At 71.3% G+C, this 55,907-nt stretch carries 52 protein-coding genes (2 of these 52 cut by a window edge); 24 read left to right on the top strand and 28 right to left on the bottom strand.

The genetic code is table 11. From position 1 onward, the window contains the following. From AA23TX_RS11965 to AA23TX_RS11955, 3 genes are all read left to right on the top strand, one after another. Positions 1 to 521: the 3' portion of a hypothetical protein gene (locus AA23TX_RS11965; RefSeq protein ID WP_230862435.1), read on the top strand. It extends 70 nt beyond the left edge of the window; 521 of the gene's 591 nt are visible here — the last part of the coding sequence; the start codon falls outside the window, past its left edge; the stop codon is at positions 519 to 521. Positions 522 to 592: 71 nt separating this feature from the next. Continuing rightward, positions 593 to 1,264, top strand: a complete 672-nt coding sequence (locus tag AA23TX_RS11960; protein ID WP_155542603.1) for a response regulator transcription factor — start codon at positions 593 to 595, stop codon at positions 1,262 to 1,264. Continuing rightward, positions 1,261 to 2,604, top strand: coding sequence for a sensor histidine kinase (locus tag AA23TX_RS11955; RefSeq protein ID WP_155542602.1), 1,344 nt, complete (start codon positions 1,261 to 1,263; stop codon positions 2,602 to 2,604). Before AA23TX_RS11960 ends, AA23TX_RS11955 begins: the two co-directional genes overlap by 4 nt. 234 nt (positions 2,605 to 2,838) lie before the next feature. Here the strand turns inward: AA23TX_RS11955 and AA23TX_RS11950 are convergent, their stop codons facing one another. Further along, on the bottom strand, positions 2,839 to 3,708 hold the full coding sequence (locus tag AA23TX_RS11950) for a hypothetical protein (RefSeq protein ID WP_155542601.1): 870 nt from the start codon (positions 3,706 to 3,708) through the stop codon (positions 2,839 to 2,841). A gap of 280 nt (positions 3,709 to 3,988) precedes the next feature. After that, entirely contained in the window at positions 3,989 to 5,533 is a 1,545-nt protein-coding gene (locus tag AA23TX_RS11945) for an FAD-dependent monooxygenase (protein ID WP_155542600.1), read from the bottom strand. A 70-nt stretch (positions 5,534 to 5,603) separates the two neighbouring features. Here AA23TX_RS11945 and AA23TX_RS11940 point away from each other — a divergent pair, with 70 nt between their 5' ends. Then, positions 5,604 to 6,182, top strand: coding sequence for a TetR/AcrR family transcriptional regulator (locus AA23TX_RS11940; RefSeq protein ID WP_155542599.1), 579 nt, complete (start codon positions 5,604 to 5,606; stop codon positions 6,180 to 6,182). Positions 6,183 to 6,266: 84 nt separating this feature from the next. Here AA23TX_RS11940 and AA23TX_RS11935 read toward each other — a convergent pair whose 3' ends face one another. Continuing rightward, positions 6,267 to 6,563: a hypothetical protein gene (locus AA23TX_RS11935; RefSeq protein WP_155542598.1), complete on the bottom strand. Its 297-nt coding sequence runs from the start codon at positions 6,561 to 6,563 to the stop codon at positions 6,267 to 6,269. Positions 6,564 to 6,859: 296 nt separating this feature from the next. On the opposite strand from AA23TX_RS11935, the gene AA23TX_RS11930 reads away from it, so the two are divergent. Then, the gene (locus AA23TX_RS11930; RefSeq protein ID WP_230862434.1) at positions 6,860 to 8,446 is read left to right on the top strand and encodes a beta-1,3-glucanase family protein; all 1,587 of its coding nucleotides are present in this window, start codon (positions 6,860 to 6,862) and stop codon (positions 8,444 to 8,446) included. 48 nt (positions 8,447 to 8,494) lie between these two features. On the opposite strand, the gene AA23TX_RS11925 is transcribed toward AA23TX_RS11930, so the two are convergent. Together AA23TX_RS11925 and AA23TX_RS11920 are read right to left on the bottom strand one after the other, a co-directional pair. Further along, the gene (locus tag AA23TX_RS11925) at positions 8,495 to 8,932 is read right to left on the bottom strand and encodes a nitroreductase/quinone reductase family protein (RefSeq protein ID WP_230862433.1); all 438 of its coding nucleotides are present in this window, start codon (positions 8,930 to 8,932) and stop codon (positions 8,495 to 8,497) included. Continuing rightward, the gene (locus tag AA23TX_RS11920) at positions 8,932 to 10,059 is read right to left on the bottom strand and encodes a glycosyltransferase (protein WP_155542596.1); all 1,128 of its coding nucleotides are present in this window, start codon (positions 10,057 to 10,059) and stop codon (positions 8,932 to 8,934) included. The genes AA23TX_RS11925 and AA23TX_RS11920 overlap by 1 nt, the downstream gene beginning before the upstream one ends. 50 nt (positions 10,060 to 10,109) lie before the next feature. On the opposite strand from AA23TX_RS11920, the gene AA23TX_RS11915 reads away from it, so the two are divergent. Next, on the top strand, positions 10,110 to 10,766 hold the full coding sequence (locus AA23TX_RS11915; RefSeq protein WP_196425288.1) for a TetR/AcrR family transcriptional regulator: 657 nt from the start codon (positions 10,110 to 10,112) through the stop codon (positions 10,764 to 10,766). Between the two features lie 53 nt (positions 10,767 to 10,819). On the opposite strand, the gene AA23TX_RS11910 is transcribed toward AA23TX_RS11915, so the two are convergent. After that, positions 10,820 to 11,389 (bottom strand): TetR/AcrR family transcriptional regulator, encoded by a 570-nt coding sequence (locus AA23TX_RS11910; RefSeq protein WP_155542594.1) that lies wholly within the window; start codon positions 11,387 to 11,389, stop codon positions 10,820 to 10,822. Between the two features lie 116 nt (positions 11,390 to 11,505). On the opposite strand from AA23TX_RS11910, the gene AA23TX_RS11905 reads away from it, so the two are divergent. Continuing rightward, complete coding sequence (locus AA23TX_RS11905) at positions 11,506 to 12,528, top strand: aldo/keto reductase (RefSeq protein ID WP_155542593.1); 1,023 nt, start codon at positions 11,506 to 11,508, stop codon at positions 12,526 to 12,528. Between the two features lie 27 nt (positions 12,529 to 12,555). On the opposite strand, the gene AA23TX_RS11900 is transcribed toward AA23TX_RS11905, so the two are convergent. Continuing rightward, on the bottom strand, positions 12,556 to 13,104 hold the full coding sequence (locus AA23TX_RS11900; protein ID WP_155542592.1) for a TetR/AcrR family transcriptional regulator: 549 nt from the start codon (positions 13,102 to 13,104) through the stop codon (positions 12,556 to 12,558). 62 nt (positions 13,105 to 13,166) lie between these two features. Here AA23TX_RS11900 and AA23TX_RS11895 point away from each other — a divergent pair, with 62 nt between their 5' ends. The 3 genes from AA23TX_RS11895 to AA23TX_RS11885 all read left to right on the top strand — a co-directional run bounded on the left by AA23TX_RS11895 (position 13,167) and on the right by AA23TX_RS11885 (position 15,728). Beyond that, positions 13,167 to 14,108, top strand: a complete 942-nt coding sequence (locus tag AA23TX_RS11895; RefSeq protein ID WP_155542591.1) for an SDR family NAD(P)-dependent oxidoreductase — start codon at positions 13,167 to 13,169, stop codon at positions 14,106 to 14,108. A gap of 70 nt (positions 14,109 to 14,178) precedes the next feature. After that, positions 14,179 to 14,679: a SigE family RNA polymerase sigma factor gene (locus tag AA23TX_RS11890; RefSeq protein WP_167441576.1), complete on the top strand. Its 501-nt coding sequence runs from the start codon at positions 14,179 to 14,181 to the stop codon at positions 14,677 to 14,679. Then, positions 14,679 to 15,728 (top strand): hypothetical protein, encoded by a 1,050-nt coding sequence (locus tag AA23TX_RS11885; protein WP_155542590.1) that lies wholly within the window; start codon positions 14,679 to 14,681, stop codon positions 15,726 to 15,728. Before AA23TX_RS11890 ends, AA23TX_RS11885 begins: the two co-directional genes overlap by 1 nt. 59 nt (positions 15,729 to 15,787) lie before the next feature. Here AA23TX_RS11885 and AA23TX_RS11880 read toward each other — a convergent pair whose 3' ends face one another. From AA23TX_RS11880 to AA23TX_RS11860, 5 genes are all read right to left on the bottom strand, one after another. Beyond that, a complete protein-coding gene (locus AA23TX_RS11880; protein ID WP_155542589.1) occupies positions 15,788 to 20,653 on the bottom strand; it encodes a DNA repair ATPase in 4,866 nt (1,621 codons plus the stop codon). Beyond that, a complete protein-coding gene (locus AA23TX_RS11875; protein ID WP_155542588.1) occupies positions 20,650 to 22,659 on the bottom strand; it encodes a flotillin family protein in 2,010 nt (669 codons plus the stop codon). Before AA23TX_RS11875 ends, AA23TX_RS11880 begins: the two co-directional genes overlap by 4 nt. A gap of 3 nt (positions 22,660 to 22,662) precedes the next feature. Next, positions 22,663 to 23,238 (bottom strand): hypothetical protein, encoded by a 576-nt coding sequence (locus tag AA23TX_RS11870; RefSeq protein ID WP_155542587.1) that lies wholly within the window; start codon positions 23,236 to 23,238, stop codon positions 22,663 to 22,665. A gap of 107 nt (positions 23,239 to 23,345) precedes the next feature. Beyond that, positions 23,346 to 24,644 (bottom strand): amidohydrolase family protein, encoded by a 1,299-nt coding sequence (locus tag AA23TX_RS11865; RefSeq protein WP_155542586.1) that lies wholly within the window; start codon positions 24,642 to 24,644, stop codon positions 23,346 to 23,348. 49 nt (positions 24,645 to 24,693) lie between these two features. Then, positions 24,694 to 25,347, bottom strand: coding sequence for a helix-turn-helix domain-containing protein (locus tag AA23TX_RS11860; protein ID WP_196425287.1), 654 nt, complete (start codon positions 25,345 to 25,347; stop codon positions 24,694 to 24,696). Between the two features lie 108 nt (positions 25,348 to 25,455). Here AA23TX_RS11860 and AA23TX_RS11855 point away from each other — a divergent pair, with 108 nt between their 5' ends. The 6 genes from AA23TX_RS11855 to AA23TX_RS11830 are packed head-to-tail and all read left to right on the top strand — an operon-like array spanning position 25,456 to position 31,710. Beyond that, entirely contained in the window at positions 25,456 to 26,712 is a 1,257-nt protein-coding gene (locus AA23TX_RS11855; protein ID WP_155542585.1) for an amidohydrolase family protein, read from the top strand. Between the two features lie 10 nt (positions 26,713 to 26,722). Then, a complete protein-coding gene (locus AA23TX_RS11850) occupies positions 26,723 to 27,490 on the top strand; it encodes an ABC transporter ATP-binding protein (protein WP_155542584.1) in 768 nt (255 codons plus the stop codon). Then, positions 27,490 to 28,344: an ABC transporter permease gene (locus AA23TX_RS11845; protein WP_155542583.1), complete on the top strand. Its 855-nt coding sequence runs from the start codon at positions 27,490 to 27,492 to the stop codon at positions 28,342 to 28,344. The genes AA23TX_RS11850 and AA23TX_RS11845 overlap by 1 nt, the downstream gene beginning before the upstream one ends. Positions 28,345 to 28,370: 26 nt before the next feature. Beyond that, positions 28,371 to 29,561 (top strand): ABC transporter substrate-binding protein, encoded by a 1,191-nt coding sequence (locus AA23TX_RS11840; RefSeq protein WP_155542582.1) that lies wholly within the window; start codon positions 28,371 to 28,373, stop codon positions 29,559 to 29,561. A gap of 11 nt (positions 29,562 to 29,572) precedes the next feature. Beyond that, a complete protein-coding gene (locus AA23TX_RS11835; protein ID WP_155542581.1) occupies positions 29,573 to 30,907 on the top strand; it encodes an FAD-binding oxidoreductase in 1,335 nt (444 codons plus the stop codon). Beyond that, positions 30,904 to 31,710, top strand: a complete 807-nt coding sequence (locus AA23TX_RS11830) for a creatininase family protein (RefSeq protein ID WP_155542580.1) — start codon at positions 30,904 to 30,906, stop codon at positions 31,708 to 31,710. Before AA23TX_RS11835 ends, AA23TX_RS11830 begins: the two co-directional genes overlap by 4 nt. 80 nt (positions 31,711 to 31,790) lie before the next feature. Here AA23TX_RS11830 and AA23TX_RS11825 read toward each other — a convergent pair whose 3' ends face one another. From AA23TX_RS11825 to AA23TX_RS11815, 3 genes are all read right to left on the bottom strand, one after another. Beyond that, positions 31,791 to 32,672: a hypothetical protein gene (locus tag AA23TX_RS11825; protein ID WP_155542579.1), complete on the bottom strand. Its 882-nt coding sequence runs from the start codon at positions 32,670 to 32,672 to the stop codon at positions 31,791 to 31,793. A 190-nt stretch (positions 32,673 to 32,862) separates the two neighbouring features. Beyond that, positions 32,863 to 33,495, bottom strand: a complete 633-nt coding sequence (locus tag AA23TX_RS11820; protein ID WP_155542578.1) for a TetR/AcrR family transcriptional regulator — start codon at positions 33,493 to 33,495, stop codon at positions 32,863 to 32,865. 121 nt (positions 33,496 to 33,616) lie between these two features. Continuing rightward, positions 33,617 to 34,534: a helix-turn-helix transcriptional regulator gene (locus AA23TX_RS11815; protein WP_196425286.1), complete on the bottom strand. Its 918-nt coding sequence runs from the start codon at positions 34,532 to 34,534 to the stop codon at positions 33,617 to 33,619. A 62-nt stretch (positions 34,535 to 34,596) separates the two neighbouring features. Between AA23TX_RS11815 and AA23TX_RS11810 the strand changes: the two genes are divergently transcribed. After that, a complete protein-coding gene (locus AA23TX_RS11810) occupies positions 34,597 to 35,148 on the top strand; it encodes a DinB family protein (protein ID WP_155542577.1) in 552 nt (183 codons plus the stop codon). Continuing rightward, positions 35,145 to 36,233: a winged helix DNA-binding domain-containing protein gene (locus tag AA23TX_RS11805; protein WP_155542576.1), complete on the top strand. Its 1,089-nt coding sequence runs from the start codon at positions 35,145 to 35,147 to the stop codon at positions 36,231 to 36,233. The genes AA23TX_RS11810 and AA23TX_RS11805 overlap by 4 nt, the downstream gene beginning before the upstream one ends. Here AA23TX_RS11805 and AA23TX_RS11800 read toward each other — a convergent pair. Then, positions 36,230 to 37,186 (bottom strand): helix-turn-helix transcriptional regulator, encoded by a 957-nt coding sequence (locus AA23TX_RS11800; protein WP_196425285.1) that lies wholly within the window; start codon positions 37,184 to 37,186, stop codon positions 36,230 to 36,232. The genes AA23TX_RS11805 and AA23TX_RS11800 overlap by 4 nt on opposite strands. 102 nt (positions 37,187 to 37,288) lie before the next feature. Between AA23TX_RS11800 and AA23TX_RS11790 the strand changes: the two genes are divergently transcribed. Both AA23TX_RS11790 and AA23TX_RS11785 read left to right on the top strand, forming a co-directional pair. Further along, positions 37,289 to 37,747 (top strand): nucleoside deaminase, encoded by a 459-nt coding sequence (locus AA23TX_RS11790; protein WP_155542574.1) that lies wholly within the window; start codon positions 37,289 to 37,291, stop codon positions 37,745 to 37,747. 24 nt (positions 37,748 to 37,771) lie between these two features. Beyond that, the gene (locus AA23TX_RS11785; RefSeq protein WP_155542573.1) at positions 37,772 to 38,734 is read left to right on the top strand and encodes an isopenicillin N synthase family dioxygenase; all 963 of its coding nucleotides are present in this window, start codon (positions 37,772 to 37,774) and stop codon (positions 38,732 to 38,734) included. A gap of 3 nt (positions 38,735 to 38,737) precedes the next feature. Here AA23TX_RS11785 and AA23TX_RS50060 read toward each other — a convergent pair whose 3' ends face one another. Both AA23TX_RS50060 and AA23TX_RS11775 read right to left on the bottom strand, forming a co-directional pair. After that, positions 38,738 to 39,184: a hypothetical protein gene (locus AA23TX_RS50060; RefSeq protein ID WP_230862432.1), complete on the bottom strand. Its 447-nt coding sequence runs from the start codon at positions 39,182 to 39,184 to the stop codon at positions 38,738 to 38,740. Between the two features lie 231 nt (positions 39,185 to 39,415). Beyond that, positions 39,416 to 40,681 (bottom strand): GGDEF domain-containing protein, encoded by a 1,266-nt coding sequence (locus AA23TX_RS11775; RefSeq protein WP_155542572.1) that lies wholly within the window; start codon positions 40,679 to 40,681, stop codon positions 39,416 to 39,418. A 451-nt stretch (positions 40,682 to 41,132) separates the two neighbouring features. On the opposite strand from AA23TX_RS11775, the gene AA23TX_RS11770 reads away from it, so the two are divergent. Together AA23TX_RS11770 and AA23TX_RS11765 are read left to right on the top strand one after the other, a co-directional pair. Next, complete coding sequence (locus tag AA23TX_RS11770) at positions 41,133 to 42,041, top strand: chitinase (protein WP_230862431.1); 909 nt, start codon at positions 41,133 to 41,135, stop codon at positions 42,039 to 42,041. 135 nt (positions 42,042 to 42,176) lie between these two features. After that, a complete protein-coding gene (locus AA23TX_RS11765) occupies positions 42,177 to 43,550 on the top strand; it encodes a purine-cytosine permease family protein (protein WP_155542571.1) in 1,374 nt (457 codons plus the stop codon). Here AA23TX_RS11765 and AA23TX_RS11760 read toward each other — a convergent pair. Further along, entirely contained in the window at positions 43,514 to 43,999 is a 486-nt protein-coding gene (locus AA23TX_RS11760) for a hypothetical protein (RefSeq protein WP_155542570.1), read from the bottom strand. The genes AA23TX_RS11765 and AA23TX_RS11760 overlap by 37 nt on opposite strands. A 127-nt stretch (positions 44,000 to 44,126) precedes the next feature. Further along, entirely contained in the window at positions 44,127 to 45,908 is a 1,782-nt protein-coding gene (murJ, locus tag AA23TX_RS11755; protein ID WP_155542569.1) for a murein biosynthesis integral membrane protein MurJ, read from the bottom strand. Between the two features lie 132 nt (positions 45,909 to 46,040). On the opposite strand from murJ, the gene map reads away from it, so the two are divergent. Then, positions 46,041 to 46,823: a type I methionyl aminopeptidase gene (map, locus tag AA23TX_RS11750; protein ID WP_155542568.1), complete on the top strand. Its 783-nt coding sequence runs from the start codon at positions 46,041 to 46,043 to the stop codon at positions 46,821 to 46,823. Between the two features lie 37 nt (positions 46,824 to 46,860). Here the strand turns inward: map and AA23TX_RS11745 are convergent, their stop codons facing one another. Together AA23TX_RS11745 and AA23TX_RS11740 are read right to left on the bottom strand one after the other, a co-directional pair. Further along, positions 46,861 to 47,118 carry a hypothetical protein gene (locus AA23TX_RS11745; protein WP_155542567.1) on the bottom strand — a complete coding sequence of 86 codons (258 nt, stop codon included), beginning with the start codon at positions 47,116 to 47,118 and terminating at the stop codon, positions 46,861 to 46,863. Positions 47,119 to 47,461: 343 nt separating this feature from the next. Beyond that, positions 47,462 to 48,502, bottom strand: a complete 1,041-nt coding sequence (locus AA23TX_RS11740) for an aldo/keto reductase (RefSeq protein ID WP_155542566.1) — start codon at positions 48,500 to 48,502, stop codon at positions 47,462 to 47,464. 121 nt (positions 48,503 to 48,623) lie between these two features. Between AA23TX_RS11740 and AA23TX_RS11735 the strand changes: the two genes are divergently transcribed. After that, on the top strand, positions 48,624 to 49,496 hold the full coding sequence (locus AA23TX_RS11735) for a helix-turn-helix domain-containing protein (protein ID WP_155542565.1): 873 nt from the start codon (positions 48,624 to 48,626) through the stop codon (positions 49,494 to 49,496). Here AA23TX_RS11735 and AA23TX_RS11730 read toward each other — a convergent pair. The 6 genes in view from AA23TX_RS11730 to AA23TX_RS11705 are tightly spaced (at most 10 nt apart) and all read right to left on the bottom strand, a layout consistent with a single transcriptional unit that may run on beyond the window. Continuing rightward, complete coding sequence (locus AA23TX_RS11730) at positions 49,423 to 50,019, bottom strand: TetR/AcrR family transcriptional regulator (protein WP_155542564.1); 597 nt, start codon at positions 50,017 to 50,019, stop codon at positions 49,423 to 49,425. The genes AA23TX_RS11735 and AA23TX_RS11730 overlap by 74 nt on opposite strands. Next, on the bottom strand, positions 50,016 to 50,849 hold the full coding sequence (locus AA23TX_RS11725) for an SDR family oxidoreductase (RefSeq protein WP_155542563.1): 834 nt from the start codon (positions 50,847 to 50,849) through the stop codon (positions 50,016 to 50,018). Before AA23TX_RS11725 ends, AA23TX_RS11730 begins: the two co-directional genes overlap by 4 nt. Positions 50,850 to 50,859: 10 nt before the next feature. Then, positions 50,860 to 52,026 carry an acyl-CoA dehydrogenase family protein gene (locus tag AA23TX_RS11720; RefSeq protein WP_155542562.1) on the bottom strand — a complete coding sequence of 389 codons (1,167 nt, stop codon included), beginning with the start codon at positions 52,024 to 52,026 and terminating at the stop codon, positions 50,860 to 50,862. Next, positions 52,023 to 53,972 (bottom strand): acetyl/propionyl/methylcrotonyl-CoA carboxylase subunit alpha, encoded by a 1,950-nt coding sequence (locus AA23TX_RS11715; RefSeq protein ID WP_155542561.1) that lies wholly within the window; start codon positions 53,970 to 53,972, stop codon positions 52,023 to 52,025. The genes AA23TX_RS11720 and AA23TX_RS11715 overlap by 4 nt, the downstream gene beginning before the upstream one ends. A 7-nt stretch (positions 53,973 to 53,979) precedes the next feature. Beyond that, positions 53,980 to 55,578, bottom strand: coding sequence for an acyl-CoA carboxylase subunit beta (locus tag AA23TX_RS11710; RefSeq protein WP_196425284.1), 1,599 nt, complete (start codon positions 55,576 to 55,578; stop codon positions 53,980 to 53,982). Further along, positions 55,575 to 55,907, bottom strand: partial view of an acyl-CoA dehydrogenase family protein gene (locus tag AA23TX_RS11705; RefSeq protein WP_155542560.1) — the 3' end only. 816 nt of this gene lie beyond the right edge of the window; only the last 333 of its 1,149 coding nucleotides appear in the window; its start codon lies off the right edge, out of view; it ends in the stop codon at positions 55,575 to 55,577. Before AA23TX_RS11705 ends, AA23TX_RS11710 begins: the two co-directional genes overlap by 4 nt.

Here is a 55,907-nt window from a genome sequence, read left to right as displayed (position 1 = left end):
CACAGCTCGACCACAAGAAGGACGAAGGCAGGACGAACGACGAGCAGTTCGCCAAAGTCGCCGCGAGCTTGCACGTGACGGTCAAGCAGCTGACCACCGCCTTGGACAACCTGAAACGCGCTCTGGGCAACGGAGCCGGCAAGGCCACGGCCATCGCCGCGTTCGCCAAGGAACTGGAGATCACGGTTGCCCGTGCGGAGAAGGTGCTGGAGGCACTCTCCGGTAAACCCGGACCCGGCAAGCCCGTTCCCGGTAAGGATGCGGGCGTTCCGGTCGAGGCGGTCAAGCTGCTGGCCGCCGAGCTGAAGATCAGCGAAGACCGGGCCCGGCAGGTGTTCAAGGACCTCGACAAGGTCGGCGGCAAGGGCGAAGACGTCACCAAGGATCCGGTGTTCATCGCCATCGCCAAGGGCCTGGGGACCACCCCGCAGCGGCTGCTGGTCGGGCTGCGCAAGGTGAAGGAGGAGTTCGCCAAGAAGGAGGGCGGCAAACCCAAGGATGGGGCGTCGACCGGGAAGTGATCCTCTCCGCTGGTGTGTCCGGGCCGGCCAACAGCCGGTCCGGACACCGTGGTGTGCTCCATACTGGGCGCGTGCGGGTACTGGTAGTCGATGACGACGAGGCCGTCCGCCGCTCGCTGGAGCATGCGCTGCGCCGGGACGGCTATCAGGTGTCCCTCGCGGCCGACGGCGTGCAGGCGCTGGACGAGCTCGGCCGGTCGCGGCCCGAGGTGATCGTGCTGGACGTGCTGGTTCCCGAACCGAACGGCCTGGAGATCTGCCGACGGCTGCGCCGCCGCGGCGACCAGACGCCGATTCTCATGCTCACCGCGCGCGACCTGATCGAGGACCGCGTCGCCGGGCTGGACGCGGGCGCCGACGACTACCTGGTCAAGCCGTTCGCGCTGGACGAGCTGCGGGCACGGCTGCGAGCCCTGCTGCGGCGCACCGGCGCGGTCCAGGAGGTGCTGCGGTTCGCCGGCATCGAGATGGACACCACCACCTGCCGGGTGCAGCGCAGCGGTCGGGCGATCGAGCTGACTCGCACCGAATACTCGCTGCTGGAGTTGTTCCTGCGCAACCCACAGCGCGTGCTGAGCCGCGAGCTGATCTTCGAATCGGTGTGGGGCTACGACTTCGGGCCCGCATCCAACCAGCTGTGGGTCTACATCTCCTACCTACGCGGAAAACTGGAGTCCGCCGGTGAGCCCCGGCTGATCCAGACCGTGCGCGGCCTGGGATACGTGTTACGGGAAGAACCATGACCTTGCGCACCAGGGTTGGCCTCGCGGGTGGACTCGTCGTGCTGCTGGCGCTCGCCGTGGCGTCGTTGGTGGTCTACCCGGCCGTGCGGTCGATCATGCGTCAACAGGTCGACGCGTCGCTGAAGCAGAGCATCGGCGAGGGTGATTCCCTCGCCCGCCAGCTCAAGCAGAAGGTCGCCGAGTCCGGCGACAAGATTCCCATCGACGAGCCGGTCGAACTGGGCAGCATGCTGGTCCAGTTCGTCGGCGGCCCGGTGTATCCCGGCTCGAACCGGGCCTTCGTCGAGATCACCCAACGGGACGCGGACGTCGCCGACGGCACGCAGCCCGCGTACTTCCAGGACACGACCTACAACGGCGTCGAGTACCGCCTCCTCACCTCCGGGATGGGCAAGCCGCCGGGTGGACTGATGCGGATCGCCCAGCGGCAGGACGACCAGACCGCCATCCTGGCCTCGCTGGCAGCGTTGCTGGTCGCGCTGACACTCGGGGGCGGTCTGGTGGCCGCGGTGACCGCGCGGCTCGCGGCGCGCCGGGTGCTGCGGCCGGTCCAGCAGCTCACCCGGACCGTCGAGCACATCACCGCGACCCACGACCTGACCGCGCCCGTCGACCATCTGACCGGACGTGACGAGATCGGCCACCTCGGTCAGGCTTTCGCCGCCATGACAACCGCTTTGGACGCGTCCATGCGGGCACAGCGGCAACTGGTCGCCGACGCCTCACACGAGCTGCGCACCCCGTTGACCAGCCTCACCACCAATCTCGAACTGCTCGCCGACGGCGACGGCCTGCGCGCGCCCGAGGCCCCGGCGCTCGTGCAGGACGCGATCGGCCAGGCCCGGGAACTGCGGTCGTTGATCAACAACCTGGTCGATCTCGCCCGTTACGGCAAAGACACCGCCCGCACCGAGGACACCCGGCTCGACCTGGTGGCGAAGACCGTGATCGCCAGGGCCGCCACGCGAACCTCGGCCCCTCGGTTCACGTCCACCCTGACCCCGTGCCTCGTGCACGTCGACCCGGACGCGATCGAACGGGCCATCGGCAACCTCGTGGACAACGCGGTGAAGTGGAGCCCACCCGACGGCGAGATCACGATCACCGTGGCCGATGGCGAGTTCTCGGTCACCGATGAAGGCCCCGGTATCCCCGCGGCCGACCTGCCGTTCGTGTTCGACCGGTTCTACCGCTCCACCCAGGCCCGGTCGATGCCCGGTTCCGGGCTGGGTCTGGCGATCGTGCGCCAGGTGGTGGAGACCCACGACGGGCAGGTCGCCGCCGAACCGCTGGACCACGGGCTGCGCATGCGGTTCCACCTACCGGTCGTGCCGGACTGAGCGGGATCAGAGCTGGGACGCGCCGCTGTCCACCGGGAACTCGGCGCCGGTGATGTAGGTGGCATCGAAAGTGGTCGCCCGCCGGACACTCCCTGGTCGCCTCGGGCTCCATCGCGGATACGCATCCGAACACCCTTCATGAACGCACTCACAGCGGGGAGTCGGCCACCAGTCGGACTCGGCTCGTTCGTGCGCGCTGCCGGCCGCTGACCGAGTGCTGAGGCGACGCCCGGGTCAACGGTCGATCACGGCCTTGGCGGGGACCAGGTAAGGCCGCTTCCCCTTGACCCCAGCGGGAAACAGCAGAGCCAGATTCTCACCGGCCCCCGCCACCCGAACCTCCCGGCGCGGCCGCTCGGCCAGCTCGGCAACGCCGTACGCATACGCGCCGCGGGCATTGATGGTGGTTCCGCCACGGAAGCTGATCCGCAGGTCCGGCGGGCCGTGGTCGGCGGCGGTCAGGCGCCGGTCCGGGGCGATCGTGACCTCCGCCGGGTACCAGCCCGTGCGGCGGGCCGCGGCCAGGCGCCGCGCCCAGCGGATCCGGCGGAACACCGCGACCGGGAACAGCACGACCCCGGCGATCAGCATCCAGATGCCGGCACTGCCCGTGGCCTGGTCTTCGTTGGGCTCGTCGGAAGTGCGGACCCGGGCCGGACGGACGGGGTCGGTCACGACCGTTACGTGATCGCCGGCCGCGTACCGGCGATCGGAGGTCCGGGTGATCCAGACCCGCTTGCGGACGCCGCCGAACGCGTAACCGACCTCGAGGTAGGTTCCGTTCCTCGGCTGCCGGACGGTCAGCACGGTGCCGTCACTGTGCACGCCCGTGCGCAGCAACAGTTCGGCGGCCCGGTCCAGCTCGGCCTGCACCGCGAAGCACCCCGCGATCAGGGTCGCGGCGGCCAGCAGCGCGAACGTCCAGCGCCGCCCGCCGGCCCGCAGCCGCCGCAACCCCGGCGCGGCGGCCTCCGGATCCGGAGGGCCGGCGGGTAGCCCGCTGTCGCGCTCGACAACCACAGGCCCGGCCGACGACGAGGGCGGCGAAGAAAGCGGCAGCCGACGCCGAGTCGGCCTGCCGAACGCGTGCTCCCCCTTCGCCACCACGCCAGGGTAGACCGGTTTCCGCCGCAGAACGCCGCCTGTGGCCCCACCGGAAGCCCATCGGTCAGGCAACTGCTCGACCCGGACCAGCCTGGCACCTTGACCACCCGCCACCACTTCGCCCGTGTGGTCACCCTCGCGTCGGCCGTCGACCGACGCGGTCATGCCGATGAGCGGGAATTCGTGCCGCGGCCATCGAGAGGCGCCATTTGCGCGACTGGATCCTGACCGCACCGCACATCGCAACCGGCGGCCGATTCCGCCGGAGCTCATTTGCCCGTCATGCGGGGATGGCCACGGTGCCGAGCACTCGGGTCACTGCCTCGGCGAGTGGCGTGCCGCATGCCGAGTGCCAGGCGACGATGATGTCCGGGCGCAGCAGCAGAGCGCCGTCGGCGGGCAGGCAGACCTCGGCGAGCCAGTGCTGGTGCGACACCGTGGCCAGGCGCAACCCGAGACGAACTGCCTCAGTGGTCCAGCGTCCGTTGTCCGGGCCGGTGAGCAGGGTCAGGCCGGGCCCGGCGAGGTCCACAGTGGACGTCCTGGCGTCGAGCCAGGCGTGGGGAACGCGCGTGCCGGGACGGCCCGCCGGGGCGTAGTGGTCGACGGGCGCGGGGCCGCGGCCGTCGGGCACGAAAGCGCCTTCTGGGTACTGGGTGCCGAACATCGTGGCCGGCAGGTCGTCGTGCCGGCTGTCGGGCTTGGTGAAGGCGGCCAGCATGTCGCCGACGTGCCCGCGGACCGTGCTGGAGGCTTCGGCGATCGCGTAGCCGGCCGGACGGCGTTCGGCGTGGTAGGTGTCGAGGAGGGCGGGCGCCGCCTGTCCGGCCAGTACGGCCGCGAGCTTCCAGGCGAGGTTGGCCGCGTCGGCGATGGCGGTGTTGGCGCCGGCCGCGGCCATCGGGGGCATCATGTGCGCGGCGTCGCCCACCAGGAACACGCGGCCGTCGCGGAACCGGTCGGCCACGCGCATCGCCGACTCCCAGGGCGACCGGCCGATCAGCTCGACTTCGAGATCCGGGATGCCGGTCACGATGCGCAGGAGGTCGTGCCAGTCGCCGTCGCCGAGCGTATGCGCCTCGGGGAAGTCGGCCGTCGAGAACAGCCAGCGGTCCGTGCCGTTGACCGAGAGGAAGGCGCCCGAGGCCACCGGGTTGTCGATCTCGCACAGGTTGAACGGCTTTTCCCGCACCAGCTCGGTGAGATCGGCACGGAAGTAGAGATCGAGGTTGTCGGCGAGATGACCGTGGCCGCTGCGCGGGATGCCCAGTGCCGTGCCGATGGGACTGCGGGCGCCGTCGGCGGCGATCAGGTAGTCCGCGGTCAGCTCGTACGGCTCGCCGTCCGCCGGCTTCAGCAGCGCGGTCACCCCGCCGTCGTCTTGGGTGAAGGACACCAGTTCGGTGCCCAGCCGCACGGACACGCCCCGTTCTTCGGCGGCCCGGCGCAGGATCGGCTCCAGCACGACCTGCGGGCACAAGACGTTCGGTCCCGGGCTCAGCTCGGGAATCCTCGCCTGCTGCAGCCGCCGTTCCCGCATGGTGCCGGTCATTTCCCGGACCCGGGCGGCGGCCAGCGTCGGACCGGTCAGGACCTCGGTGAACGACGCCAATGGCGCACTCGCCTCGGCGACCTCCCCCGCCAGTCCGAGCAGGCGGAACACTTCGGTGCTGCGCGGGTTGAACCGGCGCGCCTTCGGCTGCGGCGACACACCGGCGTGCTTCTCGACCAGCACCGGATCCACCCCTTCGCGCCGCAGCAGCAGGGCGGCGGTCAGTCCGGCAATGCCGCCACCGCTGATCAGAACAGGAACACGAACCGTCATCGGAACTCCTCGACCCAAAAGTGACACGGTACAACTGAGTACACCGTACAACTAGTGGTATCGTCAAGGCATGACGACCGGGATGGGCAGGCGGGAGCGCAAGAAGGCGGCTACCCGCCAGGCGCTGGCCGACGCGGCCCTGCGGCTGTTCCTCGAACGCGGCTACGACAACGTGGGCGTCCGCGAGATCGCCGACGCCGCCGACGTGTCCACCACGACCCTGCAGAAACACTTCCCCAGCAAGGAATCCCTCGTCTTCGACCGGGACGCCGACATCGAGGAGGCCCTGATCGCCGCCGTGCGCGACCGCGCGCCGGGCACTTCAGCGCTCGCCGCGCTGCGCGAACACACGGTGGCCCGCGTCGAGCGCGGCGCCGCTGCCGACGGGGCGTCGGAGTTCATGACCCTCGTGCGCGGCACGCCGGCACTGAGCGAGTACTGGCACCGGATGTGGATGCGGCACGAGGACGCGCTCAGCCACGTCCTCGCCGCCGAAACCGGCGCCCCCGAAACCGATCCCGGATGCGCCGCACTCGCCCACTTCGCCCTGGAAACCTCGGCACTCGCCATCCGTTCCGAAGATCCGGCCCGCACCGTCGAAGCCGCGTTCGCCCTCCTCGAACACGGCTGGCGCGCCTCACCACGCTGAGCTGCTCCGCTGAGCTTGGCTGCCGGCCGGCTGAGCGCCTGCCTCGCCGTCAGGACCAGCGCCCCAGGGAGGCGCCGGCGGCGGTCATGGCTCCGGGTTCGAGTCCGACAGACGCCACCACACCCGGCGCCTGACCGGCGGTCGCGGCAAGCGAGCGCGTATGTGCTCGGGAACCGGCGCGCCGGCCGCCGCCTCGACGTACTCCTTGGCCCCTTGGGCTCCGAGATCGGGCACGGATGCCCGCACCAGCCGGAGCGCGTCGAGGCGCTGACCGGAATCGACCAGTTCGGCGACCCGGGACCGGAGCGGATCGACGCGGTCGAGCCCGCGGACCTGCTCGATCGACTCACCGGCCTCGAGATCACCAGTCGCGCGCACCATGTGCAACCTGCCCTCGACTCCGTCGACCGGAAAGGGCCCGTGGCTCACCCCGCCCCGTCCCAGGCACCCCGTCCAGATGCCGCTCCACGACCTGGGCGGTCCACGCCTTCGACACCATGGCAAACACGTCATGGGAGCGGGGATGCGGTGCCCGGCCGGTGCGGCTACCCACTGTCACGTCATCCATACAGCTGTCCGGGCAGCCGCGCTGCACCGACGAACCCTGTCCGCGCCCGGACCATGGACGCGCGCGGCGCGCCTGCATACGGTCCCTTCCACCGGAAAAGGAGCCACTTTTGCACATTCGAAGAAAGCTGTCCGCGATCGTCGTCACGCTGGTGGCGTTCGCGTCGACGACCGTGTGGGGCGGTGTCGCCGAGGCCTCCGGCCCCGCGCTCCTCCCCTTGTCCATCACCAACGACACCGGTCGCGCGGACCCGGTCCACCTCTACGTCCTCGGCGTGGACCTGAGCAGCGGCAAGCTGGGATACGTCAACGCGGCCGGCGGCTTCACCGCTTGGGGCGCCGGCAGCACTCCCCCGGCTCCGGCACCCGACGTCTCCATCCCCGGCCCGGGCAACGGCGGCACCACGACCATCCAGGTTCCCCGCGGCGTCTCCGGTCGCGTCTACTTCTCCCTCGGCGAGCGCCTGAAGTTCTTCCTCGCCCCGGGTGGTCTGGTCCAGCCCGCGCCCTGGGCAGGCGGTGACGCCAACCGCGACGTCCTGTTCGACTGGAGCGAGTTCACCTACAACGACGCCGGCCTGTGGCTCAACAGCTCCCAAGTGGACATGTTCGCCGTGCCGCACACGGTGAGCGTGACCACGGGATCCGGCGCCGTGAGGTCGACCGGCTCGCTGGTCCCGGGCGGCCGCGACAACGTCATCAACGGCATCAAGACCCAGCCCGGCTGGGCCGGGTCGGTCCAGACCCGCTCGGACGGCACGGTGCTGCGCGTCCTGGCCCCGGGCAAGGCGGCGGACGCCGGACAGCTCGGCGGCGGCTACCTCGACTCCTACATCTCGTCGGCGTGGAACGCCTACACCGGCAAGGTGCTGACCGTCGTCCCCTTCGGCGACCAGCCGAACACCAAGTACTTCGGCCGCACGTCCGGCACCACCATGAACTTCACCGACGGCAGCGGCCGGCAGGTGGCGTCGTTCGCCAAGCCGTCCTCGGCGAACGTCTGGGGCTGCGACGGCGCCCTCGGCGCGCCCAACGACCAGGTCGTCGGCCCGATCGCGCGCACGCTGTGCGCCGCGCTCAACCGCGGCACGCTGGGCCGGATCGACACCCAGCCCGGCGGCACCGGCGCCGACTTCTACCAGAGCAACCCGACCAACCAGTACGCGAAGCTGGTGCACGCGAGCATGGCCGACGGCAAGGCCTACGCGTTCGCCTTCGACGACGTCGGCAACTTCGAGTCCCTGGTGAACGACGGGAGCCCCCGGGCCGCGGGCATCACCCTGAACAGCTTCACCGGCGGCGGGTCGCACCCGTCCGGCACCCGGCTGATCAGCGACTGGAACGGCAAGTGCATCGACGTGCCGAAGCGGAACTTCGCCGACGGCGTCCACCTGCAAACGTTCTTCTGCAACAACACCGTCGCCCAGGACTGGACGTTCACCGGCGACACACTGCGCGTCCCGAACAACATGTGCATGGACGTCGCCTGGGGCTCGCGTGAGAACGGCGCGGCCATCCAGGTCGCCACCTGCAGCGGCAACCCCGCGCAGCAGTTCGTCTTGAACCCGGCCGGCGATCTCGTGAACCCGCAGTCCGGCAAGTGCGTCGACATCAAGGCGTGGAACGGCGACGACCGGGCACCCCTCATCCTGTGGGACTGCCACGGTGGCGCGAACCAGAAGTGGCACCGGGGCTGACCCGCCCGGCGTCCTCGAGGACTTTCTTCGAGGACGCCGGTCCCGGCGCTACGCCAAGGCGATGACCGGGATCAGCCGATCCGTTTTGCTCTTGTACTCGGCGAAGACCGGCGCGCGGGACTCCTGCTCGTTCCAGAACGCGTCACGTTCGGCGCCGGTCAGCACCGTCGCGGTGCAGACGTACTCCTCGATCTGGGTTCCGGTGCCGACCTCGATGCGCACCTGCGGCTGCGCCAGCAGGTTGTGGTACCACGCCGGGTTACGCGCCTGACCGCCGTTGGTGGCGAAGATGATCCGGCGGTCACCGTCGGGCAAGTAGCCCAGCGGCGTGGTGAACTCGCGGCCGCTGCGCGCGCCGACGGTGGTGAGTAGCAGCAGCGGGACGTCGGCGAACACGCCGCCGACCTTGCCGTGGCCGGCGCGGAACTCGGCCGTGATCTTCGCGTTCCACGACCCCATGTCCGGGTCGCTGTACCGATCGGCCATCAGCGCGCCTCCACCAGTGCGGGGAATGACTCGGCCAGCGCCGCCGCGTCCGGTAGCGCCGCGATTTCGGCGGCCACCGAGCGAGCGCGCTCGCGCACCGCCGGGTCGGTGGCCCGCTCGAGGGCGTCAGCGAGATCCTCGCCCGGGCGGACGGCGACCCCCACGCCGCCGGCGGCGGCGAGTTCGGCTTGGACGAACTGGTCGGCGGCCTGGGGCACCACGACCAGCGGCAGCCCCCGCGAGAGGCCGGACAGCACACTGCCGGCGCCGCCGTGCGTGACCATGACGTCCACATGGGACAACAGCCGGGCCATCGGGGTGAACGGGACCAGCCGCACCTCCTCCGGGAGGCCGTAGTCGGCCGCGGAGCGACCGAGGCCGACGGTGACCGCGACCTCGAAGCCCTGTCCCGTCAGTCCCCGCACAACCGGCGAAACGATTTCGGGCGCCGTGAAGTGCGTGCCGAAGGTGACCAGCACCCGCCCGCGTCCCGGGGCGGGCGAGTCGAAGACCGGCGGCCCCGACGGGAGGACCGTGTGCGGTTCGGGGCGCAGCGGCACCCGGTCGGCGGGCGGCAGCCAGCCCGGGAACTGCAGCGCGGGCGGGCAGATGTCCAGGTACCTCCCGCCGACCGCCTCGACGGGAGCGTCGACACCGAGTTCGGCCCACCGCGGCGCGGCCGCCTCGGCGAAGGCTTTCAGCAGCTCGGGTGGGTGGCCGGGGCCGAGTGCGTGGGTCAGCAGCGGGACGTCGAGCGCGGCCGCGACCAGCGGGCCGATCAGGTCGGTGGCTTCGTGCACCACCACGTCCGGCCGCCATTCCCGCGCGGCGCGCAGGGATTCGGCGCCGGCCAGGCCGACCCGGACGTCGGCGAACAAGGTCGCGACCATCGCGAAGGTGGGCACCGTCGTGCCGTCGTCACCGCTGCGGCGCGCGGACTCGGCGAACACCGCGTCCATGGCCGGGCCCGCGGCGACCAGCTCGAGAGGCTCGTTGTCCACCGCGGGTGCCAAGGCACCGGAGGTCAGGACGCCGACCTGGTGGCCGCGTGCAGCCAAGGCCCGCCCCAACGGCAGCAGGGGGAACAAGTGGCCGTGCGCGGGCACAGTCGACAAGAGGATTCGCATATTGATCAGAGTAGTGTTCTTGTCAACCGGCTTGCCTTATAGTCATTGCCGTGTCCTCCGCCTCGTACAATTCGCCGCGCCGCCGGGAGGCCGCCGCGCAGACGCGGCAGGCCATCCTCGACGCCGCGCGCCGGCTGTTCGCCGAGCGCGGTTACGCCGCGACCACCATCCAGGAGATCGCCGCGGCCGCGCGCGTGGCGACGGCGACGGTGTACGCGAGCGTGGGCGGAAAGCCGCGGTTGCTGGACGAGCTGGTCTCCAGCGCCGCGGGTGACACCCGCCTGCAGGAGGCAGCCGACCGCGTCACCACGGCCGCGAACCCCGGCGAAGTCCTCCGCGGCTGCGTAGCGGCCGCCCGGTTCGGCGCTCAGGAGTACGCCGACATCTTCGAGCTGATGCTCACCACGAAACACACCGACGAGGGGACCGCGGCCGCCGCGGCCGGCGCCGCGCAGGGCTTTCGCGGCGGTCTCGGCTTGGTCGCCACGCGTCTGCGGGACCTGGGCGCCCTACCGGGAACGACCGGCGACGCGGTCGACGTGCTGGCGTACTTCCTGGGCTACCCGTCTTGGCGCCGCCTGGTCGACGACTTCGGCTGGAGCTACCCGAGGGCGGAGACATGGCTGGTGAGCCGGATCGCGGAGGCGCTCCGGATCGACCTCCTCGGCGACGCGCGTCAAACCGAAGCGAGCGGACCCGCGCAGTAGGCGCCGGATACACGATCGGCAGCCGGTTCGCGTGACCGGATGGTCGCCGCCCTTCAGCCGGCGCCGTAGCGGAGGCCGTCGACGAGGACGGCGACCAAGCGCCTGCCGTGCCCCGGCTCGCGGCCGGGAACGGGCTGGCACAACAACGTGATCGCGTACAGGAGGTCCTCGGCGCCGAGGTCGTCGCGGATCGCGCCGTCGGCGACCGCCGCGTCGAGCAGGGCCGTGAGCGTGGGAACCAGCCGCTCCATGAAGTAGCCGGGCAGCCCTTCGAACGCCGGATCACCCGAGTGCAGGGCCGAGGCGAGCCCGCGCTTGGTCCCGAGGAGCTCGACGAACCGGTCGATCCAGAGCGAAAGCGCCCGCTCCGGCGGATGGGCGGCGCTCAGCTCGGGGCCGGCGTCGGCGACGGCGTCGATTCCGGTCCGCACGACGGCCTTGACCAGGTCCGAGCGCTGGGGGAAGTGCCGGTACAGCGTGCCGACGCCGACTCCGGCGAGGTCGGTGATCTCTTTCGCCGGGGCATCGACGCCAGAGGTGTCGAAGACCGTCCGCGCCGCCTCGATCAAGGCCTCGACGTTGCGCTGGGCGTCGGCGCGCCGCCGCCGGGTCTCCTGGGTCACTTCGCCCCTCTCGGTTGCGTAACCGGAAAGCCTTTCCGTATAGTTCCGGAATAGGTTTCCACTTACGGCCAGCGTACGGCATCCGCGCCGGCCGGCACCTCGGCGGGAGAGAACCCATGCACTACCGCACCCTCGGCCGGACCGGGATCAAGGTCAGCCCGTACGCGCTCGGCGCGATGATGTTCGCGACCTCCTTCGGCAATCCCGACCCGGACGACTCCGCCCGCATGATCCACAAGGCACTGGACGCGGGGATCAACTTCGTCGACACCGCCGACGCCTACGGCGATTCCGAAGAGGTCGTCGGCAAAGCGTTGCGGGGCCGCCGCGACGACGTCGTGCTCGCCACCAAGTTCGGCCGTCAGGTCGGTGACGATCCGCACCACCAAGGCGCGTCCCGGCGCTGGATCGTCACCGCCGTCGAGAACTCGTTGCGGCGCCTGGGGGTCGACCACATCGATCTCTACCAGCTGCACCGCACCGACCCCGCGACGGACGTCGAGGAAACGCTTTCCGCACTGACCGACCTGCTCCGCGCCGGCAAGATCCGCGCGATCGGCACGTCCCAGAGCCTCGCGTCCGACATCGTCGAGGCCCAGTGGGTCGCCGAACGGAGCGGCCTGGCGCGGTTCCGCGCCGAGCAGGCGGCATACTCCCTCCTCAACCGCGGCGTCGAACGCGAAGTGCTGCCGCTGGCCGAGCGCTTCGGCATGGGCACGCTGATCTGGGGCCCGCTCGGCCAGGGCCTGCTCACCGGGCGCGTCCGCAAGGGCGAGCGGAACGACCTGCGCCGGACGCACCTGCTCAAGCACCTCACCGACGAACGCCGGCTCGACGTCGTCGAGCAGCTCGTTCCACTGGCCGCCGAAGCCGGCCTGCCGATGACCCACCTCGCGATGGCCTTCGTCATCGCCCACCCCGGCGTCACCAGCGCGCTGCTCGGCCCGCGGACCATGCCCCAGCTCGACGACCTGCTGGCCGGCGTCGAGGTCCGGCTCACCGACGACGTCCTCGACCGCATCGACGAAATCGTGCCGCCCGGCACCAACATCGGCACGCTCGACCAGAACTACCAGCCGCCGGCCGTGCACGACGCGGGCCTGCGCCGCCGCCCGCTCGCCGAGCGCGCCGCAGCCTAGACGGGTATCGCGAAACCGGGTCGAGCGTCAGGGGACGAGGAGGCCGATCGCGGTGGTCATGCGGCCGAGATACGCCTCCCGGGTTTCCACCTGGTGCTTCACCCCGACCGACGCGCTGATCAAGGTCTGCGCGACACCCGTCGCGGCCTTCCCGCCCACCGCGGCGACGACGAGCTCTTCGAACCGCTTCGGGGCCGTGCGGGTGATCGGCCCGAGCAGGTCCGGGTTCTGCTCGATCACCGCCGGGACGTCGCGGCTCATCGGCCCGACGTAGCGGCCGGCCCACCGGTCGAACGCGCCGGCCAGCCGCTCCCGCAACGGCTTTCCGGGGTCGGCGAGGATCTCCTCGGCCGCGGCGAGGTCCCGCTCGATCGCCCGGGTGACCGCCGCCCGGAACAGGTCCTGTTTGGACGCGAACAGGAAGTACAGGCCCGGCCGGGAGATCCGGGCCGCGCGCGCGACCTCCTCCATGGAGGTCTTCCGGTACCCGTGCCGGGCGAACGTCAGCAGCGCCGACTCGAGCACCGCGTCACGACGACCGGTCTCGGTGGCGTCCGGAGCTTCGGAAACGGACATGCGAGGACTCTACGGGCCCTGATCCAGCTATACAAGATCTGCTTAGTCTGTATAGTGCGTTCATGACCGCGCGAAAGCTCATCACCACGCCGTTCACCGCCACCAGCACCGCGGACGACGTGCTGGCGGGCGTCGACCTCGGGGGCGTCCGCGCGATCGTCACCGGGGCGGCGTCCGGCATCGGCGCGGAAACCGCTCGCGCACTCGCCGCCGCGGGGGCCGAGGTGACCCTGGCCGTCCGGAACACCGCCGCCGCGACCGCGGGGCCCCGTTCGCGGGTCGCCCGGCTCGACCTCGCCGACCCGGCGTCCGTCCGCCGGTTCACGCAAGCGTGGGACGGGCCCCTGCACCTCCTGGTGAACAACGCGGGCATCGTCACCGGCGGGCCGGCCTGCACCGCGCAGGGCTGGGAGCTGCAGTTCGCGACGAACCACCTCGGCCACTTCGCTCTGGCCACGGGTCTGCACGCGGCGCTGGTCCGCGGCGCCGCGGACCGCGGCGAGGCCCGGATCGTCTCGGTCAGCTCGACGGCGCACATGCGCGCCGGCATCGACTTCACCGACCTGCACTTCACCCGCCGCGCCTACGACCCCCAAATCGCGTACGCGCAATCGAAAACGGCGAACTCGCTGTTCGCGGTCGAAGCAACCCGCCGCTGGGCGGCCGACGGGATCTTCACGAACACCGTCAACCCCGGCGGAGTCGCGACCGGACTGCAACGGAACTTCACCCCGGCACAGAAACGATCCCTCGCCGCGGCCGAAGCCGCGGGCGTCTTCGCCTACAAGACGGTCGGACAGGGAGCGGCGACGAGCGTCGTCGCGGCGGTCGCGCCCCAGTTCGCCCACACCGGCGGTCACTACCTCGACGACGCGCAAGAGGCGTACACCGTGCCGGACGACGCCGAACTCGCCGACCACCCGCACGGGGTGAAGGAATGGGCCCTCGACCCGGCCACCGCGGAACGCCTCTGGAAGGTGTCGGCGAACCTGACCCGGAACTGACCACGAGCGGTGCCGGAAGAAGTTCTGCGTGGAGGTACACGGATCGCGCGCCGCGGCAGTCTTCCTAGTGATGGCTGACTACGAGGACTTCGTCCGGGCGCACCTGCCGCGGTTGCTGCGCTACGCGACGATGCTGACCGGGGAGCGGGAACAGGCCGCCGACCTGGTGCAGGACGTGCTGGTCAAGGCGTACCGACGGTGGTCGCGGGTCAGCGACGCCGAGCACCCCGACCGTTATGTCCTGCGGATGGTGACCAACGACTACCTGTCCTGGCGGCGCAGCCGGTCGGCGCGGCTGATCGCCGTGGGCGACCCGCCGGACGAGGCGCGGCCGGACGACTTCGCGTCGGACCACGCGGCACGTGAGGACATGTGGCAGCGCCTGGCGCGGTTGCCCCGGCGCCAGCGCGCGGTCGTGGTGCTCCGGTACTACGAGCAGCTCGCCGACGCCGACATCGCCGACCTGCTGGGCTGCGCCCAGGCCACCGTGCGGGCCCACGCCCGCAAAGCCCTGACGACCCTGCGACACGGCCTGAGCATCGACCGGATGGCCCAGGCGAAGGAGAGCTGATGGACATCGAGAACCTGATCAAGGACACCTTCACCGCCCACGAGCCCGACGCCCCCGACAGCGACCAGGTACTGGCGGCCACGCGTGAGCGCCTCGATCGCCGGCGCGCCGTGGTGAGCCGTCCGCTCGCGGCCGCCGGAGTGGTCCTGCTCGTCCTGGCCGCGGTCGCCGTCGTCGCGCTGAACCGGCCCGCGCGCGACAGCCAGGTGGCCACCGGCGCCGGCCCGACCGGCGGTTCGGCCGCCGTCGCGGCACCGGCCAAGCCGGCCATCGCGGAGCTGGCCATGCCCTACTCTCTCGGATGGCTGCCGCCGGGCAAGGCCGACTACCTCGCGCGCCGGATCAACATCGGTGGCAGCGCGGCGCACCCCGACAAGCCGGTGTACGGCGGCGAGTACATGCTGACGGTCACGTCCGGGCCGCAGGTCCTGCTCGTGGACGTGCAGGAAATGCGGATGATGCCGGTCGGGCAGGCCGCCTTCAAGTCCGGTCCGGGCCGGCCCGTCACCATCGGCGGGCGGGCAGGCGTGGAGAGCTCGCACTCCGGCGGCCCGGGCGGTTACGAGGTGTACCTGACCCACCCCGATGGCGGCTCGCTGTACGTCAACGTGGCCGCGGAGCCGGGCAGCACGGCGTCGGCGCAGCAACTGACCGACGCGGGCCGCCGCGTCGCGGAGAACGTCACCTTCCCGGGCAAGGCCACCGTCACCCCGGCGTTCGGCCTCGGCAAGCTGCCCGACGGCCTGCGGATGTGCACGTTCGACGTCGAGAAGGGCGGCCCGAGCGGCCCGAGCGGTTCGCGCACGAGCTACTCGGTGGGCACGTGCGCCACCTTGCCGCCGGTCCAGGTCCGCAGCGACGAGCCCGGCCGGGTGCGCGGCACCGCGGGGCAACCGGTCCAGGGACACGAGACCCGCTATGTGGACGAGCACGGTTACCGCACGCTCTGGATCCTCAAGGCCGTCCACGACGCGCCGATCGCCGTCGCGGGACCCGGCGCGCAGGCGGAGCTGTACGCCATCGCCGACCACCTCGTCCTGCCCCGCTGAGGTCTCGTGGGTCCTCTTCGGACGCGACCGAGGAGGACCCACGATCGGCGTCGAAGCGATCACGCTTCTTCACGCACCAGCCGTTGCGCCGCACGTCCGATGGCGGTTTCGACCGCGCCCACCCGGTCGGCCAGCAGGCCCACCGCGCCGACCGCGCGGCTCATCGGATCCTCGCCGCCGCCGCCCAGCGCCTGCGCCCGCAGGTACGCGGCCTTGACGTCGGCCCACCGCCGGGCCTGCTCTTCGGACAGGCGTCCCCGCAGCTCGGCCAGCTTGAGCAGGTTGGCTTCGGCGCCCGAAGTCAGCGTCTGCGCCTCGCCCGCGTAGTGGTCGTCGATCAGGGCCTCGAGTTCCGCGTCGTTCAGCGCGGGCACGATCCGCTCGGCCAGCTTGGTCATGTTCCGGTACGAACCCTGCAGCTGGAACGGCGGTTCCGTGCGTGACGCGTCCGCCTGCGCCGCCGAGGCGATGTAGGCCTGGTTGTTCGCCAGCACGGTCCGCTGCACCCGCAGGAGCTTCCAGAGCACCGCGAGGATCTGCTCCAGCTCCGTCGCCGAATACGCCTGCGAAAGCTGGTCGGCGCGCACGGAACCGTCGCCGCGCGCCATCCGCACCAGGACGTCCACATCGGACCGCTCCCGCGAGACGAGCGGGGCCAGCACGGGGTTCGACGTCAGCGAGTTCTCGACGTAGCTCAGCGCGAAGAGGTCTTCCTTGCCGGACAGTACGTCGCCGAGGTTCCACACGTCCGCGCGGTTGGCGAGCATGTCGGGGATGCGGAACCGCTTGCCCTGCTCGGTGTACGGGTTGCCGGCCATGCACACCGCGAACCGCTTGCCGCGCAGGTCGTAGGTCCGCGTGCGGCCCTCCCACACGCCTTCCATCCGCCGCTGCGCGTCGCACAGGGAGATGAACTTCTGCAGCAGCTCCGGCGACGTGTGCTGGATGTCGTCGAGGTACAGCAGCACGTTGTTGCCCTGTTCCAGCGCGAAGGAAATCTTTTCGACCTCCTGCCGCGCGGTCGCGTTGGGCGCGTCCGCGGGATCCACCGAGGTGACGTCGTGGCCCAGCGCCGGCCCGTTGACCTTCACGAAGACCAGTCCGAGGCGGCTGGCGACGTACTCCATGAGCGTCGTCTTGCCGTACCCCGGCGGCGAAATCAGCAGGAGCAGGCCGGACTGGTCGGTGCGCCTGGCGTCCCCGGTCGCGCCGAGCTGCTTGGCCAGGTTGTCGCCGATCAGCGGCAGGTAGACCTCGTCGAGCAGCCGGTTGCGCACGAAGGCGCTCATCACCTTCGGCTGGTACTCGGCCAGCCGGAGCCGGTCGCGTTCGGCCGCGACGAGCTCGTTGCGCAGCCGCTGGTAGGCGCGGAACCCCGGCACGCGGTCACGGCGGAACCGGTGCGTCCGGGCCAGCACCTCGTCCAGCCGCAGCGTCACCGACCGCCCGGTGATCCGCGGGTGCGCGCCGAGCAGACCGTCCACAGTGGTCGTCAGCGTCGCCGACGAGTCGTACCGCGGGAGTTCGCACAGTTCGATCGCGACGGCCTCGGGCAGCTCCTCGGCCGGCAGCCCGACCGAGTCCACAAAGGACCGAAGCCACGCGTCGGCGAGCTGGTACCGGTCCGCCAGGTCGTCGAGCGAACCCAGGTCTTCGGCGAAGCTGCGCCGGTCGAGCCGGAACTTGTCCAGCACCGCCCGCGCGCCACCGCTGGTGACGAACCCGGGCGGGGCGACGGCCAGCTCCTCGACCAGGTACTCCCCGGCGAACTCGGCCTCGAGCCCGAGGCCGTTGGTGAACGCCGTGATGGCGTCCCCGAGTTCCCGCGCCAGCTGGTCCAGCGCGGGAGTGTCGCCGAACGCCTCCCGCACCCGCGCGAGCGACGCTGCCCGCGTCGTCCACGCGCCCTTGGTCCGGTCGTCGGCGCCGAAGGCCCAGAACAGCTGAGCCGCCGCACGGGCCGCGGGCGGGTAGCGCAACAGGCCGGCGGCGGACCGCAGGCGCAGCAGGGCCGCCAGGATCGCGGCGGCGTCGTGGTCGTGCACCCCGCGCGCGTACCCCTCGTCGTACCGCTCCCCCGCCACGCGCCGCACGACTTCCAGGAGGTCGGCTTCGACCAGCTCGGCCGCCGGTCGTTCGGCGAGGATCGACGTCGCGAGGTACTCGGCCCGGTAGACCTCCGGCGACTCCGAGACCAGCAGCTGGTCCCAGTACGGCCGGGTCGCCTCGAACGCGGCGTCGCGCACCGGCGCCCGGTAGTCGGTGCCGGTGATCGCGAACTTCATCGTGCCTTCGTGCGGCACCAGTGTCAGGTCGATGTCCTGGGTGTTGACGGCGAAGGTGTGGCGGCCGAGGCGGATCGTCTCGCCGCCGTCGCCATAGAGGTCCAGCCGGTCGCGCAGGGCCCGGCCGGCCTCCTGGCGGGCGGCCTTCACGCGGCCTTCGAGCTCTTCGGCGCGGACCTGGTCGCCGAGCGCACGCAGGTCTTCGACGACGCTGCGCAGCTTCGAGACCATCGGATCAGCCGCGAAGTAGGTGTTGATCTCGTCGACCGAGCCGAGCGAACCGACCCGGCGCGTCACGCTGCCGAGGATGCGCCCGGCCGATTCGACCAGCCGGTCCGCGCGGCGCGCCCGCTCGTCGAGCAGTGCCTGCTTGCGCGAGGAGAACGCCTCGTAGACGTCGGTGCGCTTCTCCCCGAGCGAAGTCAGGAAGTCGTCGAACTCCCCGAACCGCGATTCGAGGTTCTCCAGCTGCAGCAGCAGCCGGCCCAGCTGCTCGTCGCAGCGCTCCGGGGTGTCCGCGACCGCGAGCCCGCCCGTGATGGCCTGCGCGAGCAGCGCGAACTCGGCCGCGAACTCCGCCCGGCCCTCGGTCTCCAGGAGTTCCTTGCGGCGCGCGTCGAGCGTGGCCCGGGCCCGGTTGACCGCGCCGATCACCTCGCCGACGCGCTCCAGGATCTTCGTCCGGACGACGGCGTCGGCGATGTCCAGCCCGCCCACGACGTCGGTGAGCACCTCCAGGCCGGCGGACTGCTCGTCGAGCTGTTCGGCGACCGGGACGGCCTCGGCGACGGTCTTGATCGCGCCCGCCGCCGCGATGAGCCCGTCGACTTCGGCGTGGTAGCCGGTGAACGCCTCCTCGCCCTGCAGGAACCGCACGGCCCGCTGCGCGGCCTCGGAGAACTCGCGATCCAGCCCGGCGATCAGCTCGTCCACGCGGGCGGTGTCGGCGTACCGCAGCTCCCGCACGGTGACCAGGCGCCCGCGCGCCCGGTGCATCTCGGCCAGGCGCCGCACCCACGCGTCCGCCGCGTTGAGCGCCTCACCCCGCACCCGCCGCACGAGCGACGCGGTCTCGGCCGCCGCGGTGTCGACGGCCTCGGCCGCCTGCGCGGTCAGCGAGGTGACCGTCTCGAACTCGTCCAGCACCTGCTCGGCGGTGACGCGGACGTCGGACAGCGGCGAGCGCAGGTCACCCAGCTCGGTCTCGCCGAGCCAGTGGTAGTGGTCGAAGACCCGGGCGCACGCGGTGATCAGCGCCTCGAACACCGCCGCCGAGGGCGCCATGTCCCCGATCATCCTGGTGATCGACAGGCAGTCCGAGATCCCGCGGACGAGGTCGGCGTTCCCGACCCGCTCCAGCGGCCCGGTGCCGGCCGGCTGCGACGCGGCGTAGGTGTCCGACTGGAACGGCGTCCGCCACACCTGCATCGGGTGCACGCGGCTCGGTTCGTCGGACAGCGCGCGGAACAGGATCATCGTGCCGTCGTCGAACAGCGAGTACCCGTGGCACGGGATCGGGTTGGCGACCTCCTTGCGGATCACGTTGTACGGCAACAGGAGCGAGCGTCCCTCGGCTCGCGCGTGGAAGACGTACAGCACGTCCTCGCCGTTGGGCGAGCGGATCACGCGCTCGAACTCGAGACCGTCCACAGTGGTGTCGAACGTCTTGCTGACGCCGGTGTCGAGGTAGTAGCCGCCGGGGAAGATGATGCCGTGGTCCTCGGGGAGCCGCTGGCACGCCTGCCCGATGCCGTCGAGCCGCACGACGTCCTGGGTGCGCGTGTTGAAGACCAGGTAGCGGTAGGTGGTTTCCTTGTACGGCAGCATGCGCAGCAGGATCAGCGGGCCGATCCGGGCGTAGGAGACCTCGGCGTCGGCGAGGCTCTGCAGCGGCTCGTCGACCGGCTCGGCGTAGACGCCGGCGCCGGTCTCGGTGTTGTTTTCGACCTTGACCGTCAGGTTGCCGCCGACGGTCTCGACGAACACCTCGTCCTCGATCGAGATGTGCGGGTGCCGGCCGAGGACGTGGTCCTCGCGCGTGGTTTCGACCCACTCGAAATCGTGCGACGGCGGAAAGACGTGGTCACGCTCACCGCGGTTGTCCAGGTAGGACACCGCGCCGTCGGGCGCGACGCCCCACCGCAGCACCCGGATGTCTTCGGTGCGCGGGCCGATCTGGAACACCGCGAGCAGCTTCCCGTCCAGCCGGCGCAGCTGCAGCAGCTTCGCCTGGCGGTAGTACCGGTACAGCTCGCCGAAGTCCCGCCCGAACTGCTCGTCCCGCAGCAGCTCGGGCAGGTCCTGCGCGCTCACGTCGTCGAACCGGAACGCGTTTTCGTCGTGGCTGAAGCGCTGCAGCGAAAAGACGTCATCGACGGCCGTCTCGGGCTTGAGCCCGATGAAGACGTTGTAGCCGAACAACATCCGGCCGTCGACCGCGACGATGTCCCGGGGCACGCAGTTGTTGGCGGTGCGGATGCGTTCGGTGCCGACCAGCGCGAGCTGCGCGCTGCCGAAGACCTCGAGCCGGCGCGCGTTGAGCTCGTCCGCGCGTTTCGCCAGCTCGGCGGCCTGGGCGGCCAGCCGGACGCGGAGCACGTCATACGTGCCCGCGTCCAGCTCCGTTTCGGCCGCCGTCACTGCTTCGCGGCGACGACGGTGGCGACCGAGGTCTCGGCGAGGCCGAGCTGCTGCGCCGTGGTCATCAGCTCACGGAGCTTGTCGCTGTCCGGCCCGCCGGCCTGCAGCTGCTTCGCCAGGAAAGCCGACAGCGTCAGGTTCTTCACGTCTTCGGTGCTCACCGCGCCGATCAGCTTGGCGAGGTCGTCGGTGAAGCTGGCCGACCCGTCGAGGTAGGGCCGCGCGAGCGACTGGACGACGTCGGAGTGCTGCACGAAGCCGTCGACGCTCTTGCCGAGGCCGATCGAGCCGACGATCCGGTCGAAGAACATGGTCTCGCCGCCGACGATGTCGATGTCGGCCTTCTCCAGCCCGACGCTGAGCACCGTCGCCTGCGCCTCGGCGACGTCACGCTGCACGTCGAGCGCGGCCAGCCGGATCTCCTTCTCCGCTTCCAGCCGCAGCCGGTACTCCTCGTGCTCGCGGCTCGCGCTGTCGAGGGCAGCCAAGGCGGCGGCCTTCTCGGTGAGACCCTCGGCCTCGCCCTTCAGCTTGTCGCGCAGCGCCTCGGCGACCACGGTCGCCTTCTCGCGTTCGACGATCGCCTCGGCGCGGCCGACCTTCTCCAGCGCGACCGCGTCACGCTCCCGGACCTGCGCGGCGGCGAGACCCGCGGCGGCCTCTTCGGCCTGGATGCCTTCGGCGAGCCGGATCTTGGCCCGCGTCTCCAGCTCGGCGGCCTGCTGGCGCGCCTCGGCGAGGGTCAGCTCCTCGCGCGCCTTGTGCTTGGCGGCCTGCTCCGACGCCTCGGCGGCCTTGATGCCCTTGACCAGGTTCTCCTGCGCTTCGGCTTCGGCGCGGATCACGATGGCCTCGCGGGTGCGCTGGGCCTCTTCGACCACGCGCAGCTTCTTGATGTTCTCTTCCTGCTCCGCGACGGTCTTCTCGACGGCGATCCGTTCGCGGATCACCTCGGCGATCGACCGCTTCTCCGTTTCGAGTTCCTTGTCCTTCGAGATCCGGGAAAGCTCGGTCTCGCGCTCGCGGCCGATCACTTCGAGCAGGCGGTCCTTTTCGATCCGCTCGGACTCGATGGCGATGACGCGTTCGCGGTTCTTGCCGGCGACCTCGATTTCACGCTGCTGGTTCTGCTGCTGGATGCCGAGCTGCTCGTCGGTGCGCAGCTGCGCGGCCTGCGACTTGAGCCGCTCCTCGGCCTGCACCTTGAGGGTTTCCGCTTCTTCGCGCGCCCGCATGGTCTCGACTTCGCGACGCTGCTTGATCTCCGCGTCGGCCTGGCGCCGCTCCAGTTCGAGGATCGCCTCGCGGGCGTCCACGTTCTGGCGCGTGATTTCTTTCTCTTCGTGGCGGCGGAACTCGTTGGTGCGCACGTGCTCGATCGCCGTCAGCTCGGTGATCTTGCGAATACCTTGCGCGTCCAGGATGTTCGCCGAGTCGAGCGAGGTCATCGGCGTCTGCTCGAGGTAGTCGATCGCCGCGTCTTCGAGGCTGTACCCGTTCAGGTCGGTGCCGATGACGCGGATGATCTGGTCGCGGAACTCGTTGCGCTTGGTGTAGAGGTCGACGAAGTCGAGCTGCTTGCCGACGGTTTTCAACGCCTCGGAGAACTTCGCGCTGAACAGCTCCTGCAGGGTTCCCTGGTCGCTCGCGCGTTCGGTGCCGATCGCCTGCGCGACCTTCACCACGTCCTCGGCCGTCTTGTTGACCCGCACGAAGAACGAAATCCGGATGTCGGCGCGGATGTTGTCCCGGCAGATCAGGCCTTCCCGGCCGGTGCGCTCGATGTCGATCGTCTTCACCGAGATGTCCATGACCTCGGACTTGTGCAGCACGGGCAGCACGACGGCGCCGGTGAAGGTGACGTCGACCTTGCGCACCTTGGAGATGATCAGCGCCTTGCCCTGCGGCACCTTCCGGAACAGCCGGCTCACGACGAACAACAGCACCAGGAGGATCAGCACCACGACGGCGATCAACACGCCGGCACCCAGGCCGATGGCATCCATGCGTCAGTCCTTTTCTGCTTCGAGTTCCAGGGGGCTGACCCAGAAGAACTCACCCGCGCTGTCGTAGTCGTAGATGACCACGCGGCTGCCCATCCCGAGGTTGCCTTCCCCGGCGAGCCGGACGGAGATGATCGCCGACGCCCCATCGGCGGCGGCCACTTCGGCCTGCCCGAAGTCCTCGGTGACGGTCGAGGTCCGCACCACGGCGACCCGGCCGACGAAGTCCTGCCGGCTCGGCACGACCCCGGCGAAGACGCGCCGCAACGGCACGACGACCAGCCGGGTCCCGAGCGCCCCGAGCACGAGAGCGACCAGCAGAACACCCACCCCGAGCCCGACTCGCAAGGGTGTGCCCAGGCCGTCGATGAGAACGGTCCCGACGAGACTGAGAAACCAGCTGAAGGCGACGAGCAGCGACAGCGAGATGGGCAGCGGAACCCCGCCGAAGAACCCGATGTCACCGTCTTCGATGTCGAGGACGCCGAGCAGGGCCAGCCCCCAGTAGCCGATCACGACGATCAGCAGGAAGCTGAAGAGCACGGCGGGAAAAGCCAAAGCCGCGGTGACGAACCCGCTCATCCGACGTCGTTTCCTTCCCCCAAGGAAGGGCCCGGCACTCCGGGGCCCTGGCCAGCGACTATAACCGGCAGGCAAGGGCGGGGAAGAACATTTCGGACACGAACCGGTCACACCGGCGCCGGTCGGACACGCCCTATTCGTTCGCGCAGCCGAGCCACGAGGTCCGTCTCGTCGGCCGTGACCAGCCGGTGATCCCGCACGACGATGCGCCCGCCGACGACCACGTGTTTCGGCCGCCGCCCGGGCGAGGCCCACAGGAGTCCCGCTGTCGGATCGTGCACGCCCGCGTCGGCGACGCCGGAAACGTCCCACACGCACAAGTCGCCCGCCGACCCGGCACCCAGGTGCCCGAGCTCGGGTCGTCCCAGCCCCGCGGCGGAACCCGCCGTGGCCATCCCGAGCACGGTGCGCGCGGGCAGCTGCGGCCCCACCAGGCCCGAGACCTGGAGGGCGAGCCGGGCGTCGGCGAGCAGGTGCCCGGCGTCGTTGCTGCCCCCGCCGCTCGTCCCCAGGCCGACGACGACGCCCGCGTCGATCAGCGCGGCGACCGGCGCGACGCCCCATCCCATGGGGACGTCGCACCCCGGCGCGTGCGTCGCGCTCACCCCCGCCCGCGCGAGAAGGCGGATCTCCCCGGGCGTGATGGCACACAGGTGGGCCACGGTGACGTCCGGTTCCAGCCACCCCCATTCGTCGAGGAGCTGGAGCGGCCTGCGCCCGTAGCGTTCGAGGGCGATCGCGGTGTCGACCTGCTCGTTGGCCTGGGTCCGGCGGCGCAGGCCGTGGCGGGCGGCGACCGCGCCGAGCGCCGCGAACGTCTCGCGGGTATCGGAATGGACCCCGGCGGGGCCGACCGCGAGCTGGAGCATGCCGTCCGGCGAGATCCCGCCGGCGGCCCCGGGAACGAGCGCGGTCACGATGGCTTCGGCGGACTCGCCGGCCCACTCGGGATCGTCCCGCGCCGAGCCGCGCACGAAGACGAGCCGGGCGCCGAGGGACCGGACGGCCTCGGCCGTCGCCTTCGCGAGAGCGACCGTGTCGGCGATCGGGGCGCCGTGCGGCCAGTTCAGGTGGTGGTCCGCGATGGTCGTGACGCCGCACAGCAGGCTTTCGGCGGCCCCCACCGAGGCGGCGACGGCGTAGACCTCCGGGTCGTGGCCCACCCGCGCGTAGGCGGCGGCCATCGCGGGGAGCCACTGGGCCATCGGCACTCCCCGCGTTCCGGGCAGGGTGCGGAACGCGCTCTGCAGGAGGTGGTGGTGGGCGTTCACGAGTCCCGGCGTCACCACGCATCCGGAAGCGTCGAGCGCCGTCTCGAGCGGGGAACCGTCGTCGAGCGTGAGATCGCCACTGTCCTCTGTGGATGAACTGACGAGAATGCGATCGGCGCCCCGGATCGTCAGCATGAATACCCTTTCACAGCTCGAGGACGAGCCGGCCGCCGGGCGTGCACGGTCATGCGTTCTCCAGCGGCTTCTGTTTCACCACGACGAGGTGGAACCGCGATCCGTCGGGCGAGCACCAGCGGTGGGCCGTGCCACCCGGGTAGTAGACGGAGTCCCCCACGTCGAGCCGGACGGTCCCGTCCTTTTCGAGGTCCAGCAGGAGCGCCCCGCCCACGACGTGGACGAACTCGTCCTCGGGGTGGCGGAAGTAGTCCCCGAACTCGGAGCTGGTCCCGGTCCACTCGATCGGATCGAACGCCCGCCTGCCGCGCGTGAGCAGCCTGACCTCGCCGTGGGGGAACTGGTTGCGGGCGCCCTCGCCGGCGCGCAGCACGTCGGCTCGCCCGGCCTCGGCGTCCGGCAGGCCCGGGGCACCGGCCGCGATGAGCTCGACCTGGGTCGTGCCGAGCGCCTTCGCGATGCGGTCGAGCGAAACCATGCTCGGCCGGGCGTGTCCCCGCTCCAGCTGGCTGAGGAACGGGTGCGAAAGGTCCGTGCGCCCGGCCAGCTGGACGAGCGTGAGACCACGAGACCGGCGCAGCTCGCGGATGCGCGTCCCGACCCGCTCGGCCTGCTCGTCGACGACCCGTGAAGACGCGTGCTCGGCTTCCTTCACGGTGACCGCCGCCGCCCCGCCGGGCCGCAGGGGCAACACAAAGAACACGGGGTTTTACACATCGGAAATCTCGGCTCCGTACCGTCGGCCAATGTTGATGCGATCAACATTTACACCATCCCCGCGGTTCCGCACCACCCCGACACCGGAGACCCCATGGCCGACTCGCTACCCCGCCCGATCGCCGGGGTGCGCAACGCGAAGCTGCCCGACGGGCGCGTCGTGGACCTCTCGATCGCCTCGGGCGTGGTCACCGGGATCGCCGCCGCGGGCACGACCGAGCCCCTCGGGCCGACCCTCGACCTGCGTGGCCGGCTGCTGCTTCCCGCCCCGGCCGAGCCCCACGCGCACCTCGACAAGGCCCGGAGTTTCGACGCCGTCAACCCGAAGCTCGGTGACCTCGGCTCCGCGATCGACGCGTGGCGGTCGCACGCGTCGGCGATGAGCGTCGAGTCGATCGTCGAGCGCGCCCGGGCGCAGGCCCTCGCGATGCTCGCCGCGGGCACCACGGCGATCCGGTCCCACGTCGACGTCCTCGGCGACAGCGGCGCGGGCCTCGAAGACGTGACGCGCGGAGCACGTGCCCTCGTGCAGGTCCGGGCGGAACTCGAGGGCCTCATGGACATCGAGCTCGTGGCGCTCGCCCCGCCGGACTGCCCCGATCAGCACGTGGAAGCGGTCCTGGACGTCGGCGTCGACCTGGTCGGCGGCGCTCCGCACCTCGCTCCCGATCCCGCGGCGGACCTCGCGCGGCTGCTCGCGCTCGCACAGCGGCGCGAGATCGGCGCCGACCTCCACGCCGACGAGACCCTTTCCGGCCCCGTCACCCTCGACACCTATGCCCGCGCGGTGCGCGACTGGCCGGCCGGCCGCCCGCGCACCGCCGGCCACTGCGTGCGGCTCGGCACGCTCGAAGCCGCACGGCGGGACGCGATCATCGCGGACGTCAAGGCCGCGGACGTCGGCATCGTCACGCTGCCCATCACGAATCTCTACCTCCAGGGATGGGAGCACCCCGTCTCGACGCCGCGCGGTCTCGCGCCGCTGCGCGAACTTCTCGACGCGGGCGTCCGCCTCGGCGCCGGGGCGGACAACGTGCGCGATCCGTTCAACCCGGTGGGCCGCGGCGACGCACTCGAAACCGCGTCGCTTCTCGTCACGGCGGGCCATCTCCCACCGGAGGACGCCTACGGGCTCGTGAGCACCGGGGCAAGATCCGTCATGGGGCTGCCACCCGCGGGTCCGGTCGTCGGCGCCCAAGCCGACTTCCTCGCCATCCGGGCGGTGAACCTCGTCGACGCGATCGCCACCGCGTCCGCCGACCGCATCGTCGTCCACCGCGGCCGCGTCGTCGCGATCACCGAGACACAGTGCGAACTCCCGGCACTGCCGGTGTTCGTCCCCGCTTCCTGAAGGGAATCGCATGTCCACCACGACCGCGGCCGAGCCGGCCATTCGCTCGACCCTGCTGGACTTCCGCGACGTCGACCTCGTCTTCCCCGACGGCACGGCGGCCCTCGACGGCGTCGACCTGACCGTGGACCGCGGCGAATTCGTCTCGATCGTGGGCCCGAGCGGCTGCGGCAAGTCGACGCTGCTGCGCATCGCGTCGGGCCTCGAATCGGCGTCGGGCGGAGCGGCCGACGTGAGCACGAGCCGCATCGGCTACGTCTTCCAGGACGCGACGCTCCTTCCGTGGCGGTCGGTCCAGGGCAACGTCGAACTCCTCGCCGAGCTCAACCGGGCGTCCAAAGTGGACCGGACCGCGAAGGCGGCCGCCGCGATCGGCCTCGTCGGCCTCGACGGATTCGAGAAGCACCTTCCGAAGCAGCTCTCGGGAGGCATGAAGATGCGCGTCTCCCTCGCGCGGTCGCTCACGCTCGACCCCGAGCTCTTCCTGTTCGACGAGCCGTTCGGGGCGCTCGACGAGATCACGCGCGAACGCCTCAACGACGAGCTGCTGCGGTTGTTCGTCGAGCAGCGGTTCGCGGGGCTGTTCGTCACGCACTCGGTTTCCGAGGCCGTCTACCTCTCGACCGAGGTCGTCGTCATGTCCGGCCGGCCGGGCTCCATCGTCGCGCGGTTCGACGTGCCGTTCCCGATGCCGCGGGATCCGGACATCCGCTTCACCCCGGAGTTCGCCGAGCTCGTCGGCGACGTCTCGCACGCGCTCAGGAAGGGGCACAGCTGATGCCCACGCTCCAGGAAACCGCGGCCCGGCGGACCACCGCCGCGTGGGCGCCCCGGCGGAAACCGGCGTCGTGGTGGCAGCCCGTCGTGGCCTTCGGCGTCTTCGTCGGGCTGTGGTACGCGGCGGCGGCGTATTACGACCAGGTCGTCGAGTCGCCCTACCTCGTGCCGTACCCGCACCTCGTGCTGACGGCGATCATCGACGACACCCGCCCCGACGGCGCCCCGACCGGGTTCGACGCGGAGCTGTGGGCCGCACTCGGCCGCACGACGGTCGTCTCGCTCGTCGGTCTCGCCGCGGCCATCGTCCTCGGGGTCCTGTGGGCCACCGTCATGGCCCAGGCCAAGGGTCTCGAGAAGGCGCTGTATCCGTACGCCGTCGTGCTTCAGTGCGTGCCGATCCTCGCGCTCGTGCCGCTCATCGGGGCGCTGTTCGGCTACGCCTTCCTGTCGCGCGTGATCGTCACCGTCATGATCGCGCTGTTCCCCATGGTCTCGAACACCCTCTTCGGCCTGCATTCCACCGACCGTGCGCAACGCGAGCTCTTCGCACTCCAGGGCGCCGACCGGCTGACCCGGCTCCTCAAGCTGCAGATCCCGGCCGCGCTCCCCTCGATCTTCGTCGGCCTCCGCACCTCCGCGGGCCTGTCGGTGATCGGCGCGATCGTGGGAGACCAGTTCTTCCAGCGCGGCGATCCCGGCCTCGGCGTCCTCATCCAGGTCACGGCGTCCCGGCTGATGGGTCCCGAGCTGTACGCGACGATCATCATCGCCTCGCTCTACGGCATCGCCGTCTTCCTCGCCTTCGGGCTCATCGGCCGGCTCGCGGTCGGCCGCTGGTTCGACTTCACGTGAGTTCCCCTCCCCCGAAACGGAGTTCCATGCGTACCCGACCCCGCACCGCCGCCGTCATCCTGTCCGTCGTCACGCTCGCCGCCGCCCTCACCGCCTGCGGTGCGAGCGGATCGGCCGACGCCGGCGCGGCGCCCCCGGCGCCCGTCCCGACCGGACCCGCCGTCGACCTCGCCGGCGTGTGCCCGTCGACGGTCGTCGTCCAGACCGACTGGAATCCCGAGGCCGACCACGGGCACCTTTACCAGCTGCTCGGCCCCAACCCCTCGATCGATGCCAGTCAGAAGTCCGTGACGAGCGACCTCTACGCCAACGGCAGGCCGACCGGCGTCAAGCTCCAGGTCCGCGCCGGCGGGCCGGCGATCGGCTTCTCGAAGGTCTCGGCCCAGATGAACCAGGACAAGTCGATCACCCTCGGCTACGTCTCCACCGACGAGGCCGTCCAGTTCTCCGGGGACATGCCGACCACGGCCGTGTTCGCCCAGAACGACAAGTCGCCGATGATGATCATGTGGGACCCGAAGACCTACCCGGACGTCACCACGATCAAGGACCTCGGCACCAAGCTCCAGGCGAGCGGCGGCGTCGTCCGGTACTTCAACGGCGCCGCCTACATGGCCTATCTCACCGACGCGGGTTACCTGCCCGCCGGCATCCTCGACGGGAGCTACGACGGCGCCCCGGCGAAGTTCGTGACCGCCAAGGGCAAGGACGCGCAGCAGGGCTTCGCGACCGCCGAACCGTACGTCTACCAGAACGAAATCGCCGCGTGGGGCAAGCCGCTCAAGTTCCAGCTCGTCGCGGACACCGGCTGGTCCCCGTACCCGCAGACGATGTCCGTCCGCACCGGCGAACTGGCCTCGCTCTCGCCGTGCCTCAAGAAGCTCGTGCCGGTCATGCAGCAGGCCGACGTCGACTTCCTCGAGAACCCGGCGGCGACGAACGACCTCATCGTCAAGCTCGTGCAGGCCTACAACAACGGCTGGACCTACGACGCCGCGGTGGGCAAGGCCGCCGTCGCGCAGATGAAGGACCTCAAGATCGCGACCGACGCCGGCCACGGGCACGTCGGCGCGATGGACGACCAGCGCGTCTCCGAGCTCGTCAAGATCGCGGCCCCGGTCTTTTCGAAGTCGGGCGGCCACGTCAAGAGCGGCCTCGTCGCCGGCGACCTCGTCACGAACCAGTTCCTCGACCCGAAAATCGGCCTCGGCTGGTGAACAGGAGCGTCATGACCAGCACCGAGAGCATCGAGGCGCTGCGCGCCGAACTCGTCGAGCTGCTCGGCGAGCGCGGCGTGAGCGCCGACCTCAAGACCCGCGAGCGCGCCTCGGTCGACGAGGCCACGATGAGCCCCATCCTTTCCGAGCAGCTCCCGCTCGGCCTCGCCGACCTCGTGGCCTATCCGGCGGACGCGGAGCAGATCGCGGTGGTCGTGGCCGCCGCGACCCGCCACCGCGTCCCCGTCACGGCCCGCGGCAAAGGCACGGGCAACTACGGGCAGGGCATCCCGCTGCACGGCGGCCTGATCCTCGACACGACGCGCGCCCGCGCCGTCGTCGAAGTGGGCGACGGCGTCATCACGGCCGAAGCCGGTGCCTCGCTGGCCTTCCTGGAACGAGCGGCCGACGCGAGCGGCCAGCAAGTCTGGATGTATCCGTCGACCGCGCAGTCCACCCTGGGCGGCTTCCTCTCCGGGGGCTCGGGCGGCACGGGGTCGATCGCGCACGGCACGAACTGGGAAGGCTTCGTCGTCGCGCTCGACGTCGCCCTCCCGGGTACCGAGCCGGCCCTCGTCCACGTCGAGGGCGACGACGCGCGGACCTTCGTGCACACCTACGGCACCGCGGGGGTGATCGCCCGCGCGACGGTCCGGCTCGAACCGGCCCAGGACTGGCGTGCCGTCTACGCGAGCTTCCCCACCTTCGAGGAGGCGCTCGGCGCGGTACGGACGCTCCGGGCGATCGAGCCACTGCCACGGCTGGTGAGCGCGGACCGGGCCGCCGTGGCGGAACGGCTCCCCGCGGACCCGGCGATCCCCGCCGGGCGCGCGAGCCTGCGCGCGATCATCGACGCGGTGGCGCTCGACGCGGCGTCGTCGCTCATCTCCGCGGCCGGCGGCTCGGTCGAAGACGTTCGCGAAGGGGTCCAGCAGACGATCAAGGTTTCGATGCTCTCCTACAACCACCCCATCTGGTGGCTGAAGAAGAACAGTCCCGGCAAGGACTACTTCCACGTCGAGGTCGGCGGCGAGGCGCTGATCGACCGCATCCACGAGGTCGAGGCCGTGTACCCCGGCGGCATCCTGCACATCGAAGCCGCGCATCACTTCCCCATCGGGATGCTCGTCGCGGAATACACCGGCGCGGCGGACGTCTACGCGGGATACGCGAAGCTCGTCGAACTCGGCGTGCGCGTCCACAGCCCGCACCAGTTCTACGTCGACCACGGAGTCGAAGAGCTCCTCGCGCTCAAAGAACGCACCGACCCGGACGGGCTGCTCAACCCCGGCCACCTGGGCGTGCCCGAGCTCGCCGTGACACTGCCCGCGCAGGCCAAGATATGAACCGCGCGATCGCCGAACTCGCGGGCCCGTCCCTCGCGGACCGGATCGGCCGGGAATCGATCGTCGTCCTCCCCACGGGTGCGCTCGAGCACCACGGGCCGCACCTGCCGCTCAGCACCGACGCCCTGATCGCGGAAGCGGTGGCCGGCGCCGCCGCCGAACGCGCCGCCGCCGAGGGTCTCGACGTCTGGCAGCTCCCCACCCTCACCTACACGAAATCCGACGAGCACAGCTGGGCGCCCGGCACGGTCTGGCTCGACGCCGGGACCCTGCTCCGCACCGTCGTCGAAATCGGGCGGGCCGTAGCGCTCATGGGAGCCGGGACGCTCGTGTTCCTCAACGGGCACGGCGGCAACGTCGCGCTCCTGCAGGTGGCGCTGCGGGAAATCCGCAAACGCTTCGGGCTCAAGACCTTCCTCATGCCTTCGCTCGTCCGCGCGGCCCCACCCGCGGGCGAAGGACTCGACGAGCGGGAGCTCGGCATCCACGGCGGCGCCGCGGAGACCTCCCTCGTCCTGCACCTGCGCCCCGACCTCGTGGACCTCTCGCGGGCCGAGCGCTGGGTACCCGAACACCTCGCGGCCTTCGAGCACATCGGCTTCAACGGGCGCCCCGTGAGCTTCGGTTGGCTCTCGAACGACTTCGGCACCCCGGGCGTCGTCGGAGACCCCACACAAGCGACCCCGGCCTACGGCGAGGTGCTGTGGGAAGCGTCTCTCCGCCAGGCGGTCGAGTCCCTCCGCGAGATCGCCCGCTTCGAGCACAACCCCGCGGCAACGGAAACCGGTTCGAGTGGAGCGTGATCACCATCGACGCCCCAGCCCCACTTCCGCCGCCCCGAAACCGGCAGATTCCCGGCTGCCGGTTTTCGATTTCCCCGGAATCAGGGGGTGTAGATCTCCTTGACCGTGGCGATCCGGTCGTCACCGTTCACGCTGATCTGCGCGAGCGTCGAGGTGCCGTCCTTCAGCTTCTGGAGCAGCCGATCCTGGGCGCACGGCCCGTTGCCGTAGCCCTGGTCGTCGATGGTGACCGATTCGCCGGGGCACAGGGTGGCCGCGCTGAGCACCTTGCCGCCCTCCTGCAGCGGAAGCCGGTAGGTCTTGCCGTCGAGCGGCACGTAGTGGCTGTTGTCCGGACCGCCGTCCTGGCGGGTGACCAGCTGGAAGCGGACCATCCGCACCCCGGCGTCGTACCCGGTGAACTGCACCGCCTGGGTGGTGTTCGGGAACAGGCGGACCTGCCGGACAGGCGTCTTGCCGGCGCCGGTCGAGGGCCTGGTCTCCAGCTGCAGTGAGCTGTTGGGCACGCCACAGACCACCGCCCCCTGGCTGCCCGCGGACCCCGCCTGACGGGCGCAGGTCCACTTCCCCTCGACGTCGAGGACCCGCTCGCCCGGGCCTTCGGCTTGCGGCAGCTTCCGGTAGTACTCGGTGATCACGGTGAACGCCTCGGTGCAGCCCGGCGTGGTGCCGTCGGTGGCGGCCACCGCGATCAGGTCCATCTTCGGCCGTCCCGGTGCGCCGACCTGGCCGCCGTACTGGCTGCAGTTGACGTCGCCGTTCGGCGCGGTGCCGGAACCTCCGGTGGCCGCCCCCTGGCCGCCGCCTTCCGGCACCTGCTCCACGGCCGCCGCCGCCTCGTTTTTCGCCGGAGAACCGGTGCCAGAGACATTGTTCCCGCTGCACGCGGAAAGCAGAGCGGTGGTGGCGAATGCCCCGGCAACCATGACCATTTTGATTGTCTTCTTCGCGGTGAATTCCATCGCGGCGCCCTCTCGCAGCTTTGTTGAAGCTTTGTCTCCGAAGACGCCGGAAACCGAATCACGTTGCTCCTGGGGGCCGGCAGACCGCGGGGTTGCCCGAAAGTACGACTGCGGGGTTCCTAGGGGCAGTACTCGGCCGGATTCGCAACCTGGATACCACCCACTGAACATCCGCCGTCAAAGCGACCGCTCAGTCTGTGACCGGCGTCCCAGGCTGGGAAGCGCCCAGCATCCGGAGCACGAGACCGCCGTACTCCTTGCCGAGCGCGGTCGGCGTCTGGCGGGCGCGCTCCGTGTACCAGCGGGCCACGTCGACGCCCAGCGACAGCACCGCGCGGGCCGAGATGTGCGCGTCGGAGACGGTGAAGACGCCGCTCTCGGCGCCCGCGGTGATCACGTCGCGCACGATTCGCTCGATGCGGCGCCGGAGCTCGGCGACCACTTCGAATTCCTTCTCGGGCAGGGCCTGCAGTTCGTACTGCACGACCCGGGCGACGGTGTGGCGGCGCGCGTGCCAGGCGACGAAGTCCTCGACGATCAGCCGGATCCGTTCGACGGGATCGGACTCCTTCGCGACGACGTTCTCGACCAGGGCCAGCGTCTGCTCGTGGCCGTACCGGCTGATGGCGAACAGCAGCGCGGCCTTGGACGGGAAGTGCACGTAGAGCGCGGCCGGGCTCATCCCGGCGGCCCCGGCGATGTCCCGGGTGGTGGTGGCGTGGTAACCCCGCTTGGCGAAGGCCTCGACGCCGGCCAGCATCAACCGGCGAGCGGTCTCGGGCTGCACATCCGGCCACAGTTCGGCCGACAGCGACATCGTCATCCGGTGATCCTCCCAGACCGCACCGCCCGGGATGGCCGGCTCCGGTCGCCACCATTGTAAGCGGGCGCTAACCTGCGGTGTCCGGAGACGGATCCCCGAGCCGGCCGGCGGTCCGCGGATTTCACCCTCCGGCCGCGGCAGCATAGCGGCGGGCCAGCCGGGCGAAGGCGTCCCGCAGCTCCGCCGGTCCGACGACCTCGATCTCCGCGTCGAACCGGCCGATCGATGCCGCCAGGCCCACCCACGACCACGCCCCCAGCACCAGGCGGCAGCGGGACGGCCCCAGCTCCTCCACCACGCCGTCGCCCGCGTACGTCGACACGACGCTCGCCGGCAGGTCCAGGATCACTTCGCCGCGGCACTCGTCCTTGCCCGAGAACCGGTCCGCCACGAACGCCGCCACGTCTCCGCCGGGTACCTCCCGGGGGGTGAACCGCGGGCCGGTCGGGATCCGGGGGGTCAGCCGGTCGACCCGGAACGTGCGCCAGTCCGCGCGGTCGAGGTCCCACGCCACCAGGTACCAGCGGCCGCCGCGGGTCACCAGGTGGTGGGGCTCCGCGCGGCGCGGCGAGTCCAGGTAGTCGAACCGCAGCACCTCGCGGGCGTGCACCGCCGCGCTCAGCGTCGCCAGCACCGACGGATCCACCGGCGGCCCCGGTGGGGAGACGGCCGTGACGTGCAGGGCGTCGACGCGGTGGCGCAGCCGGGACGGCATCACCTGCCGGACCGTGGTCAACGCCCGCGCCGCCGCTTCCTCGATCCCGCCGCCGGTGACCGTCCGCAGCGCCACCGCCAGCGCGACCGCCTGCTCGTCGTCGAACAGCAGCGGCGGCAGGTCCGCGCCCGCGCCGAGCCGGTAGCCGCCGTCGGGGCCCTTGGCCGTCGCGATCGGGTAGCCGAGCTCGCGCAGGCGGTCGACGTCGCGGCGGACCGTCCGCGCGCTGACCTCCAGACGCTCGGCCAGCAGCGCGCCCGGCCAGTCGCGGCGCGCCTGCAGGAGCGAGAGCAGGGCGAGCAGGCGAGCGGAAGTTTTCGGCATGTACCCGATCTTGCCGCAAGTAGCGGACACATTCTGTCCGCTACTTCTGACACGCTGGTCGCATGACCCACGAAACCGAACGCGACGACCTCATCGCCGAGCTGGCGGTCACCCGGGCCGCCCTCATCACCACCACGGACGGCCTCACCGACGAGCAGGCCGGCGCGCGGCCGACCGTCAGCGCGCTGTGCCTCGGCGGCCTCGTCAAGCACGTCGCGTCCATGGAAGAGAACTGGCAGCGCTTCGCCGTCGACGGCCCGTCGGCCATGCGCTTCGACCTGCCCGACGGCGTGACCTGGGCGGACATGGCGGCCGGGACCGCCCGCGAGTACCCGCGGTGGGCGATCGACCACCAGAACGAGTTCTCCATGCAGCCCGGCGAGACCCTGGCGGGCGTGCTCGCGCGCTACGAAGACGTCGCGAAGCGCACCGAAGAGGTCGTCGCGAAGGTCGACCTCTCCGCGACGCACCCGCTGCCGGACGCGCCGTGGAACCGGCCGGGGACGGTGTGGAGCGCGCGGCGGGCCATCATCCACATCATCGCCGAGACCGCTCAGCACGCCGGGCACGCCGATCTCCTCCGCGAGACGCTCGACGGCCGGAAGGCGACGTGACGGTGCTGGACGCGCGGTCGCTCAACCGCGCGACGCTGGCCCGGCAGCTGCTGCTCGACCGCGCCGAGCTGCCGGTGCACGACGCCGTCGCGCACCTCGGCGGCCTGCAGGCGCAGGAGCCGCAGGAGCCGTTCACCGGGCTGTGGTCGCGGCTGCGCGCGTTCGACCCGGCGGCGTTGTCGGACCTGCTCACCGAGCGGCGCGTGGTGCGGACGCACCTGATGCGCCGGACCGTCCACCTGCTCACCGCCGAGGACGTCCTGGCGTGGCGGGCCCGCTTCGACGCCATGCTGCGCCAGCGCGTCCTCGGCACCTACCGCCGCGAGCTCGAGGGGGTCGACCTCGACGAGCTCGCGGCGGCGGGCCGGGCGGTCCTGGCCGACGGCGAGCCCCGCTCGATGGGCGAGCTGGCCCGGGCGGTCGCGGACAAGTGGCCGTCGTGCGAGCGCCGGCCGCTCGGCGAGATGCTGATCGCCGCGCTGATCCCGGTGGTGCAGCTCCCTCCCCGGGGGCTGTGGCGCACCAAGGGCGGGGTGCGGAACGTGCCGCTGGCGTCGTGGCTGGGCCGGGAGGCCGATCCGCTCGACCCGGACGACGGGGTCGGACGGGCGCTGGTGCGCCGGTACCTGGCCGCGTTCGGCCCGGCGGCGACGGCGGACCTGCGCGCGTGGTCCGGCCTGGCCGGGCTGCCGGCGGCGGTGCAGGCGGTCCGCGAAGAACTGGTGGTCTTCCGCGACGAGCGCGGCCGCGAGCTGCTCGACCTGCCGGACGCGCCGCGCCCGGACGCGGACACCCCCGCGCCGGTGCGGTTCCTGCCGGCGTTCGACAACGCGATCCTCGGCTACGACGACCGGACCCGCGTCATCGACGACGCCCACCGGGGCGTTTCGGTCGCGGGTGACCGGGTGGTGCTGGTGGACGGCCGGGTTTCGGCGACCTGGACGGTGGAAGCCGAGACGGTGGTGGTGCGGCCGCTGCGGCGGTTGACCAAGCCCGAACGCTCGGCGGTGACCGAGGAAGGAGGCGAACTCGCGTCGTTCCTCACCGACGGCGAAAGTGATCGCCTCCGCGTCGAAGCGCCTTAACCGACCGCGCGGGCGAAGCGCTCCGCCACCTCCCGCAGCCGCTCCACCAGCCCCGGCGGCGCCTCCTCCACCACGAAGTCGTACCCCCACTGGGCCAGGTAGTACGGCACCGTGTCCAGGGTGTTCGCCCCGGTCCGCACCCGGCAGCTGTGCTCGTCGATCGGCTCCACCGAGCCGCTCGTCGGCGGGATCCGCTGGGCCAGCACGGCCGCCGGGACGGCCACCCGCAGCACGAACTGGTGCGGGTACGGCGCCGCCGAGATCTGACGCGACACGTACACCGCCAGGTCCTCGGCCGGGGGTTCGCGCGGCGTGAACCGGAAGCTCGGCACCGGGACGCCCGTGATGCGGTCCACGCGGAACGTGCGCCAGCCGTCGCGGTCCAGGTCGAACGCCACCAGGTACCACCGGCGCCCGGTGTGGACCAGGCGCAGCGGCTCGACCGACCGTTCCGTCTCCGCGCCCGCGCGGTCGCCGTAGCCGAAGCGCAGCCGCTCGTGGTCGCGGCAGGCCGACGCGATCGCCGTCAGCACCGAAGCGTCGACCGTCGGGCCGCCGCCGGGCAGCGAGACCGTCGCCGCGTGCAGGGCACCCACCCTCGGGCGCAGCCGGGCCGGCAGCACCTGCTCCAGCTTCGCCAGCGCGCGCACCGACGTCTCCTCGATGCCGCTGACCGTGCCGCTCGCCGCCGTGCGCAGGCCGACCGCGACCGCGACGGCCTCGTCGTCGTCCAGCAGCAGCGGCGGGAGCGCGGCGCCCGCGCCGAGCCGGTAGCCACCGGTCACCCCCGGCGTCGCGTGCACCGGATAGCCGAGGGAACGCAGCCGCTCGACGTCACGGCGGATCGTGCGGACGTCGACTTCGAGCCGCGACGCGAGGTCGGCGCCCGGCCAGTCGCGCCGCGCCTGCAGCAGCGAGAGCAGCCTGAGCAGGCGTTCCGATGTCCCGTACATGGCACGCAGTGTGCCAGACATCGAGGACAGTTCCGGTCCTCGATGCACCTCGGACGTGGCCGGGCCCTTGCCACGGACCGCGTCGGGCGGAAAGAGTGGCGCATGCCGATCGACCCTGGTGCCCTGCTCGCCGTCGCCCGTGAAGAAGCCGAGCTGGGCAAGGCCGAGGGCGGCGTGCCCATCGGGGCCGCGCTGTTCGACACCGCGGGCACCCTCCTGGGCCGCGGGCACAACCGGCGCGTGCAGGACGACGACCCCTCGATGCACGCCGAGACCTCGGCGTTCCGCAACGCCGGGCGCCGTCCCCACTACCGCGACACGATCATGGTCACGACGCTTTCGCCGTGCTGGTACTGCTCCGGGCTCGTCCGTCAGTTCGGGATCGGGCGCGTCGTCATCGGCGAGGCCGAAACCTTCCACGGCGGGCACGACTGGCTGGCCGGGCTCGGCGTGGAGATCACCCTGCTCGACGACCCCGCGTGCACCGCGCTGATGACGGAGTTCATCGCCGCGCGCCCGGACCTGTGGTTCGAGGACATCGGGGTCGAGAAGTCCGGATAGGACAGTGCTTGCTGAGGAGCCGGTATGCCGTCAACCGTTCCGCTCGTGGACCTTTCGCCGTGGTTCGCGGGTACCTCCGAAGGCCGCGCCGAGGTGGCCGGGCAGATCGACCGCGCGCTGCGCGAGTCCGGGTTCCTGCTCGTCACCGGGCACGGCGTGGCCGACGACCTGCGCCGCCGGACGCGTGAGCTGGCACGGGAGTTCTTCGCGCTGCCCGAGGACGTCAAGCAGCGCTACGCCGTGACCGTCGGCGGCCGCGGCTGGTTGCCGCCGGGCGTCGAGGCCAACGGCTACGCCGAAGGCACCGAGACCCCGCCGGACCTCAAGGAGTCGTACTCGGCGGGCGCCGACCTGGGCGTCGGCGTCGCCGAGGTCGACGGGTTCTGGTTCCAGGCCAACGTCTGGCCGGACGAGGTGCCGGGGCTCGCCGAGGTGGCCACGGAGTACATGCGCCGGATGCGGGCGCTGTCGGATCACCTGCTGGAGATCTTCGCCGCGGCCCTCGGCCTGGCCGAGAGCCACTTCACGCGGCACACCGCGCACCCGACGTACACGTTCAACATCAACTGGTACCCGCCGATGACCCACGTCGGCGCGCCGGAGCCGGAGCAGTTCCGGATCGGCCCGCACACCGACTTCGGCACGGTGACGGTGCTCGACCGCCAGGCCGGCGTCGGCGGCCTGCAGGTCTACACCGACGCCGGCGAATGGGAGGACGCGCCGTTCCACCCGGACGCGTTCACGGTCAACATCGGCGACCTGATGGCCCGCTGGACCGGCGACCGCTGGCGCTCGACGCGCCACCGCGTGCTCCCGCCGGCGACCACGGCGCCCGACGAGGACCTGGTGTCGCTGATCTTCTTCTACGAGACCGACCACGACGCGCGGATCACGTCGCTGGCCCCTCCCCTGGGCCGGACGACGTACCCGGAAGTGATCGCGGCGGACTACCTGCGGGAGAAGCTGAACGCGATCACGGTCACCTGAGCCTCAGGAGCAGATCTTCTTGGCGATCGCGACCGGGACCTTTTCGCACAATTCCCCGGTGCCCCCGCCCTGCGCGATCCAGGTCCCGTTCCGGTGGTTGAACAAAATACCGCCACCGTCGATTTCGTTGGTGAAGTGCGCGAAAGCCCACGGGCCCACACATTTGACGCGCTGCAGACCTTTGCTGTCGATGATGAGCGCCCCGGACAGGTCCTTGTCCGCCTTGACCGCGGCTTCCAGCGTGGCCTTGGTGGCCGACGCGCACGCCGCTTCCGTCACCTTCGCCGGCACCGGCTTCGCTGGCGGCGCGGAGGTGGGAGCCGGGATGGCCGTCGTCGCGGTCGCCGTGGTCGCCGCCGGCGTGGGCTGCGCGCCATTCGGCGAATCCTGCGGACCGGTACAAGCCGAAAGAACCACCGCGGCGATTCCGGCCCCGAACCCGATCCGCACGACACGACGAAGTGAATACATTGTTCCCCCTGAATTCCCCGACGGCCCCTCGCCGCCTTCCCTGCCACCAAAGACGCCCACCGGTATTCCCGGTTGGGCAGCCCGCCTAACGGTCGGATAACGGCGGCGAGCCGGCGCGGGTCGCCGTGACGTCCCGGCCCAGCGGCTCCTCGATGGTCTGTGCGTGGCCGTCGACGGCGTTGCCCGGCCGAGGGTCGCGGGCAAGACGCGCTAGCCGGGTTCGACGCAGATCGTCCGGTTGCGGCCCGCCGCCTTCGCGCGCAGCACCGCCGCCTCCGCCGCCAGCAGCGCGTCCGCCAGGAGCCCGTCCACGCAGTCCGCGACGCCGATCGACACCGTCACCCCGACGAACTGCGGCCCGTCGCCCGAGGCCTTCAACGCCACCAGCGTCGAGGCGATCCGGAGCCGGATCCGCTCGGCGATCGCCATCGCGTCGAAGCGGCCCGTGCCCGGCAGCAGCACCGCGAACTCCTCGCCGCCGGAGCGGCCCACGAGATCGGCGGCACGGACCTCGTCGCGCAGGGTGTCGGCGACCGCGCGCAGGACGGCGTCGCCGATGCGGGCGCCGTAGCGGTCGTTGAGCTGGCGGAAGTGGTCGAGGTCGAGCAGCAGCACGGCCTGCCCGGGGCCGTGGCGGCCGAGGCGGTTCAGCTCGGCTTCGGCGGCGCCGCGCCACGACGCCGCGGTCAGCACGCCGGTACCCGGGTCGAGGGTGACGTGGTCGCGGCGGCCGCGGCCCAGCCCGCCGCGGTGCAGCACGACGGTGGCGCCGGCCAGCAGCGGGACCAGCAGCGGCGCGGCCTCCACGGCCCAGGCGAGCGGCAGGGCGGACGCCGTCATCGCGGCGTCGAACGCGTGTCCCGGGAGAGCTTCACGGGGGCGGCGGGGACCGTCGGCGGCGGTCACGAGCGCGGCGTTCACCGCCAGGAACACCACGCCGGCGACGGTCAGGAGGACGACGGTGCGGGCGTCGAGGACCTCGCCCAGCGGCCGGCCGCCGGTCGCGGTGAGGAACGCCCCGGCGACGAGTCCGGCCAGCGCCGTCGCGGCGGCGCCGAACACCTGCCGGTACACGGGTCTTCTGCGGACCCGGAACCACTGGTGCAGCGCGGAGAGCACGACCAGCGCGACGGCGAGACCCGGCCGGAGCACCAGTACTCCGGCGAAGATCCACGGGGTGTCGACGCCGGGACCGAGGAGGGTGTCTTCGCGGTGGCGCTCCACCGCCCGGGCGAGCTCGGCCGACACCAGCATCCCGCCCACGAGCAGCGCGAACGGCACCAGCATCGTGGCGAGCGGCGGAAACCGCAGGGCCGCGAGCACGGTGGCGGCCACGGCGAGGACGTCGATCGCGACGAAGTAGAGGGCCTGGCCACGCCGCGGCAGCCGCCACAGCGCACACCGGCTCAGCACGACGACGGGCAGGAACCGGCCCGGGCGGCGTTCTCCGCCGGCGGCGACCGAATCCCCCACCATTTCGGCAAAGTAGCCGGAATGCGGCGCGCTGTCACTCCGCCTTCAGGGGAATCTCACGTCGCCGCCGCTCACCAGGGATCTTTGGAGGGTCCAGGCGGGCTTGCCCCCCGGCTGGGGTCCGGGGCCCGGACCCAGAAGATGTAGCCGTCCGCGCACAGTAAGTCATATTTCCGACCCTCGGAGGGTTGACATACAACATTGGTCTAGTCCACTGTGTGGTGGCACGCAATGCTCCTCCCGGGATGATCCCGCCGCCTCAAACCGGAGGTGCTCCATCCACCACGTTTGGAGGACCCCCATGCTGCATCGTTCATCGCCGATCCGCCCACAGTCACGGCCGAACCACTTCGTTGCGACGGTTACTCGTCGCGCGAGGGGCGGCCTGCTTTTGGCCGGATCGGCGAAATCCCTGCACCGTCTGGTCACCCTCGCGGTCGCGGCCGGAGCCGCGATGGCGACGGCGGTCGGCCTCGCCCCGCAGGCCATGGCCGCGGTCGACCCGGTGCTCGCATCGCCGTACCTGTACCAGTGGGGCGGGCAGACCAGCCCGACCGCGGCGATGTCCGCCACCGGCGTGAAAGCGTTTACCCTCGCGTTCGTCCTGTCCGACGGCACCTGCAACCCGAAGTGGGACGGCAGCCGTTCGCTGACCGGCTCGGACAAGACGATGATCCAGAACATCCGCAACGCGGGCGGGGACGTGATCCCCTCGTTCGGCGGCTGGTCCGGCACCAAGCTGGGCTCGAAGTGCACGTCGGCCTCGGCGCTGGCCGGCGCGTACCAGAAGGTGATCGACGCCTACGGCCTCAAGGCGATCGACCTCGACATCGAGAACACCGACGAGTTCCAGAACAACACGGTGCAGGACCGCATCCTCAACGCGGTCAAGCTGACCAAGCAGAAGAACCCGAACCTGAAGGTCGTCATCACCATCGGCACCACCACGACCGGCCCCGACTCGTGGGGCAAGCGCCTGATCAACCAGGCCAAGGCGATCGGCGCCCCGGTCGACGTCTGGTCGGTCATGCCGTTCGACTTCTCCAGCGGCGGCGACATGGCCGCGCACACGAAGTCCGCGGTCGACGGGCTGAAGAACCAGCTCAAGACCACGTTCGGCTGGAACGACGACACCGCCTACCGGCACAGCGGCCTCTCCTCGATGAACGGCAAGACCGACAACGCGGGCGAGACGGTCACGGTCGCGAACTTCAACTCCATCCGCGGCTACGCGACGAGCCACCACCTGGCCCGCTTCACGTTCTGGGCCACCAACCGCGACTGCAGCGGTGGCGGCGAGTGCAGCGGCATCTCGCAGGACAAGTACGCCTTCACGAAGATCGTCGCCGGGTACGCCGGCTGACCCCTGATCCCGTAGTGGGGCTGTCGAAGGCCCTCTCACCGGCATCGGGGCCGGTGAGGGGGTCTTCGCGGGGTTTCCGGTGACCGGGACGGTTTCCGTCACACCGCCGCAATCTTCGTCACCTACCGTCCTCGCATGACGAACCCCGAAGAGCCCGGCTACGGCGCCAAGCTGGTGGCCGTCGAACCCGGCGGGGTCGAGCCCGTCGCCGATTCCGACCGCCACGGACGGCCACGGCAGCTGGCCTGGACGTGGGCGTCCCCCAACCTCGAGTTCGCGACGATCTTCGTCGGCGTCCTCGCCGTCACCGCGTTCGGGCTCTCCTTCACGCAGGCCGCGCTCGCCGCCGTCGTCGGCAACGGGCTCGGCGCCGCCGCGCACGGCGTCCTGAGTGCCCGCGGGCCGCGTTACGGCGTGCCGCAGATGGTGCTCGGGCGGGCCGCGTTCGGCTACCGCGGGAACCTGGTGCCCGCCGCGCTCATGTCGGTCATGGCCGGCGTCGGCTGGTTCGCCGTCAACAGCGTCAGCGGGGCCTTCGCGCTCGCCGCCCTCACCGGCCTGCCCACCGTCGCCTGCCTCGTGCTCGTCGTCGCGCTGCAGATCGTCATCGCGTTCTTCGGGCACAACCTCGTCCAGGCGTACGAGAAGTACGTCTTCGTCGTCCTCGCCGTCGTGTTCGCCGCCGCGAGCGTCGTCGTCTTCGGGAAGGCGGGCGCCACCACCAATTCCGGCAGCGTGGGCGGGTTCCTCCTGGCCGTCGGCACCGCGTTCGGCTACACCGCCGGCTGGAACCCCTACGCCGCCGACTACACGCGCTACCTGCCGAAGACCGCGTCCCCGCGCGCGATCGGCCTCTACGCCGGCGGCGGCCTGTTCCTCTCGACCACGATCCTGATGCTCGTCGGCGCCGCCTCGGCGACCATCGCCGGCGCGGCCGACGACAACCCCACGACGGCGTTCACCGGGCACCTGCCCGGGTTCCTCGCCGCCGCGACGCTGCTGGCGATCACGCTCGGCGCCGTCGCCGCGAACGTCCTCAACGTCTACTCCGGCGCGCTCGCCTTCCTCACCCTCGGGATCCGCCTGCCGCTGGCCTGGCGCCGGGCCGCCGTCGCGCTCGCGTTCGGCGTCGTCGGGTTCGTGCTGGCGTGGCTGGGGCTGGCCGACGCCGGGCACGCGTACGAGAACTTCCTGCTGGTCATCGCCTACTGGATCGGGCCGTGGCTCGGCGTGCTGCTGGCCGACCAGCACCTGCGCCGCGGCACGGAGTTCGGCGAGCTGCTCGCCGACCGGCACCACCGCAACGTCGCCGGCTTCACCGCGTTCCTCGTCGGGCTGGTGGTCTCCGTCGGGCTGTTCGCGAACCAGGCGGTCTACACCGCGCCGATCCCGAAAGCGGTGCCCGGCACCGGCGACCTGACGTTCGCCGCCGGGTTCGTGCTCGCCGCCGGGACCTACCTGCTGCTGCGGCGTCAGCGCACCGGGGTCCCGTCGCGACGGCAGCCGTAGGGGTAGCACCGGTAGTCCGGGGTGAACGTCGGGAGGGTGACGGTCGTCGTGGGTGACGGCGGCAGGTCGACCGTCACCGTCGGCGTGGGGGTCGGCGTCTGGCGCGCGTGCATGACCACCGGCGACGGTGTCGTCGTCCGCGTCGGCACGGCGATCGCGGTCGAGGTCGCGGTGGGGACGCCGGTGGCCGGCTGCAGCTGCGGGAACTGCCGGGACCCCGGGGCGGGTTCGGTGCGCGTCGCCAGGGCGAGCACGAGCCCGCCGAGCACCACGATCACCGCCGACGCCAGCGCGATCCGGCCCGCGGCGCCGTGCGGCTCGGCGTCGGGATCACGCCGGGCGGCCACCTCGGCCGAGCGCGAACCGGGTTTCCGCGGTCGCGCCCCGGCCTCTCGCAGCAGTTCGTCGACCGTGACCCGGTCCCGCCGCCTGCGCGCCCTGCGCGTCATGCACGACCTCCGCCCCATCGCTGATCCGGATGGATCGTAGAAAGCCGCGCGGCAAAAGTAAACGCGCTGATCGCAGCGGTCTCGTTACCGTTTCGAGACATCCGGATCACGCTCCCGGCCGTAGTCGTCAACGAGAGGCGAAGCGACGCAGGAGAGCGCCCGCGCGCCGGGTCACCGGAGTGAACTCCGGGAGCCTCAGCAGTGCCAGCAAGCCGAACGGGACGGCCATCCCGAGCAAGGTCTGGACCGGCAGTTTCACCCAGGCCGCGGCGATCACGCCGAGCGAACCGGGCACCGCGTAGCCGGCGAGCACCGCGGCGCCGACGCCGAGGGCGCTGACGGAGAGGGTGATCATCCCGACCCGCAGGGATCGCTTGCTGCGCAGGTGCCCGAGCCGGACCCAGAGCCAGACCTGGCCGAGGACGGCGCCGACGACGAACCCGGCGCCGTTCACGAGCATCACGCCGAGGACGATGTGCTCGCCGTCGAGCAGCCCGCGGCAGAGCAGCAGCAGCGGGATCTTCACCGCGGTCATCACGAGCATGATCAGCGTGGGCGTGCGAGCGTCCTTCATCGCGTAGAACACCCGCAGCTGCAACATGACCAGCGCGAAGGGCAGCAGCCCGACGGCGGAGACGGCCAGGGTCTGGCCGAGCCGCTCGGCGTCGCCGAGGGTGCCGCGGCCCCAGGTGAAGATCGCGATGCCGACCGGCGTGCCGACCACCGCCAGCACGGCGGAGATCGGCACGAACAAGACCGTCGAGATGCGGGAAGCGAGCGAAAGGTCGCCGACGAGCGAGGCCGTGTCGCCGTCGGCGGCCGCGCGGCTCATCCGCGGCATCAGCGCGGTCAGCAGCGAGACGCCGAGAATGCCGTACGGGAGCTGGAAGAGCAGGGACGCGTAGCTGTAGGCCGTGACGCCGCCGCTGGTCCCGTGGGTCAGCACGCGGGTGGTGACGACGAACCCGACGTGGCTGACCACGACGTAGCCGAGGATCCACGCGGCGAGCCCGCCGAACTCCTTGATCCGCGGGTCGAAGCCCCAGCGCCAGCGGAACCGGAACCCGGTGCGCAGCAACGCCGGGACCAGCACCGCGGCCTGCACGACGATGCCGAGCGTGGTGCCGAGGCCGAGGACCAGCAGCTTCGGGTCGCCCATCCGGACCGGGTCGAGCGTCAGCTCCCCCGGCACGACGGCGAACAGGACGAGCGTGGCGGTGACGACGACGTTGTTCAGCACCGGCGCCCAGGCCGGCGGGCCGAAGACGTTCTGCGCGTTGAGGATCGCCGAAAGCAGCGCGAAGAGGCCGTAGAACAGGATCTGCGGCAGCAGCAGGTACGCCAGGGCGGTGGTGAGCCCCGAATTGGCCGTCGCGGACGATTTGTCGACGTAGAGCGCGGTGAACAGCGGCGCGATCGCCACCGCGACGGCCGTGCCGACGGTGAGCAGCACCAGCGCCATCGTGATGAGCCGCTGGGTGTAGGCGCGGCCGCCGTCCGGGTCGTCCTGGGAGCGGACGAGCAGCGGCACGACGACGCTCGCGAGCACGCCGCCGAAGAGCAGCTCGAAGACGATGTTGGGCAGGGTGTTCGCGACGGTGAAGGAGTCGTTGACGACCCCGGTCCCGACGACGGCGGCCAGCAGCAGCTTCGCGACGAACCCGGTGATCCGGCTGACGGTCGAGGCGACGGCCATCCGGCCGCTGGAGCGGGCCAGCGACGAGCCGGCGCCCTCGCCGCGGCCGGCGCTGACGGGCGAGGCGGGCGGCCGCGCGACGATCTGGGTGGCGAACTCGTCGTAGGGCCGCCGGGAGACGTCGGGGTCGCGGGTCGGCCAGTGGGCGCCGCGCAGGTCGCTGGGGAGGAAGACCGTCGCTTCGTCGTCCGCCGCTGGTGGGGGTTCCGCCATGGCTCAAGCCTGCCAGGTCGGACGGCCTTCCGGGCGCTCCGGCGGGCAGCCGGTCCCGCCTGGTATTTCTATACCGGAGCCGTGCTACGGTTCCGGTATAACTATACCGACAACGGGGGACGCGAGGGTTTCGTGATCGAACTGAAGACGCGTGCGGAGATCGAGCGCATGCACGTGACGGGGCGCTTCGTCGCCGAGGTGCTCTCGGAGGTCGGCGAGCTCGCCGACGTGGGCGTCAACCTCATGGACCTGGAGCACCACGTGCGCGGCATGATCAAGCGCCGCGGGGCGGAGTCGTGCTACTGGGACTACGCGCCGTCGTTCGGCGAGGGCCCGTTCCGCAACGTCATCTGCCTGTCGGTCAACGACGCCGTCCTGCACGGCCTGCCGCACGACTACGTGCTGCGCGACGGCGACGTGCTCACCGCCGACCTCGCGGTCACCATCGACGGGTGGGCGGCCGACTCGGCGCGCACGGTCATCGTCGGCACCCCCGCCGAGGAGGACCTGCGGATCATCCGCGCCACCGAAGAAGCGCTGGAGGCGGCGATCGGGGTGGCCCTGGCCGGCAACCGGCTGGGCGACATTTCGGCGGCGATCGGGGCCGTGGCCCGCGACTACGGCTACCCGGTCAACACCCAGTTCGGCGGGCACGGCATCGGCCGGACCATGCACGAGGACCTGCACGTCTCCAACACGGGCACGGCCGGGCGCGGGATGAAGCTCAAGCCGGGCCTGACGCTCGCGCTCGAGCCCTGGTTCGCCCGAACCACCGACCGGATCGTCTTCGACCCCGACGGCTGGACCATCCGTTCGGCCGACGGCTCCCGCACGGCCCATTCCGAGCACACGGTCGCCATCACCGACGGCGATGCCCTGGTCTTGACCCGGCGGGAATCGGAATCGAACACATGAGCGAGTCCACGACACTGCGTGACACGCGCGCGGGCGCTCAGGCGGCGGCGGTGATCTCCAGCGCGGCGCGCCCGGCCTCGGTCAGCTCGGCCGGGACGCGCCCGGCGGCGGCCTCGACGGCGGGACGCAGGTAGCCACCGTGCGCCAGCGCGTGGGCCGTCATCTGATCGCAACAGGCGAATCCGTCGATGAAGAGGTCGGGCTCGCAGCTGCAGGACATCTGCGCACGGCCTGCTGCCACTGCCTTCAGCATCGCCATCGCTCGGTGGGTGAGCTCGACTCCTGAACCGGACACCGGACTGCCTTCCTCTGCGTACTTGCTACGTATAGTCATTCGCCCGTTGGGCCGATTGTGTTACTTACAACACTATGACGCTTCGGACCCGGGTGGGGTTCCGGATTGGTCCGGCGTGTCGCCGACCGGTTCAGGGGTCACGGCGAGCGGTTCAGACCACCGGCCCGTCGGCGGCACACCGAAACCGCCGGGCGCGCCGGGGTGTCGACCGACCGCCGGACGAGCTTTCGCACGGCAGGAGACCGGCGGGTGGCATGTCGGCCACGGCCTCGATGCCGGTCCCCATGCCCACGACAGCGGGGGACGGCCGGGTGCCGGCGTCGTCCCGGCACCCGGCCGGCGGTCAGCGGCGGGCTTCGAGCTTCAGCTCCCCGCGCATCACCGCGCGGATGTGGTCCCCGGCCAGCAGATCGTGCGGATAGCCGAGGTCGATCGCGCTCGCCTCGTCGAGGCGCGTCAGCTGGGCCGCGGTGAACTCGACCGCCAGCGCGCCCAGGTTGCCCTCCAGCTGCTCCGGAGTCCGGGCACCGACGATCGGCGCCGTCACGCCCGGGTTCCGCAGGGTCCAGGCCAGCGCGACCTGGGCGGGCGTGTGGCCCAGCTCCACCGCGACCTCCGCCACGACGTCGGCGATGGCCAGGTTCCGTTCGGTGACCACGCCCAGCCCGGCGTTGAAGCTCGCCCGGGTCCCCGCGGCGGGAGCGGTGCGGTACTTGCCCGTCAGCACCCCACCCGCCAGCGGCGAATACGGCGTCACGCCCAGCCCCATCGCCCGCGCCATCGGGATCAGGTCGCGCTCCGCGGCCCGGTTGACCAGGTTGTACTCGACCTGCAGCCCGACCAGCGGCGACCAGCCGCGCAGGTCGGCGATCGCCTGCATGCGCGAGATCTCCCAGGCCGGGACGTTGGACATCGCCACGTACAGGACCTTGCCCCGGCGGACCAGGTCGTCGAGGCCGCGCAGGATCTCCTCGACCGGCGTCGCGAAGTCCCACACGTGCAGGTACAGCAGGTCGAGGTAGTCCGTGCCCAGCTGCCGCAGGCTGGCTTCCACCGACGCGAACAGGCTCTTGCGGTGCGAGCCCGCGGAGTTCGGGTCGCCGGGCCGGCGCAGCGTCGTGTACTTCGTGGCCAGCACCAGGCTCTCGCGGCGGTCGCGGGCGAACTCGCCCAGCTGGCGCTCGGCACTGCCGTTCGTGTACGTGTTCGCGGTGTCGATGAAGTTGCCGCCACGCTCGACGTAGGTGTCGAACAGCTTGCGGGCCTCGGACTTCTCGGCGCCCCAGCCCCACTCGGTGCCGAAGGTCGCCGTGCCCAGCGCGAGCGGGGAAACCCGCAGCCCGGAACGGCCCAGCAGCCGGTAGCTGTCGAGGGTGAGCGACATGGTGTCCTCCTTGGTTCGTCGTCGGTTCGTCGTCGGCAGCGAGTCTCCGTGCGCGCGGCGGCCGGGGTAAGGGAAGGACTTTCCTGGGAACACCGGTCCCACCCCGGCGGTTGCAGCGATCATGACGACACCCACCGTGGAGCTGGGCGCGTTCCTGCGGGCCCGGCGCGAACGCCTGGACCCGAGGGACTTCGGCCTGCCGCCGCGCCGGCGGACCCCGGGGCTGCGCCGCGAAGACGTCGCCGAGCTGGCCGGCATCAGCGTCGACTACATAGTGCGGCTGGAGCAGGCCCGCGGACTGCGGCCCTCGGCGGACGTCGTGGAAGCGCTGGCCGGGGCACTGCGCCTGGCTCCCGACGAGCGCGCGTACCTTTTCGACCTGGCGCGGCAGCGTCCCCGCGACACCGACCGGCTCGCCACCACCGCGGCGCCGCCGCTGGCCCGGCTGGTCGCCGACCTCTCCCCGCTGCCGGCCATGCTGCTGAACCACCGCTACGACGTCCTGGCCTGGAACGCCGGGATGGCGAGGCTGATGGTGGATTTCGGCACGCTGCCGCCATCGCGGCGCAACGCCGTGTGGATCTGCCTCATGCACCCGCGGGTGCGCGAGTTCTACGTCGACCGGGAACGCGTGGTGCGGGACGGGATCGCGCACCTACGCGCCGCGTGGGCCGCGCACCCGGACGACCGGGCGCTGACCGGCCTCATCGCCGAGCTGACCGACGGCGACGCGGAGTTCGCGCGCCTGTGGGCCGAACGGGACGTCAAGGTCAACGCCCGCGGGCGCAAGGTCGTGCGGCACCCCGAGGCCGGGGTGCTGGCCCTGCACTTCGAGACGCTCAGGCCGGTCCAGGACCCGGACCAGCTGCTGGTCATCCACCGCGCCGCCGACGAAGAGAGCCAGGCGGCGCTGGACCGGCTCACCCGAGCCGCAGCTCCAGCGTCCGCGCCCATTCCCGCACGATCTGCTTCCGGCGCCGCGTGTCGTCCGTGAGCAGGTTCGCCAGGCCCAGCCCGCGCGCCAGGTCGAGGGTGGCCTGGACCAGCTCGCGCACTCCCGCGCGGGACTCGTCGACGCCGAGGAGCTCCACCGTCACCCGGTGGGCCTCGCGCCCGACCCGCGCTTCCAGCGGTACCAGCACGTCCCGCAACGCGTCGTCGGTCGCCGCGACGGACCACAGCTGCAGGGCCGCGCGGAACAGCGGCCCGGTGTAGAGGTTCAGCACCATCTCGACGACGCGCTCGATGCGCGACGCCCCGCTCGGCAGGTCCGCGGCCTGGGCCCGCAGCTCGTCGATCTGCGCTTCGCCGAGGAGGTCCACGGCGGCCGCGACGAGGGCTTCCCGGGTCGGGAAGTGGTGCTGCGCGGCGCCCCGGGAGACGCCCGCGCGCTCGGCGATCACGGCGACCGTGACGCCGTGCCAGCCGCGCTCGCCGAAGCTGTCGAGCGCGGCCTCGATCAGCCGCCGCCGCGTGGTGCGGCTGCGTTCCTGCTGGGGTTCGCGGACGCCGGTCAAGCCGGATCGACCCAGAAGTCGAGCTGGAGGTCCTCCTCCGAACCCCCGATGCGGTACTTCGCGAAGTCCGTGACGCCGGCCGCGCGCAGCACCTCGTCGTCGAGGAAGAAGTTCCCGGTCGCTTCGCCGCTCGGCTTGGTGAGGATCGCGTACGCGGCGTCGGCCATGATCTCCGGCGTCCGGCTGCGGTCGGCCAGTTCGGCGCCGACGACGTTGCGGATCGCCGCCGTGTCGATGGTCGTGCGCGGCCACAGGGAGTTGACCGCGACGCCGTCCTTCTTGAGTTCGGCCGCGAGCCCGACGGTCACCAGGCTCATCGAGTACTTCGCGATGCTGTACGCGAGGTGTCCGGCGGTGAACCACTTCTCGTCCAGGCTGATCGGCGGCGACAGCGTCAGGATGTGCGCGTTCGCCGACTTCCGCAGGTGCGGGATGGCCAGCTTGGACAGCAGGAACGTGCCGCGCGCGTTGATGTCCTGCATCAGGTCGTAGCGCTTCATGCTGACCTGCTCGGTCGGCGTCAGGTCGATCGCGCTCGCGTTGTTCACGACGATGTCGATGCCGCCGAACTGCTCGACGGTCTTCGCAACGGCCGCCGCCACGCCGTCGTCGTCGCGGACGTCGCCGAGGATCGGCAGCGCGTGCCCGCCGGCCTTCTCGATGGCTTCCGCGGCGGTGTAGATGGTGCCGGGCAGCTTCGGATGCGGTTCGGCGGTCTTGGCCAGCAGCGCGACGTTCGCGCCGTCCTTCGCCCCCCGGAGCGCGATCGCCTCGCCGATGCCACGGCTGCCGCCGGACATGATGATCGTCTTGCCGTCCAATGTAGACATAGCGACTCTCCTAGTAGGACTTCGGGAGGCCGAGGCTGTGCTGGCCGACGAAGTTGAGCACCATCTCGCGGCTGACCGGCGCGATCCGGCCGAGCCGGACGGCCGTGACCAGCGTCCCGAGGCCGTATTCGGTCGCGAGCCCGTTGCCGCCGTGGGTCTGCACGGCCTGGTCGGTCGCGCGGATGGCCACCTCGGCGGCGGCGTACTTGGCCATGTTGGCCGACTCCCCCGCGCCGAAGTCGTCGCCGGAGTCGTAGAGCGACGCCGCCTTCTGCGTCATCAGCTTCGCGAGCTCCAGCTCGATCTTGATCTCGGCCAGGGGGTGCGCGAGGCCCTGGTGGGCGCCGATCGGGGTGCCCCAGACCTGCCTCTGGTTGGCGTAGGAGGTGGCCTTGGCCAGCGCGTACCGGGCGATGCCGAGGGAGAACGACGCGCCCATGATGCGTTCCGGGTTGAGGCCGGCGAACAGCTGCGCGATCGCCGCGTCCTCCTCGCCGACCAGCGCCTCGGCCGGCAGCTTGACGTCGTCGAGGAACAGCGAGAACTGGTTCTCCGGCGCGACGATGTCCATCGGGATCTTCGTGTACTCGAAGCCCTCGGTGCCGGTCGGCAGGATGAACAGCGCAGGCTTGAGCCGGCCGGTCTTCGAGTCCTCCATGCGGCCGACGACGAGCACCGCGTCGGCCTCGTCGACGCCGGAGATGTAGACCTTGCGTCCACTGAGGACCCAGCCGTCGCCGTCGCGCTTGGCGGTGGTGGTGATCTTGTGCGAGTTCGACCCGGCGTCCGGCTCGGTGATCGCGAAGACCATCCGCTTGCTGCCGTCGGCGATGCCCGGCAGCCACTGCTTCTTCTGCTCCTCGGTGCCGAACCGGGAGATGACGGTGCCGCAGATGGCCGGCGAGACGACCATGAGCAGCAGCGGCGAGCCCGCGGCGGCCAGCTCTTCGAGGACCGCGGCGAGGTCGGCGATGCCCGCGCCCCCGCCGCCGTACTCCTCGGGGATGTTGACGCCGAGGTAGCCCAGGCGGCCGGCCTCGTCCCACAGCTCGTGGGTCTTCTCGCCGGCGCGGGCCTTCTTCGCGTAGTACTCGTGCCCGTACTTGGCGCCCAGTTCGGCGACGGCCTTGCGGAGCGCGATCCGCTCTTCGGGCTCGATGAAGTTCATGGCGTTCATTCTTCGTCTCCCACCACAGCCAGGATTGTGCCCACTTCGACCTGCTGTCCGACGGTCACCGGCAGCTCGGTCACCACGCCGTCGGCGGGTGCCGCGATGCGGTGTTCCATCTTCATCGCTTCGAGCCAGAGCAGGGGGTCGCCGGCCTTGACCGGGTCCCCGGCCCGCACGGCCAGCCGGACCACGGTGCCCGGCATCGGCGCGACCAGCGACCCGGCGGCCAGCGCCGCGTCCGGGTCGGCGAACCGCGGTGCCGCCGTCAGCGCCACCGAACCGAGCGCGGAGTCCACGTAGGACACTCCGTCGTGCCGGGCGACGTCGAAGGTGCGCCGCACCCCGGCGACGTCCAGGACGACCCGGCCGGGCTCGGCCGACACCAGCCCGGCGTCGATCCCGTCCGCTTCCAGCCCGTCGCGAGTCAGCGAGTAGACCACCTCGTACTCGCGGTCCGCGACGGAGAAGACCTTGCGCTGCCCGGCGGAGCGGACGTTGCGCCAGCCGCTGGGCAGCCTCCCCTGGGTGGTCGCCGACGCCCGGTTGCCCGCCGCGTCCGCGAGGGCCGCGGCCAGCGCCGAAAGCCGCTCGGTGTCCACAGTGGCCAGTGGCGCGGCCAGGGTGTCGAGGCCGTGGCGGTCGAAGAACGCGGTGTCGGTCTCCCCGGCCAGGAACGCCTCGTGCCGGAGGATGGTCACCAGCAGGTCGCGGTTGGTGACGACGCCGTGGATCTTCGACGCCACCAGTGCCTTCGCGAGCCGGCGGGCGGCCTCCGCGCGGGTCGGCGCCCAGGTGATCACCTTGGCGAGCATCGGGTCGTAGTGGACGCCGACCACGGACCCGCTCTCGAAGCCGGAGTCGAGCCGTAGCCCGGCGCCTTCGGTGAACCGGCGGTCCACATCGGGCACTTCGAACGTGTGCAGCGTGCCGCTCTGCGGCTGCCAGCCCGCGGCGGGGTCTTCGGCGTAGAGCCGGACCTCGATGGAGTGGCCGACGGTCGGCGGCGGGTCGGCGGGCAGTCGCTCCCCTTCCGCGACCCGCAGCTGCAGCGCGACCAGATCCAGCCCGGTGACGTTCTCGGTGACGGGGTGCTCGACCTGCAGCCGGGTGTTCATCTCGAGGAAGTAGAACCGGCCGTCGGGTCCGGCGAGGAACTCGACCGTGCCCGCGCCGACGTAGTCGATGGCCTTGGCGGCCTTGCGCGCGGCGTCGAACAGCTCTTCGCGCATCGCTTCGTCGACGAACGGCGACGGCGCTTCCTCGACGACCTTCTGGTGCCGGCGCTGGATCGAGCACTCGCGCTCCCCCACCGCCCACACCGTGCCGTGGGTGTCGGCGAGCACCTGGACCTCGATGTGGCGTCCGGTCTCCAGGTACCGCTCGCAGAACACGGTCGGGTCACCGAACGCCGACGCGGCCTCCGCACTCGCGCCCTCCACCGCCTCGGCCAGCTCGTCGAGGGAACGGACCACGCGCATCCCGCGTCCGCCACCCCCGGCCGAGGCCTTGACCAGCAGCGGCAGGTCTTCTGCCGTCACCGAGTCCGGGTCCAGTTCGGACAGCACGGGCACGCCCGCGGCGGACATCAGCCGCTTGGACTCCACTTTGGAGCCCATCGTCTCGATGGCTTCCGGCGGCGGTCCGACCCAGGTCAGCCCGGCGTCGAGGACGGCACGGGCGAACGCGGCGTTCTCGGACAGGAAGCCGTAGCCGGGGTGGACGGCGTCGGCGCCGGTGTCGGCCGCGGCCTTCACCAGCAGCTCGGCCCGCAGGTACGTCTCGCTCGGCGCGTTGCCGGGAAGACGCACGGCCGCGTCGGCTTCGAGGGTGTGCGGCGCGCCGGCATCGGCGTCGGAGAACACCGCGACCGTGCCGATCCCGGCGTCGCGACAGCTGCGGAACACACGGCGGGCGATCTCACCGCGGTTGGCGACCAGCAGGTTCTGGATCATCGCTCACTCACATCCGGAAGACGCCGAAGCCCTCGGCGCCCTTCACTGGTCCATTGTGGATCGCCGACAGGCTGAGCCCCAGCACGGTGCGGGTGTCGCGCGGGTCGATGATGCCGTCGTCGTAGAGCATGCCGGAGAGGAACATCGGCATCGACTCGGCCTCGATCTGGCCTTCGACCATGGCGCGCATGGCCTTGTCGTGCTCCTCGTTGTACTCCTGGCCGCGCGACTCAGCTGCCGCGCGAGCCACGATGGACAGCACGCCGGCCAGCTGCGCCGGGCCCATCACCGCGGATTTCGCGCTCGGCCAGGCGAAGAGGAACCGGGGATCGTAGGCGCGGCCGCACATCCCGTAGTGCCCGGCGCCGTAGGACGCTCCCATCAGGACGGACAGGTGCGGCACCTTCGAGTTCGACACGGCGTTGATCATCATCGCGCCGTGCTTGATGATGCCGCTCTGCTCGTACTCCTTGCCGACCATGTAGCCGGTCGTGTTGTGCAGGAACACCAGCGGCGTGTGGATCTGGTTGGCCAGCTGGATGAACTGCGCGGCCTTCTGCGACTCCTCGCCGAACAGCACGCCCTGGGCGTTGGCCAGCACGCCGACCGGGTAGCCGTGGATGCTCGCCCAGCCTGTGACGAGCGAAGAGCCGTACAGCGGCTTGAACTCGTCGAAGTCGGAGCCGTCGACGACGCGGGCGATCACCTCGCGCGGGTCGAACGGCACCTTGAGGTCGGTCGGCACGATGCCGAGCAGGTCCTCGGCGTCGTACAGCGGCTCGTCGTACTCCGGCTTCGGGGAGGGCCCCTGCTTCGTCCAGTTGAGACGTTTGATGATGTTGCGGCCCAGGCGGATCGCGTCCTGCTCGTCGACGGCCAGGTAGTCGGCCAGGCCGGACGTCCGCGCGTGCATCTCGGCGCCGCCGAGCGACTCGTCGTCGGACTCCTCGCCGGTGGCCATCTTGACCAGCGGCGGCCCGCCGAGGAACACCTTGGCGCGCTCCTTGACCATCACGACGTAGTCCGACATGCCCGGCAGGTACGCCCCGCCGGCGGTGGAGTTGCCGAAGACCAGCGCGACCGTCGGGCAGCCCGCGGCCGAGGCCCGCGTGATGTCCCGGAAGATCCGGCCGCCGGGGATGAAGATCTCCTTCTGCGTCGGCAGGTCCGCGCCACCCGACTCGACGAGGTTGATCGACGGGAGCCGGTTCTGCGCGGCGATGTCCGCCGCCCGGAAGCTCTTCTTCGTCGTCCACGGGTTGCTCGCGCCGCCCTTGACCGTCGGGTCGCTGGCCGAGATCAGGCACTCGACGCCTTCGACGACCCCGATGCCGGTCACGAGGCTCGCGCCGACGCGGTAGTCGGTGCCCCACGCGGCCAGCGGCGACAGCTCCAGGAACGGCGAGTCCTCGTCGAGCAGCAGCTCGATCCGCTCACGGGCCAGGAGCTTGCCGCGCTTGCGGTGGCGCTCGACGTACTTGTCGCCGCCGCCGGCCACGGCTTTGGCCTGCTCGATGTCGATCTCGGCGAGCTTCTCCAGCATCGCCTCGCGGTTGGCACCGAACTCGGCGGCTCGCGTGTCCACTGTGGACCTCAGAGTAGTCACGACGTGTATCCCAATCGCTTCGCGGCCAGGCCGGTGAGGATCTCGGTGGTGCCGCCGCCGATGCCGAGGATCCGGACGTCGCGGTAGTGGCGCTCCACTTCGGACTCGCGCATGTAGCCGAGCCCGCCGTGCAGCTGGACGGCCTCGTTGACCACCCACTCGGCGGCCTCGACGGCGGTGTTCTTGGCAAAGCAGGCCTCGGCGATGACCTCCTCGCCCGAGACGTGCCGGATCGCGGCTTGCCGGGCGTAGGTGCGGGCCACGTCCACGCGACGAGCCATCTCCGTGAGCTTGTGCTGCACGACCTGCCGCGAGATGAGCGGACGGCC

Origin of the sequence: Amycolatopsis camponoti (assembly GCF_902497555.1) — a bacterium.
GTDB lineage: Bacteria > Actinomycetota > Actinomycetes > Mycobacteriales > Pseudonocardiaceae > Amycolatopsis > Amycolatopsis camponoti.
Note: the sequence above shows the minus strand (reverse complement) of the source record. Positions and strands in the feature narration are given on the sequence as shown.

What these genes read in the sequence shown, in the direction of transcription:
- AA23TX_RS11900 (WP_155542592.1), bottom strand. Translation starts at nt 13,104, where the DNA reads ATGTCCGTTTCCGAAGCTCCGGACGCCACCGAGACCGGTCGTCGTGAC.
- AA23TX_RS11720 (WP_155542562.1), bottom strand. Translation starts at nt 52,026, where the DNA reads ATGAACGCCATGAACTTCATCGAGCCCGAAGAGCGGATCGCGCTCCGC.
- AA23TX_RS11890 (WP_167441576.1), top strand. Translation starts at nt 14,179, where the DNA reads ATGGCTGACTACGAGGACTTCGTCCGGGCGCACCTGCCGCGGTTGCTG.
- AA23TX_RS11945 (WP_155542600.1), bottom strand. Translation starts at nt 5,533, where the DNA reads ATGACGGTTCGTGTTCCTGTTCTGATCAGCGGTGGCGGCATTGCCGGA.
- AA23TX_RS11785 (WP_155542573.1), top strand. Translation starts at nt 37,772, where the DNA reads ATGCCGTCAACCGTTCCGCTCGTGGACCTTTCGCCGTGGTTCGCGGGT.
- AA23TX_RS11735 (WP_155542565.1), top strand. Translation starts at nt 48,624, where the DNA reads ATGACGACACCCACCGTGGAGCTGGGCGCGTTCCTGCGGGCCCGGCGC.
- AA23TX_RS11725 (WP_155542563.1), bottom strand. Translation starts at nt 50,849, where the DNA reads ATGTCTACATTGGACGGCAAGACGATCATCATGTCCGGCGGCAGCCGT.
- AA23TX_RS11955 (WP_155542602.1), top strand. Translation starts at nt 1,261, where the DNA reads ATGACCTTGCGCACCAGGGTTGGCCTCGCGGGTGGACTCGTCGTGCTG.
- AA23TX_RS11800 (WP_196425285.1), bottom strand. Translation starts at nt 37,186, where the DNA reads ATGTACGGGACATCGGAACGCCTGCTCAGGCTGCTCTCGCTGCTGCAG.
- AA23TX_RS11775 (WP_155542572.1), bottom strand. Translation starts at nt 40,681, where the DNA reads ATGGTGGGGGATTCGGTCGCCGCCGGCGGAGAACGCCGCCCGGGCCGG.
- AA23TX_RS11790 (WP_155542574.1), top strand. Translation starts at nt 37,289, where the DNA reads ATGCCGATCGACCCTGGTGCCCTGCTCGCCGTCGCCCGTGAAGAAGCC.
- AA23TX_RS11815 (WP_196425286.1), bottom strand. Translation starts at nt 34,534, where the DNA reads ATGCCGAAAACTTCCGCTCGCCTGCTCGCCCTGCTCTCGCTCCTGCAG.
- AA23TX_RS11840 (WP_155542582.1), top strand. Translation starts at nt 28,371, where the DNA reads ATGCGTACCCGACCCCGCACCGCCGCCGTCATCCTGTCCGTCGTCACG.
- AA23TX_RS11830 (WP_155542580.1), top strand. Translation starts at nt 30,904, where the DNA reads ATGAACCGCGCGATCGCCGAACTCGCGGGCCCGTCCCTCGCGGACCGG.
- AA23TX_RS11770 (WP_230862431.1), top strand. Translation starts at nt 41,133, where the DNA reads ATGGCGACGGCGGTCGGCCTCGCCCCGCAGGCCATGGCCGCGGTCGAC.
- AA23TX_RS11875 (WP_155542588.1), bottom strand. Translation starts at nt 22,659, where the DNA reads ATGGATGCCATCGGCCTGGGTGCCGGCGTGTTGATCGCCGTCGTGGTG.
- AA23TX_RS11765 (WP_155542571.1), top strand. Translation starts at nt 42,177, where the DNA reads ATGACGAACCCCGAAGAGCCCGGCTACGGCGCCAAGCTGGTGGCCGTC.
- AA23TX_RS11925 (WP_230862433.1), bottom strand. Translation starts at nt 8,932, where the DNA reads ATGGCCGATCGGTACAGCGACCCGGACATGGGGTCGTGGAACGCGAAG.
- AA23TX_RS11865 (WP_155542586.1), bottom strand. Translation starts at nt 24,644, where the DNA reads ATGCTGACGATCCGGGGCGCCGATCGCATTCTCGTCAGTTCATCCACA.
- AA23TX_RS11870 (WP_155542587.1), bottom strand. Translation starts at nt 23,238, where the DNA reads ATGAGCGGGTTCGTCACCGCGGCTTTGGCTTTTCCCGCCGTGCTCTTC.
- AA23TX_RS11885 (WP_155542590.1), top strand. Translation starts at nt 14,679, where the DNA reads ATGGACATCGAGAACCTGATCAAGGACACCTTCACCGCCCACGAGCCC.
- AA23TX_RS11825 (WP_155542579.1), bottom strand. Translation starts at nt 32,672, where the DNA reads ATGGAATTCACCGCGAAGAAGACAATCAAAATGGTCATGGTTGCCGGG.
- murJ (WP_155542569.1), bottom strand. Translation starts at nt 45,908, where the DNA reads ATGGCGGAACCCCCACCAGCGGCGGACGACGAAGCGACGGTCTTCCTC.
- AA23TX_RS11905 (WP_155542593.1), top strand. Translation starts at nt 11,506, where the DNA reads ATGCACTACCGCACCCTCGGCCGGACCGGGATCAAGGTCAGCCCGTAC.
- AA23TX_RS11820 (WP_155542578.1), bottom strand. Translation starts at nt 33,495, where the DNA reads ATGACGATGTCGCTGTCGGCCGAACTGTGGCCGGATGTGCAGCCCGAG.
- AA23TX_RS11850 (WP_155542584.1), top strand. Translation starts at nt 26,723, where the DNA reads ATGTCCACCACGACCGCGGCCGAGCCGGCCATTCGCTCGACCCTGCTG.
- AA23TX_RS11740 (WP_155542566.1), bottom strand. Translation starts at nt 48,502, where the DNA reads ATGTCGCTCACCCTCGACAGCTACCGGCTGCTGGGCCGTTCCGGGCTG.
- AA23TX_RS11920 (WP_155542596.1), bottom strand. Translation starts at nt 10,059, where the DNA reads ATGCGAATCCTCTTGTCGACTGTGCCCGCGCACGGCCACTTGTTCCCC.
- AA23TX_RS11845 (WP_155542583.1), top strand. Translation starts at nt 27,490, where the DNA reads ATGCCCACGCTCCAGGAAACCGCGGCCCGGCGGACCACCGCCGCGTGG.
- AA23TX_RS11940 (WP_155542599.1), top strand. Translation starts at nt 5,604, where the DNA reads ATGACGACCGGGATGGGCAGGCGGGAGCGCAAGAAGGCGGCTACCCGC.
- AA23TX_RS11895 (WP_155542591.1), top strand. Translation starts at nt 13,167, where the DNA reads ATGACCGCGCGAAAGCTCATCACCACGCCGTTCACCGCCACCAGCACC.
- AA23TX_RS11760 (WP_155542570.1), bottom strand. Translation starts at nt 43,999, where the DNA reads ATGACGCGCAGGGCGCGCAGGCGGCGGGACCGGGTCACGGTCGACGAA.
- AA23TX_RS11715 (WP_155542561.1), bottom strand. Translation starts at nt 53,972, where the DNA reads ATGATCCAGAACCTGCTGGTCGCCAACCGCGGTGAGATCGCCCGCCGT.
- AA23TX_RS11810 (WP_155542577.1), top strand. Translation starts at nt 34,597, where the DNA reads ATGACCCACGAAACCGAACGCGACGACCTCATCGCCGAGCTGGCGGTC.
- AA23TX_RS11935 (WP_155542598.1), bottom strand. Translation starts at nt 6,563, where the DNA reads ATGGTGCGCGCGACTGGTGATCTCGAGGCCGGTGAGTCGATCGAGCAG.
- AA23TX_RS11835 (WP_155542581.1), top strand. Translation starts at nt 29,573, where the DNA reads ATGACCAGCACCGAGAGCATCGAGGCGCTGCGCGCCGAACTCGTCGAG.
- AA23TX_RS11855 (WP_155542585.1), top strand. Translation starts at nt 25,456, where the DNA reads ATGGCCGACTCGCTACCCCGCCCGATCGCCGGGGTGCGCAACGCGAAG.